Origin of the sequence: Pseudomonas sp. MWU349, assembly GCF_017947325.1 — a bacterium.
In the GTDB taxonomy this organism is placed as follows: domain Bacteria; phylum Pseudomonadota; class Gammaproteobacteria; order Pseudomonadales; family Pseudomonadaceae; genus Aquipseudomonas; species Aquipseudomonas protegens.
Window position 1 is genome coordinate 959,724 of record NZ_JAFEVP010000002.1, and the last position, 55,197, is coordinate 1,014,920.

Annotated in this window: 56 protein-coding genes and 1 tRNA gene (2 of these 57 running past the window's edge); 34 read left to right on the forward strand and 23 right to left on the reverse strand. The window is 64.6% G+C overall.

Translation table 11 applies throughout. From position 1 onward, the window contains the following. Nucleotides 1-464, reverse strand: the beginning of a protein-coding gene (gene pobA / locus KCG88_RS11710) for a 4-hydroxybenzoate 3-monooxygenase (protein WP_011063415.1). The gene continues 724 nt to the left of window position 1, outside the view; the window shows 464 of its 1,188 coding nt (coding positions 1-464); its start codon is at nucleotides 462-464; its stop codon lies beyond the left edge, outside the window. 190 nt (nucleotides 465-654) lie between these two features. Here pobA and KCG88_RS11715 point away from each other — a divergent pair, with 190 nt between their 5' ends. After that, nucleotides 655-1,545 carry a helix-turn-helix domain-containing protein gene (locus KCG88_RS11715; protein ID WP_047285362.1) on the forward strand — a complete coding sequence of 297 codons (891 nt, stop codon included), beginning with the start codon at nucleotides 655-657 and terminating at the stop codon, nucleotides 1,543-1,545. Nucleotides 1,546-1,611: 66 nt separating this feature from the next. Here the strand turns inward: KCG88_RS11715 and KCG88_RS11720 are convergent, their stop codons facing one another. Together KCG88_RS11720 and KCG88_RS11725 are read right to left on the reverse strand one after the other, a co-directional pair. After that, nucleotides 1,612-2,829, reverse strand: a complete 1,218-nt coding sequence (locus KCG88_RS11720; RefSeq protein ID WP_047285364.1) for an MFS transporter — start codon at nucleotides 2,827-2,829, stop codon at nucleotides 1,612-1,614. Between the two features lie 87 nt (nucleotides 2,830-2,916). Then, entirely contained in the window at nucleotides 2,917-3,825 is a 909-nt protein-coding gene (locus KCG88_RS11725) for a LysR substrate-binding domain-containing protein (protein ID WP_011063418.1), read from the reverse strand. 226 nt (nucleotides 3,826-4,051) lie between these two features. On the opposite strand from KCG88_RS11725, the gene KCG88_RS11730 reads away from it, so the two are divergent. From KCG88_RS11730 to KCG88_RS11760, 7 genes are all read left to right on the forward strand, one after another. Further along, nucleotides 4,052-5,170, forward strand: a complete 1,119-nt coding sequence (locus KCG88_RS11730; RefSeq protein WP_047337789.1) for an ABC transporter ATP-binding protein — start codon at nucleotides 4,052-4,054, stop codon at nucleotides 5,168-5,170. A 15-nt stretch (nucleotides 5,171-5,185) separates the two neighbouring features. Continuing rightward, complete coding sequence (locus KCG88_RS11735) at nucleotides 5,186-6,106, forward strand: ABC transporter permease (RefSeq protein WP_210712401.1); 921 nt, start codon at nucleotides 5,186-5,188, stop codon at nucleotides 6,104-6,106. Further along, on the forward strand, nucleotides 6,103-6,912 hold the full coding sequence (locus KCG88_RS11740; protein WP_015636986.1) for an ABC transporter permease: 810 nt from the start codon (nucleotides 6,103-6,105) through the stop codon (nucleotides 6,910-6,912). Before KCG88_RS11735 ends, KCG88_RS11740 begins: the two co-directional genes overlap by 4 nt. A 27-nt stretch (nucleotides 6,913-6,939) precedes the next feature. Beyond that, the gene (locus tag KCG88_RS11745) at nucleotides 6,940-7,974 is read left to right on the forward strand and encodes an extracellular solute-binding protein (protein ID WP_210712402.1); all 1,035 of its coding nucleotides are present in this window, start codon (nucleotides 6,940-6,942) and stop codon (nucleotides 7,972-7,974) included. A 72-nt stretch (nucleotides 7,975-8,046) separates the two neighbouring features. Further along, complete coding sequence (locus KCG88_RS11750) at nucleotides 8,047-9,510, forward strand: amidase (protein WP_210712403.1); 1,464 nt, start codon at nucleotides 8,047-8,049, stop codon at nucleotides 9,508-9,510. A gap of 77 nt (nucleotides 9,511-9,587) precedes the next feature. Continuing rightward, a tRNA-Met gene (locus tag KCG88_RS11755) sits at nucleotides 9,588-9,664 on the forward strand. 179 nt (nucleotides 9,665-9,843) lie between these two features. Further along, nucleotides 9,844-10,683, forward strand: coding sequence for a 5'-nucleotidase, lipoprotein e(P4) family (locus tag KCG88_RS11760; RefSeq protein ID WP_047285373.1), 840 nt, complete (start codon nucleotides 9,844-9,846; stop codon nucleotides 10,681-10,683). 94 nt (nucleotides 10,684-10,777) lie between these two features. On the opposite strand, the gene KCG88_RS11765 is transcribed toward KCG88_RS11760, so the two are convergent. Beyond that, nucleotides 10,778-11,674, reverse strand: coding sequence for a cytochrome-c peroxidase (locus KCG88_RS11765; RefSeq protein ID WP_348984528.1), 897 nt, complete (start codon nucleotides 11,672-11,674; stop codon nucleotides 10,778-10,780). 331 nt (nucleotides 11,675-12,005) lie between these two features. Between KCG88_RS11765 and ggt the strand changes: the two genes are divergently transcribed. From ggt to KCG88_RS11810, 9 genes are all read left to right on the forward strand, one after another. Beyond that, on the forward strand, nucleotides 12,006-13,835 hold the full coding sequence (ggt, locus tag KCG88_RS11770) for a gamma-glutamyltransferase (RefSeq protein WP_210712405.1): 1,830 nt from the start codon (nucleotides 12,006-12,008) through the stop codon (nucleotides 13,833-13,835). 154 nt (nucleotides 13,836-13,989) lie between these two features. Next, entirely contained in the window at nucleotides 13,990-14,484 is a 495-nt protein-coding gene (locus tag KCG88_RS11775; protein ID WP_210712406.1) for a GNAT family N-acetyltransferase, read from the forward strand. Between the two features lie 441 nt (nucleotides 14,485-14,925). After that, complete coding sequence (locus tag KCG88_RS11780; protein WP_047285381.1) at nucleotides 14,926-15,192, forward strand: DUF3077 domain-containing protein; 267 nt, start codon at nucleotides 14,926-14,928, stop codon at nucleotides 15,190-15,192. Between the two features lie 115 nt (nucleotides 15,193-15,307). Beyond that, the gene (locus KCG88_RS11785) at nucleotides 15,308-15,610 is read left to right on the forward strand and encodes a type II toxin-antitoxin system HigB family toxin (RefSeq protein ID WP_210712407.1); all 303 of its coding nucleotides are present in this window, start codon (nucleotides 15,308-15,310) and stop codon (nucleotides 15,608-15,610) included. A gap of 5 nt (nucleotides 15,611-15,615) precedes the next feature. Then, the gene (locus KCG88_RS11790) at nucleotides 15,616-15,987 is read left to right on the forward strand and encodes a helix-turn-helix domain-containing protein (protein WP_015637007.1); all 372 of its coding nucleotides are present in this window, start codon (nucleotides 15,616-15,618) and stop codon (nucleotides 15,985-15,987) included. Nucleotides 15,988-16,065: 78 nt separating this feature from the next. After that, entirely contained in the window at nucleotides 16,066-16,878 is an 813-nt protein-coding gene (locus KCG88_RS11795) for a GyrI-like domain-containing protein (RefSeq protein ID WP_047285385.1), read from the forward strand. A 133-nt stretch (nucleotides 16,879-17,011) separates the two neighbouring features. Continuing rightward, the gene (locus KCG88_RS11800; protein WP_047337795.1) at nucleotides 17,012-17,728 is read left to right on the forward strand and encodes a polyphenol oxidase family protein; all 717 of its coding nucleotides are present in this window, start codon (nucleotides 17,012-17,014) and stop codon (nucleotides 17,726-17,728) included. Next, a complete protein-coding gene (locus KCG88_RS11805; protein WP_210712408.1) occupies nucleotides 17,725-18,180 on the forward strand; it encodes a GNAT family N-acetyltransferase in 456 nt (151 codons plus the stop codon). Before KCG88_RS11800 ends, KCG88_RS11805 begins: the two co-directional genes overlap by 4 nt. Nucleotides 18,181-18,276: 96 nt before the next feature. Beyond that, nucleotides 18,277-18,858, forward strand: a complete 582-nt coding sequence (locus tag KCG88_RS11810) for a membrane protein (protein WP_047337797.1) — start codon at nucleotides 18,277-18,279, stop codon at nucleotides 18,856-18,858. A 9-nt stretch (nucleotides 18,859-18,867) separates the two neighbouring features. On the opposite strand, the gene KCG88_RS11815 is transcribed toward KCG88_RS11810, so the two are convergent. From KCG88_RS11815 to KCG88_RS11830, 4 genes are all read right to left on the reverse strand, one after another. Beyond that, nucleotides 18,868-19,221: a gamma-glutamylcyclotransferase family protein gene (locus KCG88_RS11815; RefSeq protein WP_047285391.1), complete on the reverse strand. Its 354-nt coding sequence runs from the start codon at nucleotides 19,219-19,221 to the stop codon at nucleotides 18,868-18,870. 30 nt (nucleotides 19,222-19,251) lie between these two features. Further along, nucleotides 19,252-20,346: a D-alanine--D-alanine ligase gene (ddlA, locus tag KCG88_RS11820; RefSeq protein ID WP_210712409.1), complete on the reverse strand. Its 1,095-nt coding sequence runs from the start codon at nucleotides 20,344-20,346 to the stop codon at nucleotides 19,252-19,254. 43 nt (nucleotides 20,347-20,389) lie between these two features. Beyond that, nucleotides 20,390-20,869 carry a GNAT family N-acetyltransferase gene (locus tag KCG88_RS11825; RefSeq protein WP_015637011.1) on the reverse strand — a complete coding sequence of 160 codons (480 nt, stop codon included), beginning with the start codon at nucleotides 20,867-20,869 and terminating at the stop codon, nucleotides 20,390-20,392. 74 nt (nucleotides 20,870-20,943) lie between these two features. Next, entirely contained in the window at nucleotides 20,944-21,585 is a 642-nt protein-coding gene (locus tag KCG88_RS11830; RefSeq protein ID WP_210712410.1) for a LysE family transporter, read from the reverse strand. 142 nt (nucleotides 21,586-21,727) lie between these two features. Here KCG88_RS11830 and KCG88_RS11835 point away from each other — a divergent pair, with 142 nt between their 5' ends. The 4 genes from KCG88_RS11835 to KCG88_RS11850 all read left to right on the forward strand — a co-directional run bounded on the left by KCG88_RS11835 (nucleotide 21,728) and on the right by KCG88_RS11850 (nucleotide 26,115). Beyond that, complete coding sequence (locus KCG88_RS11835; protein ID WP_047285399.1) at nucleotides 21,728-22,537, forward strand: AraC family transcriptional regulator; 810 nt, start codon at nucleotides 21,728-21,730, stop codon at nucleotides 22,535-22,537. An 81-nt stretch (nucleotides 22,538-22,618) separates the two neighbouring features. After that, the gene (locus KCG88_RS11840) at nucleotides 22,619-23,005 is read left to right on the forward strand and encodes a cupin domain-containing protein (protein WP_047337801.1); all 387 of its coding nucleotides are present in this window, start codon (nucleotides 22,619-22,621) and stop codon (nucleotides 23,003-23,005) included. 258 nt (nucleotides 23,006-23,263) lie between these two features. Next, entirely contained in the window at nucleotides 23,264-23,878 is a 615-nt protein-coding gene (locus tag KCG88_RS11845; RefSeq protein WP_210712411.1) for a biliverdin-producing heme oxygenase, read from the forward strand. Beyond that, nucleotides 23,875-26,115, forward strand: coding sequence for an ATP-binding protein (locus KCG88_RS11850; RefSeq protein ID WP_047337803.1), 2,241 nt, complete (start codon nucleotides 23,875-23,877; stop codon nucleotides 26,113-26,115). Before KCG88_RS11845 ends, KCG88_RS11850 begins: the two co-directional genes overlap by 4 nt. 36 nt (nucleotides 26,116-26,151) lie before the next feature. On the opposite strand, the gene KCG88_RS11855 is transcribed toward KCG88_RS11850, so the two are convergent. Continuing rightward, complete coding sequence (locus KCG88_RS11855; protein WP_047285405.1) at nucleotides 26,152-27,051, reverse strand: LysR substrate-binding domain-containing protein; 900 nt, start codon at nucleotides 27,049-27,051, stop codon at nucleotides 26,152-26,154. 102 nt (nucleotides 27,052-27,153) lie between these two features. On the opposite strand from KCG88_RS11855, the gene KCG88_RS11860 reads away from it, so the two are divergent. Continuing rightward, entirely contained in the window at nucleotides 27,154-28,086 is a 933-nt protein-coding gene (locus tag KCG88_RS11860) for a DMT family transporter (protein ID WP_210712412.1), read from the forward strand. A 5-nt stretch (nucleotides 28,087-28,091) separates the two neighbouring features. On the opposite strand, the gene KCG88_RS11865 is transcribed toward KCG88_RS11860, so the two are convergent. Then, nucleotides 28,092-29,498, reverse strand: coding sequence for an MFS transporter (locus tag KCG88_RS11865; RefSeq protein ID WP_210712413.1), 1,407 nt, complete (start codon nucleotides 29,496-29,498; stop codon nucleotides 28,092-28,094). 97 nt (nucleotides 29,499-29,595) lie between these two features. On the opposite strand from KCG88_RS11865, the gene KCG88_RS11870 reads away from it, so the two are divergent. After that, complete coding sequence (locus KCG88_RS11870; RefSeq protein WP_210712414.1) at nucleotides 29,596-30,480, forward strand: LysR family transcriptional regulator; 885 nt, start codon at nucleotides 29,596-29,598, stop codon at nucleotides 30,478-30,480. A 6-nt stretch (nucleotides 30,481-30,486) separates the two neighbouring features. Here KCG88_RS11870 and KCG88_RS11875 read toward each other — a convergent pair whose 3' ends face one another. After that, the gene (locus tag KCG88_RS11875; protein ID WP_047285412.1) at nucleotides 30,487-30,993 is read right to left on the reverse strand and encodes a YbaK/prolyl-tRNA synthetase associated domain-containing protein; all 507 of its coding nucleotides are present in this window, start codon (nucleotides 30,991-30,993) and stop codon (nucleotides 30,487-30,489) included. A gap of 37 nt (nucleotides 30,994-31,030) precedes the next feature. Further along, nucleotides 31,031-31,636 carry a flavin reductase family protein gene (locus tag KCG88_RS11880; RefSeq protein WP_210712415.1) on the reverse strand — a complete coding sequence of 202 codons (606 nt, stop codon included), beginning with the start codon at nucleotides 31,634-31,636 and terminating at the stop codon, nucleotides 31,031-31,033. Nucleotides 31,637-31,800: 164 nt separating this feature from the next. Here KCG88_RS11880 and KCG88_RS11885 point away from each other — a divergent pair, with 164 nt between their 5' ends. From KCG88_RS11885 to KCG88_RS11895, 3 genes are all read left to right on the forward strand, one after another. Then, nucleotides 31,801-32,574 (forward strand): SDR family oxidoreductase, encoded by a 774-nt coding sequence (locus tag KCG88_RS11885; RefSeq protein ID WP_210712416.1) that lies wholly within the window; start codon nucleotides 31,801-31,803, stop codon nucleotides 32,572-32,574. Nucleotides 32,575-32,683: 109 nt separating this feature from the next. Further along, the gene (locus tag KCG88_RS11890; protein ID WP_047285419.1) at nucleotides 32,684-33,592 is read left to right on the forward strand and encodes a LysR family transcriptional regulator; all 909 of its coding nucleotides are present in this window, start codon (nucleotides 32,684-32,686) and stop codon (nucleotides 33,590-33,592) included. 53 nt (nucleotides 33,593-33,645) lie between these two features. Next, nucleotides 33,646-34,173 (forward strand): GNAT family N-acetyltransferase, encoded by a 528-nt coding sequence (locus KCG88_RS11895; protein WP_015637021.1) that lies wholly within the window; start codon nucleotides 33,646-33,648, stop codon nucleotides 34,171-34,173. 39 nt (nucleotides 34,174-34,212) lie between these two features. Here the strand turns inward: KCG88_RS11895 and KCG88_RS11900 are convergent, their stop codons facing one another. Both KCG88_RS11900 and KCG88_RS11905 read right to left on the reverse strand, forming a co-directional pair. Then, on the reverse strand, nucleotides 34,213-35,529 hold the full coding sequence (locus KCG88_RS11900) for a PAS domain-containing methyl-accepting chemotaxis protein (protein WP_210712417.1): 1,317 nt from the start codon (nucleotides 35,527-35,529) through the stop codon (nucleotides 34,213-34,215). A 274-nt stretch (nucleotides 35,530-35,803) separates the two neighbouring features. Continuing rightward, nucleotides 35,804-37,120: a PAS domain-containing methyl-accepting chemotaxis protein gene (locus KCG88_RS11905; RefSeq protein ID WP_047285424.1), complete on the reverse strand. Its 1,317-nt coding sequence runs from the start codon at nucleotides 37,118-37,120 to the stop codon at nucleotides 35,804-35,806. A 215-nt stretch (nucleotides 37,121-37,335) separates the two neighbouring features. On the opposite strand from KCG88_RS11905, the gene KCG88_RS11910 reads away from it, so the two are divergent. After that, entirely contained in the window at nucleotides 37,336-37,830 is a 495-nt protein-coding gene (locus KCG88_RS11910) for a RidA family protein (RefSeq protein WP_047285426.1), read from the forward strand. Nucleotides 37,831-37,890: 60 nt separating this feature from the next. Here KCG88_RS11910 and KCG88_RS11915 read toward each other — a convergent pair whose 3' ends face one another. Next, complete coding sequence (locus KCG88_RS11915; RefSeq protein ID WP_015637022.1) at nucleotides 37,891-38,223, reverse strand: DUF2790 domain-containing protein; 333 nt, start codon at nucleotides 38,221-38,223, stop codon at nucleotides 37,891-37,893. A gap of 321 nt (nucleotides 38,224-38,544) precedes the next feature. On the opposite strand from KCG88_RS11915, the gene KCG88_RS11920 reads away from it, so the two are divergent. Both KCG88_RS11920 and KCG88_RS11925 read left to right on the forward strand, forming a co-directional pair. Continuing rightward, nucleotides 38,545-39,873, forward strand: coding sequence for an OprD family porin (locus tag KCG88_RS11920; RefSeq protein WP_210712418.1), 1,329 nt, complete (start codon nucleotides 38,545-38,547; stop codon nucleotides 39,871-39,873). A gap of 176 nt (nucleotides 39,874-40,049) precedes the next feature. Continuing rightward, complete coding sequence (locus KCG88_RS11925; RefSeq protein ID WP_047285430.1) at nucleotides 40,050-40,271, forward strand: hypothetical protein; 222 nt, start codon at nucleotides 40,050-40,052, stop codon at nucleotides 40,269-40,271. Nucleotides 40,272-40,294: 23 nt separating this feature from the next. Here KCG88_RS11925 and KCG88_RS11930 read toward each other — a convergent pair whose 3' ends face one another. From KCG88_RS11930 to KCG88_RS11945, 4 genes are all read right to left on the reverse strand, one after another. Continuing rightward, nucleotides 40,295-40,444, reverse strand: a complete 150-nt coding sequence (locus tag KCG88_RS11930; RefSeq protein WP_158498107.1) for a hypothetical protein — start codon at nucleotides 40,442-40,444, stop codon at nucleotides 40,295-40,297. A 131-nt stretch (nucleotides 40,445-40,575) separates the two neighbouring features. After that, nucleotides 40,576-43,713, reverse strand: a complete 3,138-nt coding sequence (locus KCG88_RS11935; protein ID WP_047285432.1) for a CusA/CzcA family heavy metal efflux RND transporter — start codon at nucleotides 43,711-43,713, stop codon at nucleotides 40,576-40,578. A 26-nt stretch (nucleotides 43,714-43,739) separates the two neighbouring features. Beyond that, nucleotides 43,740-44,909, reverse strand: a complete 1,170-nt coding sequence (locus KCG88_RS11940; RefSeq protein WP_210712419.1) for an efflux RND transporter periplasmic adaptor subunit — start codon at nucleotides 44,907-44,909, stop codon at nucleotides 43,740-43,742. A 200-nt stretch (nucleotides 44,910-45,109) separates the two neighbouring features. After that, complete coding sequence (locus tag KCG88_RS11945) at nucleotides 45,110-46,360, reverse strand: TolC family protein (RefSeq protein ID WP_047337811.1); 1,251 nt, start codon at nucleotides 46,358-46,360, stop codon at nucleotides 45,110-45,112. Between the two features lie 386 nt (nucleotides 46,361-46,746). Between KCG88_RS11945 and KCG88_RS11950 the strand changes: the two genes are divergently transcribed. Continuing rightward, nucleotides 46,747-47,421, forward strand: coding sequence for a heavy metal response regulator transcription factor (locus tag KCG88_RS11950; RefSeq protein ID WP_011063463.1), 675 nt, complete (start codon nucleotides 46,747-46,749; stop codon nucleotides 47,419-47,421). A gap of 57 nt (nucleotides 47,422-47,478) precedes the next feature. Here the strand turns inward: KCG88_RS11950 and KCG88_RS11955 are convergent, their stop codons facing one another. Then, on the reverse strand, nucleotides 47,479-48,375 hold the full coding sequence (locus KCG88_RS11955) for a cation diffusion facilitator family transporter (RefSeq protein ID WP_041119887.1): 897 nt from the start codon (nucleotides 48,373-48,375) through the stop codon (nucleotides 47,479-47,481). A 248-nt stretch (nucleotides 48,376-48,623) separates the two neighbouring features. Between KCG88_RS11955 and KCG88_RS11960 the strand changes: the two genes are divergently transcribed. Beyond that, nucleotides 48,624-49,994, forward strand: a complete 1,371-nt coding sequence (locus tag KCG88_RS11960; protein WP_210712420.1) for a gluconate:H+ symporter — start codon at nucleotides 48,624-48,626, stop codon at nucleotides 49,992-49,994. Between the two features lie 87 nt (nucleotides 49,995-50,081). Continuing rightward, the gene (locus KCG88_RS11965) at nucleotides 50,082-50,498 is read left to right on the forward strand and encodes a lysozyme inhibitor LprI family protein (RefSeq protein ID WP_047285439.1); all 417 of its coding nucleotides are present in this window, start codon (nucleotides 50,082-50,084) and stop codon (nucleotides 50,496-50,498) included. A 72-nt stretch (nucleotides 50,499-50,570) separates the two neighbouring features. On the opposite strand, the gene KCG88_RS11970 is transcribed toward KCG88_RS11965, so the two are convergent. The 3 genes from KCG88_RS11970 to KCG88_RS11980 form a co-directional block, all read right to left on the reverse strand. Continuing rightward, nucleotides 50,571-51,089: a hypothetical protein gene (locus KCG88_RS11970; RefSeq protein WP_210712421.1), complete on the reverse strand. Its 519-nt coding sequence runs from the start codon at nucleotides 51,087-51,089 to the stop codon at nucleotides 50,571-50,573. Between the two features lie 169 nt (nucleotides 51,090-51,258). Next, entirely contained in the window at nucleotides 51,259-52,587 is a 1,329-nt protein-coding gene (locus KCG88_RS11975) for an MFS transporter (RefSeq protein ID WP_047337814.1), read from the reverse strand. Nucleotides 52,588-52,657: 70 nt separating this feature from the next. Next, the gene (locus tag KCG88_RS11980) at nucleotides 52,658-52,915 is read right to left on the reverse strand and encodes a Pathogenicity locus (protein ID WP_047285445.1); all 258 of its coding nucleotides are present in this window, start codon (nucleotides 52,913-52,915) and stop codon (nucleotides 52,658-52,660) included. A 115-nt stretch (nucleotides 52,916-53,030) separates the two neighbouring features. Here KCG88_RS11980 and KCG88_RS11985 point away from each other — a divergent pair, with 115 nt between their 5' ends. Further along, complete coding sequence (locus KCG88_RS11985) at nucleotides 53,031-54,449, forward strand: TIGR00366 family protein (RefSeq protein ID WP_210712422.1); 1,419 nt, start codon at nucleotides 53,031-53,033, stop codon at nucleotides 54,447-54,449. Nucleotides 54,450-54,635: 186 nt separating this feature from the next. Continuing rightward, a protein-coding gene (locus tag KCG88_RS11990) for an acid phosphatase (RefSeq protein ID WP_210712423.1) crosses the window boundary here: on the forward strand, nucleotides 54,636-55,197 show its 5' portion. 1,142 nt of this gene lie beyond the right edge of the window; only the first 562 of its 1,704 coding nucleotides appear in the window; its start codon is at nucleotides 54,636-54,638; the stop codon falls past the right edge of the window.

Consider the following 55,197-nt stretch of genomic DNA (forward strand, 5'->3'; position numbering starts at 1 on the left):
ATGTAATCGCAGTCGATGCGCTGCAGCTGGCCGTCTTTTTCATAGGTGATATAGGGCTGCGCGCCCTTCATGTCATGGGGCTGCACCTTGTCCGCCGAATAGATGATCGGCGCTGCGCAGGCAGCGCGGGCCTCCATCAGGTCGCGGGTGACTTCGGTCTGGCCATAGACCATCACCGTCTTGCCGCCGGTCAGGGCCTTGAGGTCGATACGCACGCGCTTGCCGCCCATCAGCAGCTCCACCCCTTCATGGACCAGGCCTTCAGCGTCCATGCGGCGGGCCACACCGGCCTCGCGCAGCATGTCCACGGTGCCCTGCTCCAGCACACCAGCACGGATGCGGCCCAGCACGTAGTCCGGGGTCTGGCGCTCGACAATCACGGTGTCGATGCCGGCCTTGTGCAGCAGTTGGCCCAGCAGAAGGCCGGAAGGTCCGGCGCCGATAATCGCAACCTGAGTTTTCATTGTTGTCGTCTCATAAGGGCATTCCAGTCACCGTGCAGGTGAAATCCAGAATTTATGGTTATTGTTGTACCCCTGCATTTTTGCCGACAAAAATCGCAAAAAATGGTGATTAACCGCCGTAAAAATGCACTTTTGAAAACAGCGTTCGATTATCGAGCATTCCAATCCCTCACCCCCAGGGCCGCGCCCGATGAAAGCCAGTCGCTCCAGCATCCCCGTATTCAAGCTCTACGGCGAAAACCAGGCCTGGCCGACTCCGGACCTGTTGCACTGCGAATCCATCCCCAAGCGCAGCAGCCTGCACCACTGGGAAATCAAGCCGCACCGCCACGCCGACCTGTATCAACTGCTCTATGTGCAAAGCGGACAGGCGCTGGTGGAAGTCGAAGGGCACCGCGAGGACGTGCGCGAAGCAACCATCCAGGTGGTGCCGCCGCTGATGGTCCACGGCTTTCAGTTTTCCGAGAACATCGAGGGCTACGTGCTGACCCTGGGTGCGCCGCTGGTGGCCCAGTTGGAAAGCCAGTTGGGGGCGCCGCTGGCGGTACTGGCCGCGGCCGGGTGCTATCCGGTGGGCCGTGACCGGCAGCGCCTCAACAGCCTGTTCAAGACCTTGCTGGAGGAGTACGAAGGCAGCGCCTCGGCGCGGGACCTGCTGCTGCATTCGCTGGTCAACGTACTGCTGGTGTGGATCAGCCGCCGACGCCAGCAGAACGTGATCCCCAGCAACCGCAGCGAACGCAACCAGCAGTTGCTGGGGCACTTCATCAAACTGGTGGAGCAGCATTACCAGGAACACCCGACGGTGGAAGCCCTGGCCCATCGCATCGGCCTGTCCAGCGTGCACCTCAATACCCTGTGCCGGGAACTGGCCGGGCAGACCGCGTTGCAGATCATCCACCAGCGCCTGATGCTGGAGGCCAAGCGCAACCTGATCTACACCAACATCAGCATCAGCCAGCTCTCGGACAACCTGGGCTTCAGCGACCCCACCTACTTTTCCCGCTTCTTCAAGCGCCTCAGCGGCCAGACACCCAACGCCTTTCGCCAAGGCACCGGGCATACCCGCCAGGGCGGCTGAAGCCCAGGCAAAAAAAAGCCCGGGGCCAGAACCCCGGGCGTTCTATCGCCAGCACGCCTCAAGCCATCAGGCTTTGCGGGTACGCGGCAGGAAGATCGCCAGCACCCCGAACAGCGGCAGGAACGAGCACAGGTAGTACACATACTCGATGCCATGAATGTCCGCCAGGTGCCCCAGCAGCGCCGCACCGATCCCGCCAAAACCGAACATCAGGCCGAAGAACACCCCGGCGATCATGCCAACGTTGCCCGGCACCAGTTCCTGGGCGTACACCACGATGGCGGAGAATGCCGAGGCCAGGATAAAGCCGATCACCACGCTCAGGACGCTGGTCCAGAACAGGTCGACATGGGGCAGCAACAGAGTGAACGGCGCCACCCCGAGGATCGAGAACCAGATCACTGCCTTGCGGCCGATCTTGTCGCCGATCGGGCCGCCGAAGAAGGTTCCCGCCGCCACGGCTCCCAGGAACAGGAACAGATGCAGTTGCGAGCTGGCCACCGACAGGTCGAATTTCTCGATCAGGTAGAAGGTGAAGTAGCTGGTGAAGCTGGCCATGTAGAAATACTTGGAAAACACCAGCAGCCCAAGGACCACCAGGGCGCTGATCACCCGGTTCCTGGTCAGGCCGTGAGTCGCCGCCTGGCCCTGCTTGAGCTTGTACAGGCGCAGGTGGTTGGCATACCAGCGGCTGATGGCGTACAGCACCACCAGGGCGAACAGTGCGAACAGGCCGAACCAGGCCACATTGCCCTGGCCGTAGGGAATGATGATGGCCGCAGCCAGCAAGGGGCCGAAGGCGGTGCCGGCATTGCCGCCGACCTGAAAGCTCGACTGGGCCAGACCATAGCGCCCGCCCGAGGCCAGCCGCGCGACCCGCGAGGCTTCCGGGTGGAAGGTCGAGGAGCCAATGCCGATCAATGCAGCTGCCAGCAGGATCAAGGGAAAGCTGCCGACCTGGGACATCATCAGGATGCCGATCAGGGTGCAGACCATGCCCGCCGGCAGCAGGAAAGGTTGAGGCCGGCGGTCGGTGTAGTAGCCGACCCAGGGCTGCAACAGCGACGCGGTCAGCTGGAAGGTCAGGGTAATCAGGCCGACCTGGGTGAAGGTCAGGCCGTAGCTGTCCTTGAGCATCGGGTAGATCGCCGGCAGCACTGCCTGGATCAAGTCGTTGATCAGGTGCGCCAGGGCCACCGCACCAATGATGCGCAGGACCAGGGGACTGCTTTGCGAAGCCGGGGAAGCCGTCGCGGCGACGCTCGGGGAGTTGCTGCTAGCCATAGGATTTTCCGTACAACGGGTGGGTGCACAGGGGCAGGTGCGTCAATGTGCCATTTTTCGGTGCAGTCGCGCCATCCCATTAGCTTGCTAACGAACCCCGATTCGCGCCTCGGGGAAATCCGCTTCCAGCTCGGCCTTGAGCCACTGGATAAACCATTCCACGTCCTCCGACCACTCGCTGGCCGGGGTCAGCACCCGGTAGCTTTCCAACTGCACCTGGTCTTCCAGCACCCGCACCAGGGTGCCGGCCTTGAGCTCCTCGCGCACCAGCACTTCGTTGGCCAGGGCAATACCCCCGCCGCTTTCAGCCACCGACAGCGCATGGTCGTTGTTCACGTAGATCAGGTCGGACGTGAGCTGGATATCCAGGCCATTGGCGGCGAACCACATGTTCCACCACTCGCCGTCATCGAAGTGGATCAACTCATGGCGGGCCAGGTCCGCCGGCTCGCGAATCGCCTCGATACTGGCCAGGTAGGCCGGGGTGCAGATGGGAAACACCCGGGGGCAGATCAGGCTGACCCGGGACTCGGCGTATTGCCCGTCCAGGCCATAGGCGATCCCCAGGTCGCTGCTCTTGGCATCCACTTCGCTAAAGGTCGAGTTCGGCTCGATGGCGAACTTCAGGCCCGGGCGCACGTGGCGCAGCGCCTCCAGGCGCGGGGTCAGCCAGCGCTTGGCAAACCCCGGCACCACCATGATCCGCAGCCAGCGCTCGGCGGCCCTGGGCTGTACCTCGCGCCCGGCCTCGATGATCAGTTGCAGGGCGGCGGCAATCTTGCGGTGGTACTTCTCCCCCGCCGGGGTCAGGTTCACCCCGCGCGAGGTGCGCTCGAACAGCTGCACCCCGAGCCAGTCCTCCAGCAGCTTCACGTGGCGGCCGATGGCCGGCTGAGTTACATGCAAGGCCCTGGAGGCTTCGACATAGCTGCCAAGACGGGCGGCGGCATCAAAAGCACGCACTGCATTCAACGGTGGCAAACGCTGCTCGACCATGATTTCGCCCGCCTCTTGCTATTAAATTTTTTAACAGCCGGTATGTTAAAATTGATGTTTCGCCCCCGCAACCCCTCACTGATAATCAGCCCCAGCAGAACCCGGTAAAACCCGCGCAAAGCCTGCAAAGACAAGCTTTCCACGCACCCGACACATTTCGATCCTGCCCAAGAAAAACAAGATCCATGGCCTGCACGACAGCTCATGGGGGAATCGGAGGTAAGGCATGAATGCCCTGCATGCGCTGCAAACGCTGGCGGTGTCCATCCGTTCAGTGCGCAAGGTCTACGGCGATCCACACAGCGGCCCGGTGGCCCTGAAGAACATCGACCTGGATATCCGCGACAACGAATTCTTCACCCTTCTCGGCCCCTCGGGCTGTGGCAAGACCACCCTCTTGCGGATGATCGCCGGGTTCGAGTTCCCGACCCAGGGCGAGATCCTTCTCTATGGCGAGAACATCGCCGACCGGCCGCCCTTCGAGCGCCCGGTGAACACGGTGTTCCAGCATTACGCACTGTTCCCCCACATGACCCTGGCCGAGAACCTGGCCTTCGGCCTGGAATCGCGCCCTATGGGCCAGGTATTGAGCAAGGCGCAGATCGCCGAGCGGGTGCGCGAGATGCTGGCCCTGGTGCAGATGGAGCGCTTTGCGGCGCGCAAGCCCAACCAGCTGTCCGGCGGCCAGCAGCAACGCATCGCCCTGGCCCGGGCCCTGGCCCCCCACCCCAAGGTACTGCTGCTGGACGAGCCGCTGTCGGCCCTGGACCTCAAGCTGCGCCAGGCCATGCGCGAAGAACTCAAGGCCATCCAGGCCAAGACCGGTATCACCTTCATCTTCGTCACCCACGACCAGGAAGAAGCCCTGACCCTGTCCGACCGCATCGCCGTGCTCTCCGAAGGCGAAGTACAACAAGTGGGTCGCCCGGAAGAAATCTACGAGCAGCCGCGCAATCGCTTCGTCGCCGACTTCATCGGTGAAACCAACTTCATCCCGGCCACGGTCAGCCGTGTCGAAGCGGGCCTGGCCTGGTTCAACGGGCCCGCCGGGCAGGCGCTGCCGGCGCAACCCTGCACCACCGCCAAGGTCGGCCAGCAGGTCACCCTGTCGGTGCGCCCCGAGCGCTTGCACCTGCGCGGTGATGCCTCGCAAGGCGCCCTGGCGTGCCGCATCGAAGCGCTGATCTATCTGGGCACCGACCTGCAATACCAGGTCAGCCTCGGCGACGGCACGCGCCTCACCGTGCGCACGCCCAACAGCCTCGAACACCACCCGCGCCTGAGCGTAGGCAGCAGCGCCGGGCTGCTGTTCGAACGCGGCAGCGCCAGCGTCCTGCTGGATTGACCACGAGGATTCGCCATGCACGCTGCTTCGATTTCCCAGCACCTGGAACGGCGCAAGGCCCTGCGCAGCTTTCTCGGGGTCAGCCCGGCCCTGGTGGCCATCGGCCTGTTCCTGATCGTGCCGATCCTCATCGTCATCGGCTATTCGTTGATGGAAGCCAACCCCTACGGCGGGGTGAACAAGGTCTTCAGCAGCGACGCCTACACCTCACTGCTGTTCGAACGGCAACTGGACGACAGCCTGGCCTTCGCCGACTCCTACCTGCTGATCGCCCTGCGCTCCATCGGCATCGCCGGGCTGACCACAGTGATCACCCTGCTGATCGGTTTTCCGGTGGCGGTGTGGCTGGCCATGCAGCCAGTGCAGCGCCGCGGCCTGCTGATCTTCCTGATCACCGTGCCGTTCTGGGCCAACCTGCTGATCCGCACCTACGCCTGGATCCTGCTGCTGCGCAACACCGGGGTGATCAACAACAGCCTGATGGGGCTGGGGGTCATCCACGAGCCGTTGCAGTTGCTCTACACCGACGGTGCGGTGCTGCTGGGGCTGGTCTACACCTACGCGCCCTTCGTGGTGCTGCCGATCTACGCCACCCTGGAGAAAATGGACATCCGTCTGCTGGAAGCGGCCCAGGACCTCTACGCCGGGCGCTGGCGCACCTTGCGCAAGGTGGTGCTGCCCATTGCCAAGCCGGGGATTTTCGCCGGGGCGATCCTGACTTTCGTGCCCTGCCTGGGCGCCATGATCGCCCCCGAACTGCTGGGCGGCGGCACCCGGATGATGCTTGGCAACCTGATCTTCCGGCAGTTCAGCGATGCCCGTAACTGGCCCTTCGGCGCCGCCCTGTCGCTGGTGCTGATGGCCGCGGTGATGCTGGTACTGACCGTCTACGCCCTGCGCGCCCAGCGCCAGAAAACCCTTCAGGAGGGTGCATGATGATCCGCCTGTTCAAGCGCAACGGCCTTGGCGTGCAGGACTTTCCCGGCTTCGGCGGTTTCAGCTTCCTGTTCTACCTGTACCTCTACGCGCCGATCCTGGTGCTGGTGGTGTTCTCCTTCAACGCCAACCAGTCGGCCACGGTGTGGAGCGGCTTCAGCCTCGACTGGTACCGCGCGGCGTTCGCCAACCAGGCCCTGCGCCAGGCGGCGGGCAACAGCCTGCTGATCGCCGTGTGCGCCAGCATGGCGGCCACTGCTATCGCCACCCTGGCGGCCCTGGGCACCTCACGCGGGGCGAAGTTCAAGGGCCTGCAACTGTCCATGGGCGCCATCATGCTGCCCCTGGTGCTGCCGGAAATCGTCGTCGGCGTGGCCACCCTGGCGCTGTTCTCTACCCTGGGGCTGTCCCTGGGCTACGGCAACCTGATCATCGCCCACACGGTGTTCTGCATCCCCTTCGCCTATTTGCCGATCCGCGCCCGCCTCAACGACATGGACCTGTCCTTGGAACACGCCGCGGCGGACCTGTACGCCGGCCCCTGGCGCACCTTTCGCAAGGTGACCTTGCCGCTGTTGATGCCGGGGATCGTCTCCGGGCTGATGCTGGCCTTCATCGTCTCCCTGGATAACTTCGTGATCTCGATGATGGTGTCCCAGGCCGGCACCACCACCCTGCCGATCTTCATCTTCGGCCTGTTGCGCATGGGCGTGACACCCGACGTCAACGCCGTGTCGACGCTGATCCTCGGCGTCTCGGTGCTGTTCGTCAGCCTCTCTTACCTGTTGAGCAAGAAACACGCTTGAACCTTCCACTGACCTTGGGGAAATGACATGAGCAAGTTGATCGCAAGCCTGGGTACCTCGCTGCTGCTGAGCCTGCCACTGGCGGTGCAGGCCGCCGAAAAACTCAACGTGGTGAGCTGGAGTGGCTACTTTTCGCCGGAAATTCTCGCCAAGTTCCAGAAACAGACCGGTATCGAGGTCACGGTGGACTCCTACGACTCCAATGAAACCCTGCTGGCCAAGCTGAAACAGGGCGGCACCGGGTATGACGTGGCGATTCCCTCCCACCAGTTCATCCCGATCCTGATCAAGGAGCAGTTGCTGGAGCGCTTCGACCCGGCCAAGGAGCCCTACTACGCCAGCGTGGTGGATAACCTGAAGAAACCGACCTGGGACCCGGAAGGCGCCTACTCGGTGCCCTTCATCTGGGGCACCACCAGCGTGGTGCTCAACGGCGAACGCTACAAAGGCCCGAGCGACAGCTACAAGGTGCTCTACGAACCGCCAGCGGAGCTGCAGGGGCGGATCAACATGTTCGACTCGGTGAGCGAAGTGATCGACATGGCCAGCCTGTACCTGAACATTCCGCTGTGCAGCGAAGACCCCAAGCAGATGCAGCAGATCCTCGCCCTGCTCAAGGCGCAGAAACCCTTCGTCAAGACCTACAGCTCCAAGGCCGGGGCGATCCGCGAGAACCTGGCGGCCGGGGAAATCGACATGTCGATGTTCTGGGGCGGCTCGTCGATGCGCGCCCGGGAGATGAAGCCCAGCCTGAAGTACCTCTACCCGAAAGAGGGCGTGCTGGCCTGGGTGGACAACATGGTCATCCCCAAGGGCAGCAAGAACCCGGCGAACGCCAAGGCCTTCATCGCATTCCTCAGCCAGCCTGAGAACGCCGCCATGACCCAGAACTTCCTCAAGCACCAGAGCCCGATCAAGGGCGTCGAACCCTTCCTCGACGCCGGCCTGAAGGACGCCCCCGAGCTGCACATTCCCGAGGGCACCAAGGTGGTCTTCAGCCAGACCTGCGGCGAAGGCGCAATCCGCCTTGCCGACCGCCTGTGGACCAACCTGATGCGCTGAGCTGCGTTGACTTCTGCCGCCCCGGCCTGGATGCCGGGGCGTTTCTAAAGCCGTTTGAAAGGCCCTCCTGCCATGATCGCCAAGCCCCCCAGCGAACTGGTCCTGCTCCAGGCCCATGAACTCGCCGAGCGTATCCGCCTGCGCCAGGTTTCCTGCCGGGAAGTGATGCAGACCTACCTTGCCCACATCGAGCACTACAACCCTCTGGTCAATGCCCTGGTCAGCCTGCAACCGGCCGAAGCCCTGCTGGCCGAGGCCGACCAGCGCGACGCCGAACTGGCCCGTGGCGAATATCGCGGCTGGATGCACGGCCTGCCCCACGCCATCAAGGACCTGTCCCTGACCCGGGGCATCCGCACCACCCTGGGCTCGCCGCTGTACCGGGACTTCATCCCAGAGCGCGACGGCATCATGGTGGAACGGATCAAGGCCGCCGGGGCGATCCTGATCGGCAAGAGCAACACCCCGGAATTCGGCCTTGGCTCCCAGACCTACAACCCGCTGTTCGGCGCCACCGGCTGCGCCTATGACCCAAGCAAGACCGCGGGCGGCAGCAGTGGTGGCGCCGCTGCGGCACTGGCCCTGCACCTGGTGCCGGTGGCCGACGGCAGCGACATGATGGGCTCGCTGCGCAACCCGGCGGCCTTCAACAACATCTTCGGTTTTCGCCCGTCCCAGGGCCGGGTGCCCTTCGATGACAGCAGCGACCTGTTCATCGACCAGCTCGGCTACGAAGGCCCCATGGCCCGCAGCGTGCGCGACGCGGCCCTGCTGCTGTCGGTGCAGGCCGGGGGCGATGCACGGGCGCCGCTGTCCATCAGTGAGTCCGGCCAGGGCTTCGCCGCCCCGCTGGAACGTGACTTCAAGGGCACGCGCCTGGGTTGGCTGGGGGACTTCAACGGTTACCTGCCAATGGAAAAGGGCCTGCTGGAACTCTGCGAGAAAGCCTTGGGGGATTTTTGCAGCCTGGGTTGCAGCTTAGAACCGGCCAGCCCCGACTTCGCCCCCGAGCGCCTGTGGAGCAGCTGGCGCACCCTGCGCCACTGGATGGTCGCCGGGTCCCTGGGCGGCGCCTATGCCGACCCGCACAAGCGCTCACAACTCAAGACCGAAGCCATCTGGGAAGTGGAGAACGGCCTCAAACTGTCCGCCAGCCAGGTGTTCGAAGCCTCGGTGATCCGCAGCGAATGGTACCGCGCCATTTCAAAACTGTTCGAACGCTTCGACTACCTGCTGCTGCCCAGCGCCCAGGTCTTCCCCTTCGACAAGAACATACCCTGGCCGCGCAGCATCGAAGGCGTGGCCATGGACACCTATCACCGCTGGATGGAGGTGGTGATTCCCGGCACTTTGTCCGGCTGCCCGGTGGCCAGCGTGCAGGCCGGCTTCAACGCCAACGGCCTGCCCATGGGCGTGCAGATCATTGGCCGGCACCAGGCCGACTTCGCCGTCCTGCAACTGGCCCACGCCTACGAACAGGCCAGCCGCTGGTTCCAGCGCTGCCCGTCGCCGCTGATTTTCGGGGGGAAGGGATAAACGGTTGATAGCGTAGATAATTTTTTTATAAAAACGCTTGACGCATTGTCGTTCCGAGCGAATAATGCGCGCCACTTGGCTACATAGCTCAGTTGGTTAGAGCATAGCATTCATAATGCTGGGGTCCGGGGTTCAAGTCCCTGTGTAGCCACCAAGTACTAAAAACGGCTTACCGCAAGGTAAGCCGTTTTTTATGCCCGCGAAAAAGTACCGGGGTTTACGCCGCATTGATCCACAAACGCGACACCCGCATTGAGCACCGCCGCTGGCTGGGATAGAACACTCCGGCAGTGTTTGTGAGAGCTGCGCAATCCTCACTTCAAGGGCTCGAAAATGAAAACAAAAACCACCCGAACCGCGGTCGCTCCCTGGCTGTTCTCGCTCCTGGCAATCGCCTGTACCCCGACCTTCGCCGAGCAGGCTCCCACCCCGCCCTCCAACCTGCTGACCGCCGCCGTGGCCTGGAAGCAGACCGCCGCCGAATTCGAGGCACTGTACTACCAGGGCTTCAACATCGCCCGCCTGCAACTGGACCGCGCCCTGCAGGAACACAAGGCCGGCGAGCGGCCGCTGGCGATCATCAGCGACGTCGACGACACCGTGCTCAGCAGCAACAGCTACTGGGGCTACATGATCAATTCGGGCAAGGAGTTCTTCGACGACGAGGCCTGGGACAAATGGGTCGCGGACAATGGCCCGGTGGCCACCCCGGGCGCCGTGGAGTTCCTCAAGTACGCCCAGTCCAAGGGCGTCGAAGTCTTTTACGTCACCAGCCGCGACCAGGGCGAAAAGACCTACGAATACGCCCTGGCTAACCTGCGCAAGAACCAACTGCCCTATGCCGATGAGCAGCACCTGACGGTGTACCGCGACAGCTCCAACAAGGAGCCGCGGCAGCAGGAAATCGCCAAGGACCACAACGTGGTGCTGATGCTGGGCGACAACCTCAACGACTTCAAACGCAAGTACTACGTGGCCGACGTCAAGCAGCGCAGCAGCCTGATGACCGAGGACAAGGAGCAGTTCGGCCGCAAGTTCATCCTCTTCCCCAACCCCACCGACGGCCATTGGCTGAAGGCGATCTTCGGGGATTCCGAACCGCCGGCCACTCCGGAGAATCGGGCCAAGTTCAAGGCGGCCGCCGCCTCAACCGCCTGGCAGATGAAGCCCTGAGTCGGTAGCGTCATAGCCCAGGCGACTCCTCGCCCTACTCCAGAAAGGAACGGCAGTGAGGTGGAAAAACCGCAGCAGGCTGCGGTTTTTTCGCTCAGTTGAACGGCTGCGGACGCGGTGTCTGCGCCGAGGACGGCGGCAGGATCGGCAGCTTGAAGTCCGGCTGGTCACCGGTCAGGGTTTCAAGGAAGGCCACGATCTGGCTGACCTCCTCGGTACCCAGCTTGCGTCCCAGTTGCAGGCGAGCCATCACGTCCACCGCCTCTTCCAGCTTCCAGTAGGCGCCGTCGTGGAAGTAGGGATAGGTCAGCGCCACATTGCGCAGGGTCGGCACCTTGAACAGCATGCGGTCGGCATCCTTGCCGGTCAGCCCGGCCACGCCCTGGGCCGGGTTCTGGGTGACATAGGGTTCGACCATACCCATCTTCTGGAACGAGCCGCCGCCCACGGCCTCGCCGTTGTGGCAAGCCACGCAGCCAATGGACTTGAACAGTTGGTAGCCCTTGAGCGCGGTGGGGCTGATGGCCGCCTTGTCGCCCTTGAGCCAGCGGTCGAACGGCGCATTGGGGGTAACTAGGGTTTGCTCGAACGCAGCGATGGCGTTGGTCACATCGTCAAACTTGATGCCGTCGTCGCCGTAGACCTTCTTGAACGAGGCCCGGTACTGGGGAATGGAGCGCAGCACGTCCACCGCCAGGTCATGGGTGAAACCCATCTCCCCCGGGTTGGCGATGGGGCCACCGGCCTGCTCCTGAAGCGTGGCCGCGCGGCCGTCCCAGAACTGCGCGACGCTCATGCCGGAGTTGAGCACCGTGGGCGAGTTGATCGGCCCCTGGTGCCAGTTATGGCCGATGGAAGTGGGCAGGTTGTCGCTGCCGCCCATGCTCAGGTTGTGGCAGGAGTTGCAGGATATGAAGCCGGACTTGGACAGGCGCGGGTCGAAGAACAACTGCTTGCCCAGTTCCACCTTGGCCACATCGGTGATTTTCACCGGCTGTACCGGCAAGATCGGTTCGCTTGGCGTTTCCCCGCGAACCTCACCCCCCAACAGCAATCCGAAAACAAGTAACCACTTACAACGGTGCATGACGTCCCCTCATCGGGCTTATAGTTTGTTTCACCCTGTACCCAACGCCCCCCTCCCACCCTGACTCAGATCAATCGACAGCCGGGTGAAAGGCTGCCTGCGACCCTGTGTACAGGGGAGATGGCCCGCTCCAGCCACCTGCCCAGGGCTACATCCGAACCCAACTGCCGGCGCCACTGCTGTACATTCCCCCGCACGGACGACCCCTCATTTCCCTGTGAACGGAGCTCAACGCGTGTTCTCGAACTTCCCTCCCCGTCACCTGCTCGGCCTCGGCCTGCTGGCTGCCGCCCTCAGCCTTGGCGCCTGCCACAACCCGCCTTCTTCCAACACTCTGCCCGCTGCCCCGGAAATCGCCTCGGGCTACCGCACCGACATGCAGACCCGCCATGCCGCCAAGCACATGGCCGCGGCCGCCAACCCGCTGGCCGCCGAGGCCGGGCGCGAAATGCTGCGCAAGGGCGGCTCGGCCATCGACGCGGCGATTGCCATGCAGGCCGTGCTGACCCTGGTGGAACCACAGTCCTCGGGGATTGGCGGCGGCGCGATGATCGTGCTCTGGGACGGCAAGGCCGTGCGCACCTATGACGGGCGGGAAACCGCGCCGGCAGGCGCCACCGAGAAGCTCTTCCTGCAAGCGGACGGCAAGCCGATGCCCTTCCCCCAGGCGCAGATCGGCGGACGCTCGGTGGGCACCCCGGGGGTGCTGCGGGCCCTGGAAATGGCCCACCAGAAACACGGGCGCCTGCCCTGGGCGCAATTGTTCGAACCGGCGATCCGCCTGGCCGAACAAGGCTTCGCCATTTCGCCACGGCTGCACAGCATGATCAGCGCCGACCCGTTCCTGGCACGCTCGCCGGACATGGCCGCGTATTTCCTGAATGCCGACGGCACGCCGAAAGCCGTGGGCACCTTACTGAAAAACCCGCCATTGGCCGCGGTACTCAAACGCATCGCCGAGGAAGGCCCGGACGCGCTGTACAAGGGCCCGGTGGCCGCACAAATCGTCGCCAAGGTCCAAGGCCACGCCAACCCCGGCAGCCTGTCGCTCAACGACCTGCAAGGCTACCGCGCCAAGGAACGCGCGCCGCTGTGCAGCGACTACAAGCGCTGGCAGGTATGCGGCATGCCGCCGCCTTCATCGGGCGGCGTGGCGGTGGCGCAGATACTCGGCACCCTGCAGGCCCTGGAACAGCGCGACCCGCGCTACACCCTGGCCAACCTCAAGCCGCAGAAAACCAACCTGCCCGCCGGCCTGGAGCCCGCGCCACAAGCGGTGCACCTGATTGCCGAAGCCGAACGCCTGGCCTATGCCGACCGCGGCCTGTACGTGGCCGACAGCGACTTTGTGCCCGTGCCGGTGGCTGGCCTGATCGCCCCGGACTACCTGGCCAAGCGTGCCGCACTGATTGGCGAGCGCAGCATGGGCAAGGCCGAACCGGGCAAGCCCCAGGGCATCCAGGTGGCCTATGCACCGGACCGTTCGCCAATGCGCATCTCCACCTCGCAAGTGGTGGCAGTGGATGATCTGGGCGGCGCCGTATCGATGACCACCACGGTGGAAGCGGCCTTCGGCTCACACCTGATGGTCGAGGGCTTCATGCTCAACAACCAACTGACCGACTTCTCGTTCATTCCCGAGGAAAACGGCCAGAAGGTGGCCAACCGCGTCCAACCGGGCAAGCGCCCGCGCTCGTCCATGGCGCCTACCCTGGTCTTCGACCGCGCCAGCGGCGAACTGCTGGCCAGCGTCGGCTCCCCCGGCGGCTCGCAGATCATCGAGTACGTGGCCAAGTCGGTGGTGGGCATGCTCGACTGGAACCTGGATCCGCAAGCCGCCGTCGGCCTGCCCAACTTCGGCAGCCGCAACGGGCCGACCGAACTGGAGAAAGGCCAGTTCAGCCCGGCCCTGAAGCAGGCACTGCAAGCTCAGGGACATGAGGTAAACGAGATCGACATGACCAGCGGCACCCAGGCCATCGTTCGCGTGCGTGATGCACAGGGCAAGGCGTCCTGGGCCGGCGGCGCCGATCCACGGCGTGAAGGGGAAGCACTGGGGGATTGAGAGTAATCGGATGAACCCGAGGGCTGGCGGTGAGGCTGGCCCTTTTTTGTGGGCGGTGAACGAGGGCTCTGTATGCAAGATTTTGCGGCGGTCTGTGTCTGATCCAGTCTTTGGATCTGCCCTAGCATCGCCCCTGTCCACCGAGGAACCGACGATGAACACGATTGCAGCCGACCTTGATATTCCGGGCCTGAGCCCACGCCACCTGACGCCCCAGGACCTTGAACTGATCTGCCGCCATCGCCAGGCGATGTTTCTCGATGCGGGTAAGGACCTCTCGACCTTGCAGGTGATGACCGAGCACTTTCGCCCCTGGTTGCGCGAACGCCTGGAGGACGGCCGCTATTACGGCTTCGCCCTGATGGACGCCGAGCAGAGCGTGGCCAGCATCGGCCTGATGAGCATCGACTGGCCGCCCCACCCTTCCCATCCGACCCAGGGTCAGCGCGGCTACGTGCTCAACGTCTACGTCGAACCGGCCTACCGGAGGCGCGGCCTGGCGTCGGCGCTGATGAAACTGGCAGAGGCCGAGTTCAGCCAGCGCGGGCTGGGCTTTGCCGTGCTGCATGCGACCGAGGCCGGCAAACCGCTGTATCAGGGGCTGGGTTGGGCGGCGACCAGTGAGATGGCGAAACAGGGCTTGCTGTAGCCGCTGCCGCAGGCTGCGACAAGGGCCGAAGGGCCTTCGGCGCCTGGGAGATCGCGGCCTGCGGCAGCGGCTACAGGGTTGGTTCACAAAATGTCGCAGTAATGCCGTTGCGACGCCCCCTACTCCAACCTATGGTTCGACCGCCGCTGCAAAATCAGCGAACAGGCTTGGCGGCCTGATAGAATCGAGGCGCAACAGCGCCCCACCCACATGCGGGCGCTTTTTTTGCGCCCGCATACCTGCGTTATGGCGGGTTGCGTGGGAGAACCTTCGGGTTCGCCGGTTCCTTGATTCCCGGTCCGCCAATCCTGCGCAATCCGCCACCCTGATCTGCTTGGCGGCAGACGGTGACGGTCCTTCGAATCAAGGAGTCGTGACCATGAACTGCTTATGCAATCTGTTTCCCCAACACCTCCCGCAACACAAAACCGGAGGTGCCCGATGACCACTCAATCGCCCCTGACCACCCTCGGTGAAATCCGCTTTTCCCAGTGCGGCGAGCACCCGCATCCGCTGTTTCGCGTGAATGCCGACGTGCCGATCAGCGAAGCCCTGGAACACGCCTCGGCGCTGTTGCATCTGGCAAAGCAATTCACCCTGGAGGCGGCCATGGAGCCGCGGTGCGACCGCTATGCTTGGGCGGCACACTACCTGGCAGAGATGGGCAAGGCACTGATGGACGACGTGCACGCCACGCTCTCTGCATGACCTGATCGTCCCTGAGCCGACGTTGCCTGCGCGGGCAGATCCAGCGATCTGCCCGTACATCGCTTGACGCACTCAGCGACTTGTTTAAGTCCCAGGACGGGACTAGGATCACGCCATGAGAATTATTGCAGTCAGTCAGTTGAAGGCCTTCTGGGAGCAGTACCCGGATGCAGAGCAGCCCTTGCTGGCCTGGGTCGATGAAGCAAGGAAAGCCGAGTGGTCCAACCCTGCGCAGATCAAGGACCAGTATCTCAACGCGAGCATTCTCAAAAGCCGCAGGGTGGTCTTCAACATCAAGGGCAACGAGTATCGACTGGTCGTTGCCGTGGCCTACCGCTTTGGTGCGCTGTACATCAAGTTCGTGGGCACTCACCAGCAGTACGACGCCATTGATGCCGACCGCGTAGACAGGGAGTAACCCACATGAACATCCGCCCCATCCACACCGACCAGGACTACCGCGCCGCGCTCAAAAGCGTCTCGCCCCTGTTCGACAACGAGCCGCAGCCCGGGACGCCTGAAGGCGATTACTTCGATGTGATGATCACCCTGATCGAGGCATACGAAGCCAGGCAGTTTCCCCTGGACCTGCCCAACCCGATCGAGGCGATCAAGTTCCGCATGGAACAGTCCGGCTTGTCCGCCGCCGACCTGGCCCCCGCCATCGGCCGCACCAACCGCGTCTATGAAGTGCTCAACGGCAAGCGCGCGCTGACCCTGCCCATGATCTGGAAACTGCACCAGCTGTTCGGCATTCCCGCCGAGAGCCTGATCAAGCCGATCAAATCGTCCTGAGCCGTGCTGCCGGGCTTGAGCTTGCCCCTGGGTAAAGGCTCAGCATGCCCCGCAGCCCAACAACACCAAGGACGCTCCATGCTCACCATCGGACAAATGGCCCGCTGCCACGGCCTCACTACCAAGACCCTGCGCCATTACGACAGCATCGGCCTGTTTACCCCGGCCCTCACCGGCCGGGACAACGGCTACCGCTACTACAGCCCGGAACAGATCGTGACCCTGGGCCGCATCGTCTGGCTGCGGCAACTGGGCATGTCCCTGGAGGACATCCGCACGCTGGCGGACCAGGGCGGCCTGGACAGCGTGCTGCACATGCAGCAGTCACTGCAGGCACATGCCCGGCAGTTGCAAAGCGAGATCGCCCGCAGCCAGAAAGTACTGGGCCATCTGCAGCGCTACCTGGCCCAGCCGCAGCGCCAACTTCCAGCCGCGCAGACACCTCAGAAGGTATTCCTGGCTCAGCAGCGGATCATCGGCATGGCCTGGCAGCAGGACGACCCGGGCACCATCGCCGAGCTCTGGCAACGCTTCGAACCCCGGGAACAGGAGATCCAGCGCCTGGCCGAGCCGGTGGGCACCTATGGCATCTGCCAGCCCCTGGAAGACGGCCAGTGGCGTTATGTGGCCGGCCTGCCGGTGGCCGCCGACGCGCCCCTGGTGCCCGGCATGGTGGAGCTGGACATCCCTGCCCGCCATTACGCGCGAGTCGAGCATCACGGCAGCGTGACCACCCTGCCGGAAACCTTTCGCGCCGCCTACAGCGAGTGGTTGCCCGCCGCCGGGCTGGTGCCCATCGAAGCGGTGGAGTTCGAGTACACCGGCGAGCGCTTTCTGGGGCCCATGCACCCGGACAGCGTGGTGGAACTGTATATCCCGCTGAGCGCCTGAAACGCTCGGTGAGGGGGCCGACCGGCAGGCTACCGCTGGTCTGCCCCGGCCTATCCAGCGTTGTCTGTCAGCAAAAGTACCTCGGATACCGCTATGCTCTGCAGCCATTCCCAGGTTACCGAGCGAAGGCCCGATGAGTTTCCAGGCAGGTGTGTTGAACCAGATATCCGGCATCCGTCATGCGTTTACGACCCTCGGCGCCGGCCTGCCGGCCAACCTGTTCTTCTGCTCGCAGGTTCACAGCGGCGAGGTGGTGGAAGCCAGTACCACGCTGCCCAGCGGAATCATCCGCGGCGACGCGGTACTCACCCATTCCAGCCGCCCCATCGCGGTGGTCACCGCCGACTGCCTGCCGTTGCTGATCAGCAGCGAGGACGGTTCCTGGGTCGCGGCAGTGCACGGCGGCTGGAAAGGCCTGCATGGCGGTATCATCGCCAATGTGCTGCAACACTTCGCCAGCAAGGGCATCACCCCACAGCAATTACGGGTGGCCATCGGCCCGTCGATCAAACCCTGCTGCTATGAAGTCAGCGCCGACTTCATCGACACCCTGTCCACCACTCAGGACCCGCTGTGGCCGGCCGCACAGGCACCCTGGAGCCGTGAGCAACCGGCCCCGCTGCTGCCGCCGCAGATTCCACCACCGCAACCGACCCAGGCCGATTCCCTGTGGTTCGACCTGAGCCGCTATGCCGTGCACTGGCTGCACGCCGCTGGAATCCGTGATGAACAGATCGAAATCAGCGAGCTGTGCACCTACTGCTCGACCCCGGCCCTGGCCAGCTATCGTCGACGCGGGCACCGGGGTGAAGCCAAGGCCTTCCAGTATTCGTGGATCGGCCGGACATGAGCCTCGAGAGTGCATTGCTCCCAACCTCCCTGAGCGACCTGGAAACCCTGGTCCAGATGCGCATCGCGGCCATGCGCGAAAGCCTTGAGCGCCTGGGGCGCTTCGATCCGCAGCGGGCCCGGGAGCGTTTTGCCGCAAGCTTCGCGGCCGAACGCTGCCACTTCATCCTCAGTGACGGACAGCCCGTAGGCTTTATCCAGAGCCAATCACACGGCGATCATCTGCGCCTGCAGCACCTGTACGTCCTACCGCAATTCCAAGGACGGGGCCTCGGCGCCAAGGCCCTGGAGCAGCTTTTGGAACGCTCCGCCAACGAGCAGCTACCCATCCACCTGGATGCGTTGCGCGGCAGTGACTCGAATCGTTTTTATCGACGCCTGGGTTTTGTTCAGGTGGGTGAAAGTGAATGGGATATTCACTACGTTCGGCCGGCGGATCCACCCCGGACCTGAACCCGGTTCCGGTTGGCCACCGAGCCCCTGCTGGTTCTAGGCCAGCAACCTGAGCTAACGTTGCCTCCCCCCTCAGGCTCAACCCAAGGAGTGCCCGTGTCTGACAACCTCTATGCCCCGCCCCAGGCGGATCTGGTCGCCCCCTCGCCCGAAGCGGCGCAACAGCCGTTCTACGTGGTGTCCAAGGCCAAGTTCCTGACCCTGTACATCCTCACCTTCGGCATCTACCAGGTGTACTGGGCCTACAAGAACTGGCATCAATTCAGGCACGCCAGCGGCCAGGAGCTGTGGCCGGTGGCCCGGGCCTTCTTCGCGATCTTCTTCACCCATGCGCTATACCGCGAAGCCGATGCAACGCTCAAGCGCGACGGCCGCAGCCATGACTGGCGCCCCGGTGAACTGGCAACCCTGTTTGTGGTGGGGGTGATCATCAACAACCTGGTGGACGCGCTGTCGCGCAAGAACATCGGCTACCCGGTGACCGACATTGCCAGCCTGGCGCTGCTGCCGGTACTGGCGTGGATCACCTGGCTCGGCCAGCGCGGCCTGAATGCCGCCGCGAAAGATCCCGAAGGCCGCAGCAACGCCCGTTTCACGCCGCTGAACTATGTGTTCATCGTGCTCGGGGCGGTGCTGCTGGCCCTGGCGTGCATCGGGGTGATGCTGCCGCCGGAGTGAGCCGAAGACTCAGGCGCTGACGTAGACCCAGGCCTGGATGCCCGAGGCCAGGGTCACGCTGACCCGCTTGTAGTCCGAGACTTCATAGCTGTCGGCCGCCGCCAGCTCCTCGGGGGTGATGCAGAACACGGTGCCGGGAATCGGCGCGCTGTCCGCCGCCCCCGGGCGCAGGATCGGGTGGTGGGTCTTGCCGCTGGCGGCCAGCACCTCGGGGTCGGTGATTTCTACCCAGCTCTGTTCGTAGCCAAGCATGGCATCCGTGCTGCCACTCAACTCCCGGCCAAAGTTGGCGATCTGCACCGCCTTGTCTTGCAGGGTGCCGTAGGAAAAAAGATAAACCGATGCATCTGTTGCTGAACTCATTCGTCACGTCCTTAACCACGATGATCCGCTTCAGCGGTTGATTTTCAGCCCTTGCCGTTGAGCGTGACGCTCCAGCGCCAGTTCGATCAGGCGGCTCACCAGCTCGCTGTAGCTCATGCCGGTGGCCTGCCAAAGTTTGGGGTACATGCTGATCCGGGTGAACCCCGGCAGCGAGTTGATTTCGTTGATCAGCACTTCCCCCTCATCGGTGAGAAACACATCGACCCGAGCCAGCCCGGAGCAGCCCAGCACCTGGAATGCCTCGACGGCCAGGGCCCGAATGCGCTCGCTGTGCTCGATGCTGATGTCCGCCGGCACCAGCACCTGCGCCGCCTCCCCGTCGATGTACTTGCTGTCGTAGGAATAGAAACCATTGCTGACCACGATCTCGCCGCAGCCACTGGCAATCGGCTGGTCGTTGCCCAGCACCGCGCATTCGATTTCCCGCCCACGTACCGCCGACTCCACCAGCACCTTGTGATCGAAGCCCAGGGCCAGCTCCACCGCTGCCTCGTATTCGGCCTCATTGTCGACCTTGCTCACCCCCACCGATGAACCCTGGTTGGCCGGCTTGACGAACAGCGGCAGGCCGAGTGTTTCCCGGGCCAGGGCAAAACCGTAACGGCCACGGGTGGCCCGGGTCAGGGTGATGAACGGGGTCACCGCCAACCTGGCGTCGCGCAGCAGGCGCTTGCTGATGTCCTTGTCCATGCACACCGCAGAACCCAGCACGTCGGAGCCGACAAAGGGCAGGTCGGCCATGCGCAGCAGCCCCTGCAGGCAACCGTCTTCGCCCAGGGTGCCGTGGACGATGGGGAAGATCACATCGACATGCCCCAGCAGTTCCTGGCTGGAGGTTTCCACCAGTTGCTGGCTGGCCTTGCCCGGCACCACCGCCAGCTCGCGATTGGACTGGTTGAGGGCGATCAGCGCCGGGTTTTCCTGGTTGATCAGGAAGTTCGAGGTGTCGTTGAGGTGCCAGTGCCCCTGTTTGTCGATGCCGATCAGCACCGGCTCGAAACGCGTGCGATCCAGGGCATCGACGATGTTGCGCGCCGACTGCAGCGACACTTCGTGTTCGGCCGAACGGCCACCAAAAATAATCCCGACCCGCAACTTGCTCATGACTGCTTCCCGTTGAAAAAATGATTGCTGACGGTTCTTCAATTCAGCTGGGGCTGTAGCGCAAATGGATCAGCGCCACTCGCTCCTGCTCCTTGTTCTTGCGCTCTTCGATGGCGAACGGCACAAAGCCCAGCTTCGGATAAAGCAGCAACCCCGCCACGTTGCTGTTAAAGCACGACAGCGTCACCTCGCTGGCCTGGTGCTTGCTGTGGGCGATGTGGATCATCTGCCCGATCAATTGCGCCGCCAGGCCCGCGCCGCGCACCTCTGGGTCGACGATGACATTGCCGATGGTACAGGTGCCGCCCCTGGCCCAGCGGTAGAAGTTGGCAAAGCCCACTACCTGCCCGTCACGCTCGATCACCGTCGAGTCGCTGCGCTGGGCGATGGAGTCGCGCAACTGCTCGTGGGTCAGCGGCCAGGTAGCGGCGGGAAAGAAGAAATACAGCTCCTGGGGATTGCCCACGAAACTGCAGATCCGCGGAATGTCCGCCTCTGCCACCGGGCGAAAAACAACAGCCATGTTCAGTCTCCTGATACGGGGACGGGTCGTCCTTGTTGGGGGGCGGATACTGGCCGGCGCAAGGCACCGGCCGTTCAGCGATTGGCCAGCAGATGCCCGCCGAACAGCACATAGCAACCACCGGCCAGGCGGTCCAGCCAGCGCCGGGCCCGGGCATAGAACCCGGCCACCCGGCTGCTGGCGAAAAACAGCGCCACGCAGCAGTACCAGGACAGCGACAGGCCGGCCATGGTCAGCACCGCCAGCCCCAGTAGCAGAGGTGGCGGGGAGGCCGGCATCGAAGTGGCAAAAATGGTGGCCACGAACAGCGCCGACTTGGGGTTGGTCATGTTGCCGAGAAAGCCCAGCCGGTAGGCCGAGAACAGGCTGCGCGCAGCATGGCTCGCGCCGTCGGTGGTCAGAGTCTCCTGGGCCTGCTTGCGCTTGAACTGCTTGAGCCCCAGGTAGATCAGGTAACAGCCACCGGCAACCTTGAACAACACGAACAGCGCCGGCGCCGCGCTGAACAGCGATTTGATGCCCAAGCCTCCCGCCAGCCCCCAGAGCACGGTGCCGCTGGCCACCCCCAGGGCGGCGAACAGGCCATGGCGCCGCGAACAGCCCGCCGCCAGTTGCGCAGTGGTGAAAAAGTTCGGCCCGGGGGTGATCACCGCCACGCTCCAGAGCAGCGCCAGCGACAACAACGGGGCGAGGTAAACCAGGTGTGAGGCGTGCATGGGGGCAGATGGCCGTGAAGAGGGTCCAGGGGAACGACGCTACTCCACTCGCGCCTGCCCAGGCAACCGCCGATTGGCCTCGCAACCCAGCGCGCCCCTGAGTTAACGTACGGCCCTTGGTTTCATCCATCAGGACCGTTCCATGGCCAAACCCGCAGCTGTCACCGACTGGGTTCACCGCGCGCCGCCCGCCCGGGGCCTGGAGCGCATCGAGGCGTATTTCGCCGGCCATGGCTATGACATGCACCGCCATGACACCTACGCCATCGGCCGCACCCTGCACGGGGTGCAGAGCTTCCAGTACCGCGGCGGCTGGCGCCATAGCCTGCCCGGCGCCACCATGGTCCTGCACCCCGACGAAGCCCACGACGGCGAGGCCGGCACCCACGACGGCTTTCACTACCGCATGCTGTATGTCGAGCCGGCGCTGATCCAGCAGATCCTCGGCGGCCAGCCACTGCCCTTCATTACCGGCGGCCTGTCCAACGACCCGCGGCTGTTTGCCGCCACCGAGGCCCTGCTGCGCGGGGTCGACAGCCCCCTGGACCCGCTGGAACAGGAAGACGCCCTGTTCGATCTGGCCCATGCCCTGAACAGCGTCTCCGGGGTCGCCCAATCACGGCAGCGTTTCGACTATGTGGCGGCCGAGCGGGCCCGGGAATACATCCACAGTGCCCTGGACCGCACCCTGACCCTGGAGGAGCTGGCGGCCCATAGCGGGCGTGACCGCTGGAGCCTGTCCCGGGATTTTCGCCTGCTGTTCGGCACCAGCCCCTACCGCTACCTGAGCATGCGCCGCCTGGATCTGGTTCGCGCGCTGCTGGTGCAGGGCCAGACCCTGGCCAACGCCGCACTGATCGCCGGCTTCACCGACCAGAGCCACATGACCCGGCAGTTTCGCCAGACCTACGGCCTGCCACCGGCGCGCTGGCTGAAGATGCTCGGCCGCTGAGGCCACACACGATCGTTCAAGAAGCCCTAGCCCCTGGCTGTTTACCCTCAGCGCTCATTCATCACTGAGGTGGAACACACCATGCAAAACCCTGCCCCGCAAGCCGCCTACCAGAGCATCAACTTCGCCAGCAAACTCGGCCTGTTCAGCGAACACTGGACCCCCAAGGTGATCGCCGAGATGAACGACTACCAGTTCAAGATCTCCAAGTTGCAGGGCGAATTCGTCTGGCACTCCCACGCCGACACCGATGAAACCTTCATCGTGCTCGACGGCCAGTTGTACATCGATTTCCGTGACGGCCGGGTGGCCATCGGCAGTGGCGAGATGTTCGTGGTGCCCAAGGGCGTCGAGCACAAACCCTGGGCCGAGCAGGAGGTCAAACTGCTGCTGATCGAACCCAAGGGCGTACTCAACACCGGCGATCAAGGGGGCGAACGCACCGCCCAGAACGACGTCTGGATCTGATACTCACCGCTGAACCTGCGAGACGGAAAAGGGAATTTCTGCCTCTTGAACACAGTCAGACACAGCAACACGTCATCGATCGACTACCCTTGGCCGACCAATGGTGCGTCAAAAACTGTACGTCGGTGCAAAAAGCACAGGTAGAGTGGCGCTCTTATTTTTCTGTGCGATGGCTCTAGTGCAGGGACTACAGCCTGGTCCCAGCTTTCGATGACGCCCATGGCGCGTCCATTACCTGTTGCGACCCCTGATCCCTGAATGCCCAAACCGCACCAAGACACCACCGCCCCCACCCTGCTTCAAGACCTGCGCGCCGGCACCGCGACCCTGCACATGGCCCTGGAAAAGCGCCTGCCGTTCTTCTCCGAGCACCTCGATGCGGCCTGGTACCAGCGCCTGATCCAGGCCTATTTCGGCTTCTACCAGCCCCTGGAGGCGGCCCTGCATGACAGCGGCCTGATCCCTGCCGGCTACGACCCGGAACAGCGCCGCAAAACCCCGGCCCTGGCCGGTGACCTGCAGGCCCTGGGCCTGGCCCCGGAGCGCATCGACGCCCTGCCCCGCTGCCACCATCTGCCCGCGCTGGCCAGCCCCGGCGCGTGCCTGGGCGCCCTCTATGTACTGGAGGGCGCGACCCTGGGCGGGCAGATACTGCGCCGGGAAATGGCCCAGCGCCTGGACCTGCACGGGGATAACGGCGGGGCTTTCCTCGACGTGTATGGCGCCGCCACCGGGAGGCGCTGGAAAGATTTTCTCGACTACCTGGGGCGCATGCCCGAGGACGCGAGCGCACGACAACAAGTAGTCCGCGCCGCGCAATCCACATTTGCCTGTTTCGAGCACTGGCTCGATAGCCGCGAGGTGCTGCTATGACTCCACAAGACGCCCAAGCCTTTGAACAACTGTTGGCCAACTGCGCCGATGAGCCAATCCGCTCCCCCGGGGCGATCCAGCCCCATGGCGTGCTGCTGACGCTGTCGGAGCCGGACCTGCGCATCCAGCAGATCAGCGCCAACGTCGAGGCCCTGCTGGGCCAGCCTGCCGCGCAGGTCCTCGGCCAGCCCCTGGAGCAACTGCTGGGCGACACCGACGGCCAGCGCATCCGCGAGGTGCTGCAACTGCCGCGCTTGTCCGATGCGCCGCCGCTGCACCTGGCCGTCAATGGCGCACGCTTCGAAGGCTTGCTGCATCGCCACCAGGGCGTGCTGATGCTGGAGCTGGAAATCCAGCTCGAACACCTGCAGCCCCAGCACCTGAAAGAGCAGACCGAGAACCTGGGGCGCCTGCTGCGGCGCTTGCAGGCGGCCAAGACCCTGAATGAGCTGTACGCCATCAGCGTCAGCGAAATCCAGGCCATGACCGGCTACGACCGGGTGCTGATCTACCGCTTCGAAGAGGAAGGCCACGGCCAGGTCATCGCCGAAGCCACCCGCCCCACCATGGAAGTGTTCAATGGCCTGTTCTTCCCGGCCTCGGACATTCCCCAGCAAGCCCGCGAGCTGTACCGCAGTAACTGGCTGCGGATCATCCCCAATGCCGACTACGAGCCGGTGCCGCTGCTGCCGGTGCTGCGCCCGGACACTCAGCAGGCCCTGGACCTGAGCTTCGCCACCCTGCGCAGCGTATCGCCGATCCACTGCCAGTACATGAAGAACATGGGCGTGCTGTCCTCCATGAGCATTTCCCTGCTCAAGGGCGACCAGCTCTGGGGCCTGATCAGTTGCGGCAACCGCCAGCCGCTGCTGGTGCCCCACGAGCTGCGCATTGCCTGCCAGACCATCGGCCAGGTGCTGTCGTTGCAGATCAGCGCCATGGAGGCCCTGGACATCAGCCGCCAGCGGGAAGAGAAAGTCACCGCCCTGGCCCGCCTCGACCAGGCCATGCGCGACACCCCCGACAGCGTCTTCGACGGCCTGACCCAGGTGCCGCAACTGCTGCTGGACCTGACCCAGGCCGGTGGCGTGGCAATCATCGAAGACAAGCAACTGCACTGCTTCGGCAACTGCCCCCCCCAGGACGAAATCCGCGCCCTGCACCGCTGGCTGCAAGGCACCGGGCAGGCGGTGTTCGCCAGCCATCACCTGGCCAGCGTCTACCCGCCGGCGGCGAGTTATCAACAGGTGGCCAGCGGGGTCCTGGCCATGACCCTGCCCAAGCCTGTGGATAACGGCGTGCTGTGGTTCCGCCCGGAAGTGAAGGAAAACATCAACTGGAGCGGCAACCCGCAAAAGCCCCTGGACCTGGAAAACTCCGACGCAGGCCTGCGCCTGCGGCCGCGCACCTCGTTCGAGATCTGGAAAGTGGAGATGGCCGGGATCGCCACCAAATGGAGCCACGGCGACCGCTTCGCCGCCAACGACCTGCGCCGCTCGGCCCTGGAGCACGACCTGGCGCGCCAGGTGCTGCGCGAGCAACAGGCCGTGCGCGCCCGGGACGAGCTGGTGGCGGTGGTGTCCCACGACCTGCGCAACCCGATGACCGTGATCTCCATGCTCTGCGGCATGATGCAGAAGGCCTTCAGCTCCGATGGCCCGCATACCTCACGGCGCATCTCCTCGGCGATCGATACCATGCAGCAGGCCGCCAGCCGCATGAACAACCTGCTGGAAGACTTGCTGGACACCTCGAAGATCGAGGCCGGGCGCTACAGCATCGCCCCGCAACCGCTGGACGTCAGCCAGATGTTCGAAGAGGCCTATTCATTGCTGGCACCACTGGCTCTGGACAAGGCTATCGACATCAGCTTCCACGCCGAACCGGACCTCAGGATCCACGCCGACCCCGAGCGCCTGTTCCAGGTGCTGTCGAACCTGGTGGGCAACGCCATCAAGTTCACCCCCACACAGGGCAAGGTCGGGGTGGTGGCGATGTCTGACGGCGAGCAGATCGTGTTCAGCGTGCGCGACTCCGGGGAGGGCATTCCCACCGACCAGTTGCCGTTCATCTTCGATCGCTACTGGACCATGAAGGAAGGCAACCCCAACGGCACCGGCCTGGGGCTGTACATCACCCAAGGCATCATCCAGGCACACGGCGGCAAGATCGAAGCCCACAGCGAAGTGGGCAAGGGCAGCGAGTTCCGCTTCAGCGTGCCGCGCGCCAGCCTCTGACCCATAGCCCGGGGCTGGCCATTGAGCCCCGGGCGCTCATTCAGCCGCCTGGGCCACCAGCCAGTCGCGAAACAACTGGCCGCTGGCGGACAGGCGCTTGTGCCGCGGGTGCACCAGAAAATCTGCCTGCCCGGTGCGAAATGCCCACTCGCCAACCCGCAGCAACTCGCCCTGGGCCACCAACTGGCTGGCCATGAAATCCCAGCCCAGCCCCACACCCATGCCCTGCTGCACCGCGCTGAACATCAGGGTCAGCTGGTTGAACCCCAGGGCCCCCGGTGGCGCGCTGTAGTCCAGGCCGAAATGATGGAACCAGTCCCGCCAGTCGATGCAGTTCCACTCCGAGGCGTCCAGCTGGATCAACGGCAGTTCGGCCAGTTGCGCCAGCTCCTGGACCACAGGCAGCTCCAGGCGCCGGCTGACGATGGGGTAGACCATCTCGGCGAACAGCGATACCGCCGCCAGGGACGACCAGTGCCCCGCACCATAGAGAATGCCGAAGTCATGCTCGGCCACGCTGGACTCGTCCATGTCGTTGTTGGCATGGATGCTCACGGTGATGTCCGGGTGCTGCTTGTTGAATGCCAGCAGGCGCGGGAACAGCCAGAACTGCGCCACCGCGTGGGTGCATTGCACGGTGATGGTATTGGCGTCGCGCCCGGCCCGCAGGCGGCTGACGCTGCGCAGCAAGGCTTCGAGCTGGGTGCTGACCTCGACGAACAGCGAGGCGCCGCTGGCGGTGAGCTTCACCCCCCGGGCCTGGCGCTCGAACAGCTCGGTCTTGAGCGACAGCTCCAGGGCACGGATCTGCTTGCTGACCGCGCTCTGGGTCAGGCACAGCTCGGTGGCCGCACGGGTGAAGCTGGCGTTGCGGCCCACCGCCTCGAAGGTGACCAGGGTTTCCAGCGGCGGCAGATGACGGGCGAAGCGGCTCACAAGGCATTCCCCAGGAGAATAGGTAGGTGCCTATATATCCTTTGTCCATCCGGTCAGCAATGACTAGCCTGCGCAGCTTGATGACTAGGTACGAGTGTTTGCATGAAACGTGGAGTTGCTTATGCCGCCCTGGCCGGTGCGGTCTGGGGCCTGGCGATTGTGGTGCCCAGCCTGCTGCCTGAGTTCAGCCCGTTGCTGCTCAGCTGCGCGCGCTTCAGCCTCTACGGTGCATTCTCCCTGCTCCTGGCTGCGCCTCAGGCCCGGGAGCTGCTGCAACGCCTGACCTGGGGCGATGCCGTGCTGTTGGTGAAGCTGGCGCTGACCGGCAACCTGATCTATTTCATGCTCCTGGCCAGCGCCATCCAGTGGGCCGGCGTAGCCAGCACCGCACTGATCGTCGGCTTGCTGCCGCTGACCATCACCCTGGCCGGCCGCGGCGATGCCGATGCCGTACCCTTGCGCCGGCTGCGCTGGCCCTTGCTGCTGGTGTTCGCCGGCATCTGCTGCATCAACCTCGACACCCTGCTCACCGCCCACAGCGATTCGGTGGAACTGGGCCAGCGCGCCCTGGGCCTGCTCTGCGCCTTCGGTGCCTTGCTGTGCTGGACCTGGTTTGCCACCGACAACGCCCGCTACCTCAAAGGCAGCCGCTTCAACAGCAGCCAGTGGTCGACCCTGTGGGGCATTACCACCGGGCTGATGAGCGCCCTGGTCTGGCTGCTGGCGGACGGGTTCTCATTGCCCGGCACCCGGGCCGAGGCCAGCGAGCAGCGCTGGATGCTGTTCTGGGGCCTGAGCCTGTCCAGCGCGGTGCTCGGCTCCTGGTTCGGCAATCGCATGTGGAATGCCTCGACCCGGCGCCTACCGCTGACCCTGAGCGGCCAATTGATCGTGTTCGAGACCCTGTTCGCCCTGCTCTATGGCTTCATCTGCCTGCAGCACCTGCCCAGCCTGCTGCAAAGCGGCGCTGCCCTGTTGCTCCTGGCCGGGGTCCTGTGGGCGGTGCGCCGCCACCTGCCACGGGCCCATGGCTGACGCCCTCAGCCCTGGGCCACGGAACAGGCCGGCAAGGCCACGCCAGCCCGGGGCAGGCGCAGCGCCAGCAAGGCCCCGAACAGCGCCAGCAGGGCGCTGGCGGCGGTAGCCATCTGGATGCCATAGGCCTGATTGCCGCCGGCGCTCAAGGTATTGGCCAGGGACACCAGCAGCGCCAGCCCCAGGGCACCGCCGATCTGCTGGCTGGTGGAGGCCACGCCCGCAGCCACCCCTTGCTCGGACGCCGCGATACCCTGCCCGGCCGAGACCCACATCGAGGTCCAGGTCATGCCCTGGCCGATGCTCATGATCACGATCCCCGGCAGCAGGCCGACAAAGCCGCTACTGCCCGGCAGGGCCAGGTACATCAGGCCAATGCCCAGCGCCCCGAGCAGCAAGCCGCTGACCAGGGTCGCCCGCAAGCCTACGCGCAGCAGGGCCCGCTCCGCGACCCAGATCCCGGCCGTGCACAGCAGGGTCGAGGGCAGGAACGCCAGTCCGCTTTGCAACACACTGAACTGATAGACCTGCTGGAAATACAGGCTGAGGAAGTAGTACTGCACGCCGAAGCTGCTCATGAACAGCGCGGTAATCACCATGGCCATGCGCAGTTGTGGATAACCCAGCAGGCGCAGGGGCATCAGCGGATCGGCACTGCGCTGTTCAAGGCGCACGAACAGCCCGAGCAGGGCCAGGGACAACGCCAGGCAGCCCAGGGTCGCCGGAGCGCTCCAGCCCCACTCCGGGCCCTGGACGATGGAAAACACCAGCTGGGTGCCACCCAGGGTCACGGTCAGCGCGCCGCGCAAGTCGAACTGACGGCCGCGCTGGCGCGCAGGGTCGGCGGGTATCCAGCGCCGAGCCAGCAACGCACAGGCCCCAGCCAGGGGCACGTTGACCAGGAATACCGCCTCCCAGCCCCAGTACTGGGTCAGCACCCCGCCCAGCAGCGCCCCCAGGGCCAGCCCCGCCGCCGAGGCCGCGCTCCACACCGCAAAGGCCCGGTTGCGCGCCGGCCCCTCGGCGTACCAGGTGTTGATCAGGGCCAGGGTCGCGGGGAACAGCATCGCCCCGCCCACGCCCTGCACCGCCCGGGCCAGCACCAGCAGCAGCGCGCTGCCGCCCAGGCCGCCGGCCAGCGAGGCCAGGGCATACAAGGACTGGCCGACGATGTAGAAACGCCGCTTGCCCAGGAGGTCCGCCGCCCGTCCGCCCAGCAGCAGGAAACCACCGAAGGCCACGCTGTAGGCACTGACCACCCATTGCAACTGCTGGGCAGAGAAGCCCAAGTGGCTGCCGATTTCCGGCAGGGCGACAAACACGATGGTGGCGTCCAGGGCGATGATCAACTGCGCGGTGGCCAGCAGTAACAGCATCCAGCCCGACGGCTTGGCTAACGAGGTCGCGGACATCGCGAAAATCCTTGTGTGGAAATAACCGGCGGCCAGTGTCATCGATGCCGTTTAAATGATAAACAAGCCATTATCTCTTTCAGTAATGACTTTAATCATGGATCTGAACGCCCTTCGCCTGCTGGTCCGGGTTGCCGAAACCCGCAGTTTCACCCGTGCCGCCGGTGACCTGGGGCTGACCCAGTCCGGCCTGTCCCGAGCCATTTCCCGCCTGGAGCAGCAGCTCGGTGTACGCCTGCTGCAACGCAACACCCGCAGTGTCAGCCTGACCCCGGACGGCCAGGTGCTGGTCGAGCGCGCCGCGCCCCTGCTGGCGGAACTGGCCCACGCCGAACACCTGCTGCTGGACCGGCGCGAATCCCCCAGTGGAATGTTGAAGATCAGTACCCCGTCACTGTTCGGGCGCAAGGTGGTAATGCCGGTGATCGGCGAACTGACGGCCCAGCACCCGGCGTTGAGCATCGAAGCGGTGATGACCGACCGGGTGGTGGACATCATCGATGAAGGTTTCGACGCGGTGGTACGCACCGGGGTGATCCAGGACCAGCGCCTGATCGCCCGGCCCCTGGCGCCCCTGCGCTGGGTCACGGTGGCGGCGCCAGGCTACCTGGAGCGCTATGGCACGCCCCGGCACCTGGCTGACCTGCAGCAGCACAACTGCCTGGCCGTGCGTAACCTGCGCAGCGGCCGGCTGGTGGACTGGCAGTTCATGGACCAGGGCAAGCCCCTGGACCTGGCCGTCCAGGGCCGGCTGATCTTCGATATCGGCGATGCCCTGGTGGACGCGGTGCTCGGCGGCTTCGGCATTGCCCAACTGATGGAGTTCGCGGTGCGCGAAGCCCTGGACACCGGCCGGCTGGTACCGGTTCTGCAGGAGCATGCCGGGCGCAGCCGCGAGCTGTCGCTGGTGTATCCGCCCTCGCGCCAGTGCTCGCCGAAGCTCACCGCCTTCGCCGAGGCTCTGGCTCAGGCTAGCTGGTAGCCGCCTTCAACCGGGCTGGGCGCTGTCGCTTGCCAGGTCCTGGGTCACGCTCAGCAGCAGCGGCTGGGCGATCCTCAGGTAGTCCTGGGTATCGAGCACCATGGAGGCATCCAGGCGCCCGGCGTTGAAGGCGATCTCGCTGTAGCAAGAGGTCAATTGCGGGTCGACGATCAGCCGGATGCGCGGATCGAAACTCAGCGGAGCAATGGCGCCGATCACGCAACCCGTCAGCTCCCTGGCCAGCTCCGGCGATACCAGTTGCGCCTTCTTGCCCCCCAGAGCCGCGCCGACCTTTTTCATGTCCAGCCTCTGGTCGCCGCTGAGAACCACCAGCCCATACACCTCGTCTGTGCCCTTGAGGCTGCAGAGCATGGCCTTGGCCCCCTGCCCAGGTTCAGTGCCGCGGATCTCGGCAACCCGCGCCGACTGCCCTTCGGCCGGGTGCAAAATCACCCGATAGCGGGCCTGGTGGCTATCCAGCAGGCTCACTAGACGCTGAAAGACTTCGTGCATGTTCACTCCTTGAAAAAAAGCGCATGGGGGGGTCGGCTCAAGCGTCTGCAACCAGGGGCAGTTGCCGACCGTCAACGGCGTCACCGATGGTCAGGAAATGCCCGCCCGCCACATGGTGCAGGGTACGCAGCCGGTCGTGCCCGTCGAAGTGCCAGCGCCCTTCGCTGAACACCCGGGTATCGGCCTGGGCGGCAATCACTTCGCCAAGGAACAGGTCGTACTGCAGGTGGTTATGGGGTTCGGACAGCAGCCGGCATTCCAGCCAGGCTACGCACCCCTCCAGCAGCGGCGCCGCCAATTGCTCGCCGGCAAAGGCCTGCAGACCGTAAGCGGCGAACTTGTCGCTACCGCCCTGGCTCAGTTCCAGCCCGGAGCTGTTGCCCAGGCTCTGCACGATATCCACCTGGGCCACACAAGGCACATTGAGCACGAAGGTGCCCGAGGCCTCCAGCAGTTGTCGGGTCCAGGTGGACTTGTCGAGCACCACGGCGACTTTCGGCGGCTCGAAATCCAGGGGCATGGCCCAGGCCGCGGCCATGATGTTGCGCTGCCCGCCATGGGCTGCGCTGACCAGCACCGTTGGGCCGTGGTTGAGCAAGCGGTACGCCTTGTCCAGCGGTACCGGGCGACGAAGATCGGACATGACTGGCTCCTGAAAAAAACTGCGATTGTAGCCCCATCGCGATCGCTTGCAGACAAGGTCATTGGCCGGATTTTCTGGATAATCCGTCCAGCCGCCGACGGCTTATCAACGGCGGTGCAGACACTAGACTCAGCCTTCACCCCAACTGTTGAAGGACACGCGCCATGACCGATCACTCCCTGAACAACAAAGTCGTGCTGATCGCCGGTGGCGTGAAGAACCTGGGCGGCCTGATCGCCCGCGACCTGGCCAGCCACGGTGCGCGGGCGGTGGCCGTGCACTACAACAGCAACGCCAGCCAGGCCGACGCCGAGGCCACGGTGGCGGCACTCAAGGCCCTGGGTGTGAAGGCCCAGGCGTGGCAGGCCGACCTCACCCGCGCCAGTGCCGTGGAGCAGCTGTTCAACGAGGCCAAGGCGCGCTTCGGCAAGATCGACATCGCCATCAACACCGTGGGCAAGGTGCTGAAGAAACCCATCATTGAAATCAGCGAGGACGAGTACGACCAGATGTTCGCGGTCAATGCCAAGAGCGCCTTCTTCTTTATCAAGGAAGCCGGCAAGCACCTGGAGGACAACGGCAAGCTGGTGACCCTGGTGACGTCGCTGCTGGGGGCCTTCACTCCGTTCTATGCCGCCTATGGCGGCTCCAAGGCGCCGGTGGAACACTTCACCCGAGCCGCCGCCAAGGAGTTCGGTGCCCGCGGCATTTCAGTGACGGCCGTCGGCCCCGGGCCCATGGACACTCCATTCTTCTACCCGGCCGAAGGCGCCGACGCCGTGGCGTATCACAAGAGCGCCGCAGCCCTGTCGCCTTCGAGCAAGACCGGGCTCACCGATATCGAGGACGTGGTGCCCTTCATTCGCCACCTGGTCACCGAAGGCTGGTGGATCACTGGCCAGACCTTACTGATCAACGGCGGCTACACCACCAAGTAATCCTGGCGCCCAAGGGGTAAATTGGCCTGCCGAGCCGCAGCATCGATCGCCTCGGCCGATGCTGCGATCCACTGCCGTCAGGCGCCCCCGAACCAGGATCGTGCAAACGATGGATAAGCTTGAGCAATACCGCGTGTTCATCCAGGTGGCCGACATGGGTAGCTTCATCAAGGCGGCCCATGCCCTGGAACTGCCACGGGCCACCGTCTCTTCCGCCGTGCAGCAACTGGAAACCGGCCTCGGTACCCGCCTGCTGCACCGCACCACCCGCCACGTGCAGTTGACCGCCGACGGCGCCATTCTGCTGGAGCGGGCGCGGCGCCTGCTGGCAGACGCCGCCGAACTCAACCAGTTGTTCCACCACCGCCAGGTGGACGTCAGCGGGCGCTTGAACATCGATGTGCCCAGCCGCATCGCCCGGCGCCTGATCGTCCCCGCCCTGCCCCGATGGCTGGCGCAATACCCCGGCCTGCAACTGGCCCTGGGCGCCAGCGATCGCAGCATCGACCTGGTCCAGGAAGGCATCGACTGCGCGATCCGCGTCGGCAGCCTGGCCGACAGCAGCCTGGTCGCCCGCCCCCTGGGGCAACTGGCGCTGATCAACTGCGCCAGCCCCGCCTACCTGGCCGAACAGGGCGAGCCCCACACCCCTCAGGACCTGCAGAACGGCCAGTGGATGGTCGGTTATGCCTCCCCGGACACCGGCCGCGAGCAGCCCTGGGAATACCTACTGGAAGGTCGCGAGCACTTGCTGGGGCTGCCCAGCCGGGTGATCGTCAACAACGTCGAGAACTACATCGCCTGCTGCCGGCAGGGGCTGGGCCTGATCCAGGTGCCACGCTTCGACGTGCAGCACCTGCTGGACCGTGGCGAGCTGGTGCAGGTGCTCCGTGAACTGCCGGTAGCGCCCATGGATATCTGCGCGCTATACCCCGACCGGCGCCATCGCTCGCGCCGCCTCAACGTGTTCATCGAATGGTTCGCCGAGCTGATCAAACCGCACCTGGAGGCTTGCTGAACACCTGCCGATCGTGAGATGAAAGCGCCTTCACGGATTGAGGCACTGGCACCATGACCCACTTGCACATCAGCGCTCCCCACCTCGACGACCTGGATGACCTGCTGGCCTTCGAAGGGGAAAACCGAGCGTTCTTCGAAGCCTCGATCAACGCCAGGCCTGCCACCTACTACTCCCGCGAAGGGGTCGCCGAAGCCATAAACCAGGCGTGCGAGGATGCCGAGGCAGATCGCGGTTATCAGTTCCTGATCCGCGACAACGCAGTGCTGGTGGGGCGCGTCAACCTGCACCGGGTGCAGCGCCCCTACTTCAATTGCGCGGAACTGGGCTACCGGGTCGGCGCCCGCTTCAACGGCCGCGGCATTGCCCGCACTGCGGTGCAGCAGGTGCTGCTGCGCGCCTTCGGCGAACTGCAACTGAGCCGCATCGAAGCCAATGCGCGGCCGCAGAACACCGGTTCGGTGCGGGTGCTGGAAGCCTGCGGCTTCTCTTGCTACGGCCATTCGCGGCGCAGCTTCCTGTTGCACGGCGAGTGGTTCGACCGCTTGCACTACGAGTGCCATGGGCCTGCGCCACGCTAGCAACCCGGGCGTGCGCCGCCAAGGCGCACGCCCACGCCCTCAGGCCGACAGCTGGTTGGCGAACTGGCCGACCGCACTGACCACTTTCTGCGCACCGTCCTGAATCTCGACGATGACCGCGCCGGCCTCCGCTGCCAGGGTCAGGCCCTGCTCCGCCTGCTGCCGGCCCTCGGCCATCAGCTCCACCGCCGAGCGGGCCATGTCCTGGTTCTGGCGCACCACGCCGACGATCTCGTCGGTGGCGTTGCTGGTGCGCGAGGCCAGTTGCCGGACCTCATCGGCGACCACCGCAAAACCCCGCCCCTGTTCACCGGCCCGGGCCGCTTCGATGGCCGCGTTGAGAGCCAGCAGGTTGGTCTGTTCAGCGATGCCGCTGATGGTCTTGACGATGCTCGCTATCACCAGGGACTGCTCGTTCAGGGCTTCGATGCCGTCCCCGGCCTGCTGCATGCAGGTAGCCAGGTCACGCATCACGTCCAGGGTCTCGGTGACCACCGCCGAGCCGCGCTGGGCGCTGGTGTCGGTCTGTCGGGAGATGCTGTAGGCGATGTCCGCCGCCTCGGCCACCCGTTGCTCCTGGTTCACCTGATCGGTGATCAGGATGGCGAACTTCACCACCTTGTAAAGCTGGCCACTGGCGTCCAGCACCGGGTTGTAGGAAGCGTCGAGCCACACCACCCGCCCCTGGCTGTCGATGCGCTTGAACCGCTGGGCGATGTATTCGCCGGCGTTCAACCGTGCCCAGAACTCCTGGTAGCCGGGCCCTTCGTATTCCTGCGGTTCACAGAACAGGCGGTGGTTCTGGCCCTGGACCTCATCCAGGCGGTAGCCCATGCAGGCGAGAAACCGCGAGTTGGCCGTCAGCACTCGGCCTTGCAGATCGAACTCGATCACCGCAGAGGAGCGCAGCAGCGCCGCCATCAGGTTTTCATGCTCGCAGGCACTTTCCACCGAAGCGCTCTGGTCGGTGCAGATCAGGTTGTAATGATCGAGCCGCCCGGCGCCGTCGCGGATCGGCTGTACACAGACCTGCAGCCAGGCCTCGCGGCCGCCTCCGCGTTGCAGGCGCAACTGGCCGGTGTAGCTTTCGTTGCGCCCCAGGGCCGCCTTGAATTCGCGATACAACGGCACAGCCTGCGGGTGGCGCGAGACGATGTTCTCCAGGGGCACGCCGGCCAGTGGCTGGCCATCGAGTTCCAGGGCCTGGATGAAGTTCTGGTTGGCCCGGCGGATGGCCCCCTCGCCATCGAGTTCGAGATTGAGCACCTGGCTTTCCAGGCAGGCCTTGAATTGCTGCAGAGCGTTCAGCTCGTCGCTCAGGGTGGCAAGTTGCTGCTTCAAACGTTTGTTGAACATGGATACACCGACAGACTAGGAGTGGATACAACAACCCCCTAGCCATCGGCGCAGTTTGGGCTTTCTCCAAGCCTCGCAGCGCTTTCCAGACACTTCCTACAAGCCTCTAGGAAATTTCTTGGTTTTTCTTGAGCGCAGCCGTCGCCCGGGGCCCTATCGGTCAAGCCCGAGTGTTTCAGCGTGGGAAATGAATGATGCCAGCGGCGCCGGGGCTGGCCGATGCCGCCTTGAAAACCACAGTGCCCCGTGGCAGGGGCACTGTGCTGGGGAGCTATCAGGAGGACAGTTGGTTGGCGAACTGACCGACCGCGCTGACCACCTTCTGCGCGCCGTCCTGGATCTCGACGATCACGGTGCCGGCTTCCGCCGCCAGGGCCAGCCCCTGCTCGGCCTGCAGCTTGCCTTCGGCCATCAGTTCCACGGCTTCGCGGGCCATGTCCTGGTTCTGGCGCACCACTCCGACGATTTCCTCGGTGGCCTTGCTGGTGCGCGAGGCCAGTTGCCGGACTTCATCGGCCACTACCGCGAAACCGCGCCCCTGCTCACCGGCCCGGGCCGCCTCGATGGCCGCGTTGAGCGCCAGCAGGTTGGTCTGTTCGGCAATCCCGCTGATGGTCTTGACGATGCTGCCGATCACCAGGGATTGCTCGTTGAGGGCGCCAATGCCTTCGCCGGCCTCCTGCATGTGCTTGGCCAGATCGCGCATCACGTTCACTGCCTCGGTAACCACCGTGGTGCCACGCTGGGCGCTGTTGTCGGTCTGCAACGAGGTGTTGTAGGCAATATTCGCCGCCTCGGCCACGGCCAGTTCCTGGTTCACCTGGTCGGTGATCACGGTGGCGAACTTCACCACTTTGTAGAGCTTGTTGTTGGCGTCCATGACCGGGTTGTAGGAAGCCTCCAGCCAGACCACCCGGCCATGGGCGTCGACGCGCTTGAAGCGCTCGGCGATGAACTCCCCGGCGTTCAGGCGTTTCCAGAAGGCCTGGTAGGCCTGGCTGTTGTACTCCTCCGGCTCGCAGAAGATGCGGTGATGCTTGCCCTGAATCTGCGCCAGGCTGTAGCCCATGCTGGAAAGGAAGCGGTCATTGGCCGTCAGCACGTTACCGTTGAGGTCGAACTCGATCAGCGCGGTGGAACGCATCAGGGCGCCAATCAGGTTCTCGTGCTCCCGAGAGGCTTCGATGGTGCGGGTCAGGTCGCTGGAGAAGATCGCGAAATACCTGATCCGCCCCTCGGAATCGCGAACCGGCTGGGAGATGGAACGCAGCCAGGCTTCCTGGCCATTGCCGCGCAGCAGCCGAACCGCCCCCGCAAAGTGTTCGCCCCGGGTCAGGGTCGCCTTGAACCGCAGGTGAAACTCATCGTGCTTGACGTGTTCCGGGACGATGTCCTCCAGGGCCCGGCCCACCAGATCGCCAGTCTTGTAGAGCATTTCCTGGGCGAAATTGTGATTGACCGACTGAATCCGTCCATCGGCGCTCAGGTTGATGACGAGCATCTCGCTTTCAAGGCTCTCTTTCACTTGCTGAAGGCTCGAAAGTTCTTCGCGGAGAGTCGACAACTCCTGCTTCAAGCGTTTATTGAACATGAGGATGCACCGGGGGGGCTGAAAAAGTGGACTGCTTTGGGCCTAACATCGGCCCTGAAAGATTTTTCTTAATAGCCATTAAGGCTTGTCTGACAAAAATAATTCAGCGGCCAGCAAGGCCGCGGAATTCGGGGCCGCAGCCGGGGATTTCGCGCAACCAAGGAGCGCGTATAGTCGGCGACGGGATATTCCAGGGCGATCGACGGAGTTGGACTATGGATGCATCACGCAAGGCACTTTTCCAGCAGGCCGCAGCACAGGTCGGGCACAGTTTCGAAGGCGAGATGCGCATTGGCGGCAATTACGTGCCGGCGGTGCGCAATGGCGATGAGGTGTATGTCAGCGGGCAGATCCCGCGTATCGACAATACCGTGATGGTGGTTGGCCGGGTGGGTGCCGAAACCTCCCTGGAGCAGGCCCGGCACGGGGCGCAGATCTGCACCCTGCGGGCCCTGGCGATCCTTGAGCAGATGCTCGGCGACCTGGAGCGGATCAAGCGCATCCTGCGGATCAACGTCTATGTCCAGAGTGCGGCGGACTTCACCCAGCAGAGCGAAGTGGCGGACGGCGCCTCCGCAATCCTCTATTCGATCTTTGCCGACGCCGGCGTACACACCCGGACCTCGGTGGGGGTCTATCAATTGCCCAAGAATGCCTCGGTGGAAGTAGACATGATCGTCGCCCTGCACCCTGGCTCCGGCAACGACTGAGTGCAGCCACGCTGACCGGGCCCACCCCTGCGGGCCCGGCACAGCAGCGCCGGCGGCCCATCAACTGCCGTTGTTGCGGCACTGGCCCATGACCTGGTACTCGATGGTCTTGAGCTGGCCGGCGGAATCCTCATACGTCATGCGCGAAGGCACCACCTCGCAGGACTTGATCGGCGGCGTCACGTTGACCACCTTGGCGACATCCAGCTTCATGCCGTAGCGGTAAGCCTGCACCACCGGCGCCGGCTTGCCCTGGTTCGCCGCATAGCGCTCCATGGCCTTCTGGTTTTCCACCATGGCCCGGGCGAACGTACGGTCGCCGCCCCCTTCGGCCTGCGCCAGGGAAGCCAGGCTCAGCAGCAGCGCGGCGAGACTCAGGTTGATTGCTTTCATCACAGTTTCCTCGTCCAGTTGACGCCAGCGAGGATAAGCAACCGACCCTGTCAGGATGATCGCGGGCAGATTACTTATCTGTAATGGGCGCTGCCCACAGCCCGCCCTACCCGGGATAACCCCCGGCCTGTCGGGGTCTTGGCCCGGGCCCTGGACGGCTTTCTTGCACAATTGTAATGACCGGGTCACCCCGCCGTTATCTGCCGTTTGCAACTATCGACAGCGACTGGCCAGGCGTTGCGACGCCTGCCGGTCGAGCCCAATAAGAACGCCTCTGGCGATATAAAAGTTGATAGCTGCCAACACTCAGGAGCGACCCCCATGCGTATCAATCCCCCCTTGTCCCTGTCCGTGCTCGCCGCGGTACTGGGGCTCAGCCCTATGGCGGCAGTGGCCGCCGAGGAACGGCCCGAAGGCTTTGTCGAAGGCAGCCGCCTCGACCTGCTGCTGCGCAACTTCTACTTCAACCGCGACGACCGCAAGGGCCAGTCCAGCCCCACCGGCAACGGCTATTCCGAAGCCTGGGCCCAGGGCCTGATCGGCCAGTTCGAATCCGGCTTCACCCAGGGCACAGTGGGGTTTGGCCTCGATGCCTTTGCCATGTACGGCCTCAAGCTCGACTCTGGCACAGGCCGCAGCGGCGGCGGTGGCTCCTTCGGCATGCTGCCGGTGAACCACGACAACCGGCCCGCCGACAGCTACGGCAAGGCGGGGGGTGCGGTGAAAATGCGCGCCCTGGATACCGTGGTGAAAGTCGGCGATGTGTTTCCCAAGACCCCCGTGGTGCACTACGGCGACTCCCGCCTGCTGCCGGAAAGCTTTCGCGGGGTGACCCTGGAGAACACCAGCATCGACGGCCTCGACCTGCAGGGCGGACGCCTGCATGCCATGAGCCAGCCCGACAGCAGTGGCATGCGCGATGGCTTCGCCACCTTCTACGCCGGCAAGGTGGACTCGCCCTGGGTCGGCTACTTCGGTGGCGACTACCGGCTCAATTCCAATCTCAACTTCAGCCTCTACAGCAGCCGCCTGAAGGACGCCTGGGACCAGTACTACTTCGGCGTCGCGGGCAACTACCCGCTGTCCGACCAACTGAGCCTGTTCAGCGGCTTCAACTATTACAAGGCCGTCGATGAGGGCAAGAAGCTCCTGGGCGAGTTCGACAACAACATCTGGAGCGCCAAGGTCGGCGCCACCTACGGCGCCCATACCCTGGCCCTGTCGCATCAGCGCAACAACGGCAACGACGACTTCGACTACCTGCGCCAGTCGGACTCGATCTTCCTAGACAACTCGATCCAGTACAGCGACTTCAACTCGCCCAAGGAACGCTCGTGGATGGTCCGCTACGACCTCGACATGCAGCCCCTGGGCATTCCCGGCCTGTCGTTCATGACCCGTTACGCCCGCGGCAGCGGCGCCGACTACAGCCACGCCAACTCGGTGTACATGCGTCGCGATGCGGCGGGTGACCCACTAACCGACCAGCGCCGCTGGGAACGGGACATCGAAGCCAAGTACGTGTTCCAGGGCGGCACGCTCAAGGATCTGTCCCTGCGCATCCGCCAGGCGACCATTCGTTCGAGCCAGTTCGAATCCGACCTGGAAGAGTTTCGCCTGATCGTCGAGTACCCCCTGGCCCTGCTCTAGAGAGCGGCTCCGGGCAGGCGCCAGGCCTGTCCGGTGTTAAAACTTCTTCACAGACTCATGCCTTTCAGAACTGTAATATCGGCCTCACCTTCTCGTTAGGTTGGCCTTCATATACTCCCGGACACACTGGCAGCCACCGTGCTTTTCACGGCCGCCCAACGTGTCAGGAGAAGCTCATGCGCCCAACCCAACTGTTATTGATCGGCCTACTGGCCACAACCAGCTCCGCCACCTGGGCCGCTGATGGCAGCGAACGCCCCCAGCAGCTCCGCGAAGCTTTCCTGGCCAGCCAGGAACAGATCCACGGCGAAGCCAACCAGGAAACAGCCGCCACCGGCGGCACCGGCAAAGCCCCTCGCGATGCTTCTGCGCCCACCGCGGCCGAAGAAGACATCTGACAGCGATTGCCTACCGAGCACATTCATCTCTTGAAGCGTTTTTTCTGATGCTCCTTTGGAAAGAGATGAATTTTTAGCGCCCCCTTGGGGCGCTTTTTTTTGCCTGGCACACCTGCGCGATCCCCCATGAAAACCATCCCCTCAGGAGTTGGCTTGCCGGCGATAGCGCCCATGAGATCGCCTTCGCCGGCAAGCCGGCTCCTACAGTGCGTCGGTTCGATTCTGTGCGGTGGGCCGGTGGCTCACCCGTAGGAGCTGGCTTGCCAGCGAAGGCGTCCGTAAGGTCACCTTCGCTGGCGCGCGATCAGTCTTCTTCCCTGCGATGCGCCCATTGGTACAGGGCAGGCAATACCAGCAAGGTGAGGACGGTGGAGGACAGGATGCCGCCAATCACTACCGTGGCCAGGGGCCGTTGCACTTCGGCGCCGGTGCCGGTGGCCAGGGCCATGGGGATGAAGCCCAGGGAAGCCACCAGGGCGGTCATCAGTACCGGGCGCAGTCGGGTCAGGGCGCCTTCATGAATCGCCAGGGACAACGAGCGCCCTTCCTCTCGCAGGTTGCGGATAAAGGCAATCATCACCAGGCCGTTGAGCACGGCGACCCCGGACAAGGCAATGAAGCCCACCCCCGCCGAGATCGACAGCGGTATGTCCCGCAGCCACAGGGCCATGATCCCGCCGGTCAGGGCGAAGGGAATCCCGGTGAACACCAGCAGGCCATCCTTGAGGTTGTTGAACATCATGAACAGCAGCCCGAACACCAGCAGCAAGGCCACCGGCACCACCACCTGCAGGCGCTGGGAGGCTTGCTGCAATTGTTCGAACTGGCCGCCCCACGTCGTCCAGTAGCCAGCCGGGACTTTGACCTTCTCGGCAATCAGGCCCGTGGCCTCTTCGACAAAGGAGCCGATATCCCGCCCGCGCACGTTGGCGCTGACGATTACCAGGCGCTTGCCGTTTTCCCGGCTGACCTGATTGGGGCCCAGCACCAGATCGAGGCTGGCCACTTCCGACAGGGCGATGAAGCCGATCTGCCCGTTGGCCGTGCCCGCCGTCGCCGGTATGGGAATCAGCAGCCGGGACAGACCGTCGATATCGGTGCGCAGTTGATCGGACAGGCGCACCACCATGTCGAAGCGCCGGTCGCCTTCGTACAGGGTGCCGGCCTGGCGCCCGCCCACCGCAACGGCGATGGTGTCTTGCACGTCCCCCACGTTGAGGCCGAAACGCGCGGCCTTGTCGCGGTCGATATTGATGGTCAGCACCGGCAGCCCCGAGGTCTGCTCGACCTTGACCTCCGAGGCGCCAGGCAAGCTCTGCAAGGCCGTGGCAATTTGCGTGGCGGTCTTGTTCAGCACCGCCATGTCATCGCCAAACACCTTCACCGCAACATCGCTGCGCACCCCGGAAATCAGCTCGTTGAAGCGCAGCTGGATCGGCTGCGACAGCTCGTAGGCGCTGCCCGGTACCAGGGCACTGGCACGCTGGATATCAGCGATCAGCGCCTCCCGCGACTTGTTCGGGTCCGGCCACTGGGCCTTGGGCTTGAGCATCACGTAGCTGTCGGAAATATTCGGCGGCATCGGGTCCGAGGCGATCTCCGCGGTGCCGGTGCGGGCGAACACCCGCTCGATCTCCGGCACTTGCGCCAGCAGGGTTTTCTCCAGGCGCTGCTGCATGTCCACCGACTCAGTGAGGCTGGTGCCGGGCACCCGCAGGGCCTGCTGGGCAAAGTCACCTTCGCTGAGGCTGGGGATGAATTCACTGCCCATGCGGCTGGCCAGCAACGCACTGCCGGCGAGGACCAAGCCGGCCAGGGCGAAAGTCAGGCCACGCCGGGCCATCACCCAGTCCAGCACCGGGGCATAGCCGCGCTTGGCGCTGCGCATCAACAGGTTTTCCTCTTCCTTGACCTTGCCGGTGACGAACAGCGCGATGGCCGCCGGAACGAAGGTCACCGAGAGAATCATCGCCCCCAGCAACGCCATGACCACAGTGAAGGCCATGGGGTGGAACATTTTCCCAGCCACCCCGGTAAGGGCAAAGATCGGCAGGTACACCACCATGATGATCAACTGGCCGAAGATCAGCGCGCGCCGGGCTTCCTTGGCCGCGGCAAAGACTTCATGCAGGCGTTCAGAGCGGGTCAGCATGCGCCCGTGGTGTTGCTGGGCATGGGCCAGGCGGCGGATGGCGTTCTCGACGATGACCACCGCGCCGTCGACGATGATGCCGAAATCCAGGGCACCGAGGCTCATCAGGTTGGCGCTGACCTTGTTGCTGAACATGCCGGTGAAGGTGAACAGCATGGACAGCGGGATCACCAGGGCGGTGATCAGCGCCGCGCGGATATTGCCCAGGAACAGGAACAGAATCACGATCACCAGCAGCGCCCCCTCGAAGAGGTTCTTCTTCACCGTGGCGATGGCCTTTTCCACCAGGTTGGTGCGGTCGTACACCGTGACCGCCACCACGCCTTCGGGCAGCGAGCGGTTGATCTCTTCAAGTTTTTTCGCCACCGCCTGGGACACAGTACGGCTGTTCTCACCGATCAGCATGAACACGGTGCCCAGCACCACTTCCCGGCCATTCTCGGTGGCCGCGCCGGTGCGCAGCTCGCGGCCGATCTGCACGTCGGCCACGTTGCGCACACGGATCGGCGTGCCGTCGCTGCTGCTGATGACGATGTTGGCGATGTCCTCGATGGACGCCAGTTGCCCCGGCGCACGGATCAGCAACTGCTCGCCGCTGCGCTCGATGTAGCCGGCGCCGACGTTGGCGTTGTTGCGCTCCAGGGCCGTCACCAGGTCGCTCAGGGTCAGCTTGTAGGCCGCCAGGCGCTTGGGATCCGGGGCAATCTGGTACTCCTTGGCGAAGCCGCCGATGGTGTTGATCTCGGCCACGCCCTGCACGTTGCGCAGTTGCGGCTTGATGATCCAGTCCTGGATCACCCGCAGGTCGGTGGGGGTGTAGGGCGTGCCGTCCTCCTTGCGGGCGCCCTCCTCGGCCTCCACGGTCCACAGGAAGATCTCCCCGAGCCCGGTGGAAATCGGCCCCATCACTGCCTCCACACCGTCGGGCAATTGCTCGCGAGCCACTTGCAGGCGCTCGTTGACCAGTTGGCGGGCGAAGAACAGGTCGGTGCCGTCCTTGAAGATCACGGTTACCTGGGACAGCCCCGAGCGCGACAGCGACCGGCTCTGCTGCAACCCCGGCAGGCCGGCCATGGCCGTCTCGATGGGAAAGGTGATGCGCTGTTCGGTTTCCAGGGGCGAGAACCCCGGCGCCGCGGAGTTGATCTGTACCTGGACGTTGGTGATGTCCGGCACGGCGTCGATCGGCAGCTTCTGGTAGCTGGCAATGCCGACCCCGGCCATCAGCAGCACCGCCAGCAGGACGATGATGCGCTGCTCGATGGCGAATTGAATGATGCGTTCAAACATGGGAAGTCACTCTCTGATGAGGCCGATCAATGGCCGTGGTCGGCCGCGCCCTTGCCCAGTTCGGACTTGAGGGTAAAGCTGCCGCGAGCGGCCACCTGGGCTCCGGCTTCGAGGCCCTCGCGGATCTCGACAAAACCGTCCTGGCTGGCCCCGGTGACCACAGGCGTGGCCTGGAACCCCTCGGCCACGCGGACGAACACCGAGGGCCGGTCTTCCACGGTCTGGATCGCCGTCTGCGGCACGCTGACCGGTGCGTCGAAGGCTTCGGTGGCCACCTGTACCGAGACGAACAGCCCCGGGCGCCAGGCGTCATTGGGGTTGGCCAGGGTCACCCGCACCGTGGCGGTGCGGGTCTGTTCCCCCAGCAGGCTGCCGACGTAGGCCACCTGGCCCTGGACCTGGGTCCCCAGCTCACTGGAGCTGACCTGCACCGGTTGGCCGACCCGGACCTTGTCCAGGTCCTTGGGAAACACGCCGAAGGTGGCCCAGACCCGGGACAGGTCCGAGAGGGTGAACGCGGCGCTGGTTTCGCCCACCACTTCGCCCACGCTCAGGTGTTTTTCCACCACCACGCCGTCGAACGGCGCGCGCATTTCATAGCGGTTGCCGCCCACCAACTGGGTGCTGCCGCTCAGGGCATTCATCTTCTGCCGGGCATTGTTGAGGGCGATTTCCGCCTCTTGCAGGGCCTGGCGTGCCAGCAGGTAATCCTGCTCGGCGGAGATCTGGTCGACCCACAACTGGCGCTCGCGCTGGAAGGTGGTACGGGCCAGTTCCACCCGCCGCCCGGCGGCGGCCAGCTCGCTGCGCTGATCGGAGATCTGCTGGCTGGCGATCACCGCCAGCAGTTCGCCGCGCTTGACCGCTTGGCCGAGGTTGACCTGTACCGACTCCACCACACCGGCGGCCCGCGGCACGATGTGCGAGGTACGGTCCTCGTCGAAGCGGATCTCTCCCGGCAGGCTGAGTACCCGGTTGAGGCGCCGCGGACCGGCTGTGGCCAGCTCGATGCCGGCGGCCTGGATCTGTTCCGGGCTGAGTTCCAGATGGCCCTCGGGCTCCTGGGTGCCGTGCCCGGCCTCCTCAGCCTGGGGCACCGTTGCCGGGCTGGCGAACAGGCCCGGCAGCAGCAGGGCCGCCAGCCCGAGGCCGACCACTGCCGTGCTGGCCAGAACAAGGCTGCGTTTTTTATCCATGGGGACTCCTGAATCGATCGAGGGTCGGTAGCGCCAGGCGCTGCCTTACGGGGTAGAGGGAAACAGCCATTGACCAATGGCCCGATGCAGCTCATGCACGCACCAATGCGCGGGTGGGTCTTCGGGGGCTGTAGGGGGCGCGCCACTGCAGTCGCTCACCAGCAACGCGGCAAGGCACGCCAGGCCCATCAGCCAGGGTTTCACCAACGGCTGAGGTCGCCGTAGATGCGCTCGATCCGAACCCAGGCATCGGTGGTCTGCGCTAACGCGGCGAGGTACTGGGTGCGCGCGCCGATCAGGGTGCGTTGAGCATCGAGCACGTCGAGAAAGCTGAACTTGCCCATCTCGAAGCCCTGGGTGGCGCTGTCCACAGCACGCTGGGCGGCGGGAAGGATGGTCTGGTTGAAGGACTGCACCTCGCCCCGGGCGGTGTTCCACTGTTCCAGGGCCTGGCGGGTTTCGGTACGCAAGCGCAATTCGGTGGCGTTGCGCAGGTCCCGGGCCTGGTCGGCGCGGCGGGCGGCGGACAGCACGTTGCCCTGGTTGCGATTGAACAGTGGCAAAGGCATCGACAGCCCTACCAGGTTGACCCGCTCCCGGGCGCTGGCGTCGTACTGGCTGCCCACGCTGACGTCCAGGTCGGGAATGCGCTGGGCCTTCTCCAGCCCCAGGGACGCCTCGCGCTGCACCACTTCCTGCTCCGCCAGGCGCAGTTCGGTGGTTTCCGGCAGGCGGCCAAGCAACTGCGCCGGAGCCGGCAGCGCCGCCAGTGCCAGGGGCTGCTCCTGCACCCCGGCAAAGTCGCTGGTGGCCGCGCCAGTGACCATGGCCAGGCGTCGGTAGGCATTGTCCTGCTCCATCTGCCCCCGGTTCAGTTCCAGGCGCACCTCGGCCAGTTGCACCTGGGCCCGGGTGGCTTCCACCGGCGAGGCCTTGCCGGCGTTGACCCGGCCCTGGGCTACCGCCACGCCCCGTTCGGCCAGGGCCAGGGAGCGCCCGGCCAGCTGGGTGCGCTCCTGGGCCCGCAACGCCGTGTAATAGGCATCTAGAACATCCGCACGCAACTGGTTGCGGCGCCGCTCCAGCTCCAGGGCCGCCAGCTCCTGACCGCGACTGGCCACGTCGATCCGTGCCCCGCGCTTGCCCCCCAGCTCCAGGGCCTGGCTGAGCTTGACCGAAGTGGTACGCGAATCCCGGCGGGTGTCCTCGGCGTCCACCGACAGCACCGGGTTGGGGATAAGCCCGGCCTGCTGGCGGGCGCCCTGGGCGATGTCGATCTCCCAGCGTGCGGCGGCCAGTTCTGGGTTGTTGGCAAAGGCTCGGGCCAGGGCGCTGTCCAGGCTCAACAGCGGTTGCTCGACGGCGCTTGCAGATTGGCTCGCCAGGGCCAGCAACAGGGTCAGGACGCAGGTGCGTGCTGCCCGGGCAGATATTCTCGGGAAAGTCGGCATAACAAGTTCCGGCCCCTATGGAGGCAAAGTGTCTGCGAAGTTGCAGCGCACCATATCGACGCTTATCCACAGGAGTTCCGGCCGATATGAAACTGCAGCAGTTCGCCCATTGACAGGGAGAGTTTCAAGTTCGGCCAACTGTAACTTTCAGTGCTTATCAGCAGGGTGGCGCAAAGATTACAAATCCGTTAGCAAAGGCTCTGGCTCAAGGTTCTGTATTAACATCCGGCTATTCGAAGTGAACATCAAGAGCACTTTTCAAGTGCCAGCAAGCGAACTTTAAAGAACACGAATACAGCACGGGGCTGCACAACTTTTGAGCGTTGGCCCGCTGATTATTCGCGTCTTTTCGTTACTGTCTCCCATCAGCCGAGAACCTCATTTCCATGCGTATTCTGGTCATCGAAGACGAACCCAAGACCGCTGACTACCTGCATCAGGGGCTGACTGAAAGTGGCTACGTGGTGGATTGCGCCAACAACGGCGCGGACGGCCTGCACCTGACTCGCCAGCATGCGTACGACCTGGTGATCCTCGACATCAACCTGCCGCACATCGACGGCTGGGGCGTGCTCGGGCAAATCCGCCAGGACAGCAGCACCCGGGTGATGATGCTCACCGCTCAGGGCCGGCTGGCGGACAAGATCCGTGGCCTGGACCTGGGCGCCGACGATTACCTGGTCAAGCCGTTCCAGTTTCCGGAATTGCTGGCCCGGGTCCGCACCCTGATGCGCCGCAGCGAACAGGCGCCGGTGCCGGATGTGCTGCGGGTCGCCGACCTGGAGCTGGACCAGGGGCGGCACCGGGCCTTTCGCGGCAAGCAGCGCATCGACCTGACCACCAAGGAGTTCGCCCTGCTGCACCTGCTGATGCGCCAGAGCGGCGTGGTGCTGTCGCGGACCCAGATCATTTCCTTTGTCTGGGACATGAATTTCGACTGTGACACCAATGTGGTGGAAGTCTCGATCCGCCGCCTGCGGGCCAAGATCGACGACCCTTTCGAACGCAAGCTGATCCACACCCTGCGCGGTGTGGGTTATGTCCTGGAAGAACGCGACTGAGGCACGGCCGTGTTCGCCGGCAAGCCGGCTCCTGCACAAGACGCAAGCGCTGCTGCCTCAATGTTCATGCACCTGCTCATGAAACCCTGCCTGCTCCACCTGCAAGGTGACGTGGGCAATGTCGAAGCGCTCCTGCAGCAACTCGGTGACCTCGGCCAGGATCCCCTGTTCATCCCGCCCTTGCAGGTGCGCCACCAGATGCGCGCTAAGCACGTTCTTGCCGCTGGTCAGGGCCCAGATATGCAGGTCGTGCACGTCGCTGATCCCCGGCACCTGGCGTATGGCCTGCTCCACCTGGTCGATGTCGACCCCATCCGGCACACCTTGCAGCAGCACGTTCATGCTCTCCTTGAGCAGGGTCCAGGTCCGTGGCAACACCCACAGGCCGATGGCCGCGGCCACCAGGGAATCGACCCAGCCCCAACCGGTGAACATGATCACCAGCGCGGCGATGATCACCCCCAGTGAACCGAGCATGTCGCTCCATACCTCCAGGTATGCACCCTTGACGTTGAGGCTCTGGCTGCTGCCGGAGGCCAGCAGGCCCATGGAGATCAGGTTGACGATCAGCCCCAGCACCGCGATCACCAGCATTCCCGTGGACTGGATCTCGGCCGGTGCCTGCAGGCGTTGCCAGGCCTCGAACAGAATGTAGAACGCCACCACGAACAGCAGCAGGGCGTTGAACGCCGCGGCGAGGATCTCGAAGCGCGCATAACCGAAAGTACGCTTGCGGTCCGCCGGGCGCTTGGCGACCTGGATCGCCACCAGGGAGATGGCCAGCGCCAGGGTATCGGTGAGCATGTGCGCGGCATCCGACAGCAGCGCCAGGCTGCCGGTGACAAAGGCCCCGATGACCTCGGCGAGCATGAAGCTGCCGGTCAGCCCCAGGGCCATCCACAACTTGCGTTCATGCCCGGCCCGTACCTGGCCGTGACTGTGTCCTGCGCCCATGAAAGATCCTCGATTGGCTGGTAAAGCGTGGCGGTGATGATAGTTCGATTGGCCAGGTGCCCGGAGCTGGATAAGCGAATTGTCATCTGCCGGTTATCCGCCGGTTATCCAGGGCAGGCCTATAGTTAGCCGGCTAACGAACGCACCAAAAGTGCGCAAAAGCCCTCTGCGGCGGGCACCTCGGGTATGCTCCAGAAAAATAGAAACAAAACGTAACAAATAAAAATAGCCGATTGAGGAGTCCCGCCTTGGACGTATCGACTGCCGCCTGGATGGTCCACGACACCCGCCTGATCATCTGCTGCCTGGTGGCCATCGCCAGCATCATTGTGCTGATCAGCGCCACCAAACTGCCGCCGTTCCTGTCGATCCTGATCGGCACCTTCATGGCCGGGGTGGGCGCAGGCCTGCCGCCGGAGGAAGTGGCCAAGGCCTTCAGCAAGGGCGCCGGGGCGATTCTCGGCGAGGCAGGGATCATCATTGCCCTGGGCTCGATGCTCGGCGCCTTGATGGCCGAGTCCGGCGCCGCCGACCGCATCGCCTCGACCTTGCTGGGCCTGGGCAAGGGCAAGTCGCTGCCCTGGGTCATGGCCCTGGTGGCGATGGTCATTGGCCTGCCGCTGTTCTTCGAAGTGGGGCTGGTGATGATGGTGCCGATCATTTTCGTCATGGCCCGCCGCTCGGGCCTGCCGCTGCTGAAAATCGCCATTCCGGCCCTGGCCGGGATGACCACCCTGCACGCGCTGATGCCCCCGCACCCGGGCCCGCTGATCGCCGTCAGCGCCCTGCATGCCGACCTCGGCCTGACCATGCTGCTGGGCTTGTGCCTGGCCTTGCCGGCGGTGATCCTGGCCGGCCCGCTGTATGGCAACTGGTTGTCCAAGCGCCTGCAGGTCAGCGAACCGGCGGAGCTCGGCGCGCTGTTCAGTGCTGCGCCCAAGGCCCCGCGCCAGCCGGGCTTCGGCGTGTCGCTGCTGATCATTGTGCTGCCGGTGCTGCTGATGCTTGGCAGCACCCTGGCCAAGGTCGCCATGAGCCCGGAGAACACCCTGGCCCTGACCCTGAAGTTTCTCGGCGAACCCCTGATCGCCCTGGGCCTGGCGGTGATCGCCGCGGTGATCTGCCTGGGCTGGGCCAACGGCATGGCCCGGGACCAGGTGGGCAACACCCTGCGCAAAAGCCTGGCACCGATTGCCGTGCTGCTGCTGACCATTGGCGCCGGCGGCGGGCTCAAACAGACGCTGCTGGATGCCGGGGTCAGCCAGACCATCAGCAAGGTGGCCGAAGGCGCGCACCTGCCCTATATCCTCCTGGCCTGGCTGATCGCCGTGGCCCTGCGCCAGGCCACCGGCTCGGCTACCGTGGCCACCACCACGACCGCCGGCATCCTGGCGCCGATGATGGCCGGACTGGCCGCCACCCAAAGCTCCCTGGTGGCGCTGGCCATCGGCGCCGGCTCGGTGTTCTTCTGCCACGTGAACGACGCCGGGTTCTGGATGGTGCGCGAGTATTTCGGCCTGCAACTCAAGCAGACACTCTGGGTCTGGTCGGTGCTGCAGACCATTGTTTCCGTGGTCGGGCTGGTGGGGACGCTGCTGCTCTGGCACTGGTTGCAATAACCGCTGGCCGTGGTGGGCAGGCCAGCCCTTCTGCATTGGGCACAGCGCTGTAGAATGCCCGCTTCATTCTCAGCGCAAGGGACCGACATGCCTTATCAGCCCTGGATCTTTGGCCTCGTCATCGCCGTGCTTGCAGGCGCCGCGGGTTGGGCACCTGCCCAGGCCGCAGCGCTGGATTGCGAGCACATCAGCGTCAGCGAACAGGTCGACCGCTGCGCCCAGCAGGACAAGGAGCGGGCCGACGCCGCACTCAACCAGAGCTATCAGGCGCTGCTGGTCCGGGTGCACAACCTGTACCCCCGCAGCCTGCTGCAAGAACAGGAATACCTCGGCAAATTGAAGAACGCCCAACGCGCCTGGATCAAATACCGCGACAGCACCTGTGTGCTGGAGGCCTTCGAAGTGGAACCGGGCAAGCCGGCCCATGTGACCCTGATCAACCTCTGCGTGACCCGCCTGAGCACCGAACGCACCCGCTATCTGGAACAACTGCTGCCTGAATGACAGCAGGCTCGGGGGCCTCCTCGCCGGCAAGCCGGAGCCCCTGCTGGAGCAGGCTTGCCCGCGAACGCGGCCTCAGGAGCCCGCTCGCTGCCGGAACGGTCGATGCCCCAGGCCATGCAGCAGCCCGCAGATCAGGCTGACGAACCAGGCAAAGCCCAGCATGCCAACACAGGAGTCGCCTTGGCGCAGGCGCTGCTGGCACTCTGCGGCGCTGGAACACAGGGCGCTGCACCCGGGTTGATCGTCGCGGCTGCAACTGAGCAGGTACCCCCGCAGGTGGCTGAGTACCAGGGTTTGCCCCGGCAGTTGAGCGAGTGGCAGCTGGAGCCGGGTCAGTTCGCGGTTCAGGCGCAAGTGTTGGCGCTCCCCGGTGTCGAGTTCCTCCACCAGCAGTACCCCGGCCTCCACGGCGATCACCCGGGCGCGCAAGCTGTCGGGGCTGGCGCCCTCCAGACCGTAGTCCAGTTGCGTGCAGGTCCAGGCCTGGATCAGGGCAAACACCAACCCCAGCACGAAGCTCATCAGCGCCACTTGTAACAGTGGCGCCAAGGCGGAGAAATTTCGCAAGGAACACAGCGTCGAACGAATCAAGACAGCTCCCGCAAACCCAAGCGCAGGCCGCGCGTTCCGGGAGATTAGCGGGAAAAAACCGGGGGCTGAAAGCCCTTTTTTCAGCCCGGTTTCACGCGGGATCAAGAGGCGTTTTGGTGAAGGCTCTAGCTCGCCGCTTCGCTGAATCGCAGCAAGCCCAAGAAAACGCCTAGCGTTGATCAGCCATGCAGCTTTCTCTGGCTGCCGCAGGCCCTTCCTCACCCACGCGGCCGCCGAAGTAACCGGCGCTGACCATCCCCACCGCGCCCATCACTGCGCAGTAGATCACACAGATCCAGGGGCTCCAGGGCATCAGGGCGATCAGCAGCAACGGCGTGGTACTGGCCCAGAGGGCATAGGCGATGTTGTAGGTGAAGGAGATCCCCGACACGCGAATCCGCGCCGGAAACAGGCCCACCATTACCGACGGCACCGCCCCCACCACGCCGCAGCCCAGGCCGGCGATGGCATAGGCCAGGCCGATCCAGGCGCCGCCGCTGATCAGGCAGCCATAGAGCACGGCGATGCCCAGGGGCAGCAGCAGGCTATAGAGCATCACCGTGCGCCAGGCGCCAAGGCGGTCGACGATCAGCCCCGCCAGCACGCAACCGATGTTGAGAAAGACAATCCCCAGGCTGCTCAGGGCAAAGGTGTGGCTGGCGCTCATGCCGAAGCTTTTTTGCATCATGGTCGGGGTGATGACCACGAACACCACCACCGCCGAGGTCAGCACGCAGGTGAGGATCAGCGCCGGCAGGATCGCCAGCCGGTGTTCGCGCAGCACGGTGCGCAGGGGCAGTTCGGCGGCGGCATCGCGCTGGTGCTGCAGCGCCACGAACACCGGGGTTTCGCTCAACCAGCGGCGCAGCCAGACGCCGATCACGCCGAACACGCCGCCCAGCAGGAAGGGATAGCGCCAGGCGTGGTCGAGTATTTCCTCGGGGCTGAAGACCCGCGCCAGCAGGGTCGCGGTCAGGGCGCCCAGCAAGTAGCCGAAGGTCAGCCCGGCCTGGAGAAAGCCCAAGGCATAACCGCGATGGGCCCGCGGCGCGTGCTCGGCGACGAACACCCAGGCGCTGGGCACTTCACCGCCCACGGCGGCACCTTGCAGCACCCGCAGCGCCAGCAGCAGCAAGGGCGCGAAATAACCGATCTGGGCATAGGTCGGCATGATGCCGATCAGCAGGCAGGGCAGCGCCATCATCAGGATGCTCAGGCTGAAGACCTTCTTGCGCCCCAGGCGGTCGGCGAAATGGGCCATGAGGATGCCGCCCAGGGGCCGGGCCAGGTAGCCGGTGACGAAGATCCCGAAGCTCTGCAGCAGGCGCAGCCATTCGGGCATTTCCGGGGGAAAGAACAGCTGGCTCAGGGTCAGGGCGAAAAATACGAAGATGATGAAGTCGTAGATTTCCAGGGCACCGCCCAGGGCGGCCAGGCCCAGGGTCTTGTAGTCGGAGCGGGAAAAGCGCGCCGGCGACGACTCAGTGGAAGGGGTCATAAAAGCAACTCGAAGGGGGACAATCAGCAAGGCTGCACATGGTCTATGCAATCGTCCCGAGGAACAACCATCAGTCGTTGGCGACCTGGGCAATGGGCGCGCCCTTGGCCATGGAAATGGCCGCCTGGATCGCGGCGCGGGCCTGGGGGCTGTTCTTCCAGCAACTGGAACCCACCAGGGCCGAGGCCTGGGTGACGATGTGCAGGGCATCGGCGGCGGCCAGCTGGGCCAGGGAAGTGATGCCCAGTTGTTCCAGGCGCGCGACCACCGTCGGGCCGACACCCTTGACCTTGAGCAGTGCGGCGCGTTCTTCGGGGGAAAATGGCATGGGCGTTGAGATCCTTTGCAGTCCGTGGCAATTGCCGCATTCTTGCACAGTTCTCGGCCGCCTCTGCCTGGGGCGGCCGACCTCCTTATAAACATAAGAAATTTGAGGTACTCACGTGGCCGCTGATATTCAAGATAGCCGCTCCGCCCGCTTCGCCCTGCGCTGCTCGAACTGGGCCGAACGCTGGTTTCCCGACTCCTGGGTGTTCGCCGCGCTGGCGGTGATCATCGTTGCCCTGGCCACCCTGGCCATGGGCGCCAAGCCCACCGATGCCGCCATGGCGTTTGGCGACGGCTTCTGGAGCCTGATCCCCTTCACCATGCAGATGGCCTTCGTGGTCATTGGCGGCTATGTGGTCGCCAGCTCGCCGCCGGCGGTGAAGCTGATCGACAAGCTGGCGCGCATTCCCGGGAATGGCCGCTCGGCGGTGGCCTGGGTGGCGCTGATTTCCATGCTCGCCTCCCTGCTCAACTGGGGCCTGTCCCTGGTGTTCGGTGGCCTGCTGGTGCGGGCCCTGGCCCGGCGTACCGAACTGCGCATGGACTACCGCGCCGCGGGCGCAGCCGCCTACCTGGGCCTGGGCGCGGTCTGGGCCCTGGGGCTGTCATCCTCGGCCGCGCAGTTGCAGGCCAACCCCGGCAGCCTGCCACCGTCGATCCTGGCCATCACCGGGGTCATTCCCTTCACCCAGACCATCTTTCTCTGGCAATCCGGCGTCCTGCTGCTGGCCCTGGTGGTGGTCTCGCTGATCGTCGCCTACGCCACGGCGCCCGGCCCCGGCAGCGCCCGGGATGCCCAGGCCTGCGGGGTCGACCCGAGCTTCAGCATGCCCAAGCCGCAACCCCGGACCCGCCCTGGCGAATGGCTGGAATACAGCCCGCTGCTGACCCTGCTCCTGGCGCTGCTGGCGGCCGGCTGGCTGTATCACGAGTTCGCCACCAAACCGGCGATCACCGCGATCTCCGGGCTCAACACCTACAACTTCCTGTTCCTGATGGCCGGCGCCCTGCTGCACTGGCGCCCGCGCAGCTTCCTCGATGCCGTGGCCCGGGCAGTGCCCACCACCACCGGGGTGCTGATCCAGTTCCCGCTGTACGGTTCGATCGCCGCGCTGATGACCGTGGTCAAGGGCGTGGACGGCCAGACCCTGGCCCACCACATCTCGACCTTCTTCGTGCAGATTGCTTCCCACGACACCTACGCGCTGCTGATGGGGCTGTACTCGGCGGTGCTGGGTTTCTTCATTCCTTCGGGCGGCGGCAAGTGGATCATCGAGGCGCCCTACGTGATGCAGGTGGCCAATGACCTGCAGTACCACCTGGGCTGGGCGGTACAGATCTACAACGCCGCCGAGGCCCTGCCGAACCTGATCAACCCCTTCTACATGCTGCCGCTGCTGGGGGTGCTGGGCTTGAAGGCCCGGGACCTGATCGGCTTCTCCTTTGTCCAGTTGCTGGTGCATGCGCCCCTGGTGCTGGTGCTGCTCTGGGCCCTGGGAACCACCCTGTCCTACCTGCCGCCGGTCATTCCCTGACAGAGCCACAGGCCCGCTGCACAGCGGGCCTGTGGATAACGACCCGCCGGCCCAATCGCAGATTTATCCAAGGCCCAGACAGCCAGGCCGTGCCGCATTCCTGTAGCCTTTGCGTCATATTCGGTTGTTACCGTGCGACCGAAATACTTTGTAACGAATCCTCAGAGAGCCGAGCAAGGAGCCGACATGAGCGACGATACCGACCTGCGCGACACCCCCGAATCCGCCACCGACCAGCCTGCCGATACCAGCCGCCGCCGCTTCCTAGGCGGCGTTGCGGTTCTGGGGGTTGGCGCCACCCTGAGCGCCTGCGGCCAGCCCGGCGAACCAGGGGACAAACCGCCGGTGGAACGCCCCTTGTCCCCGGCCGAACTGGACAAGGCGCTGCAGGAGCAGGTGAAGAATGTAGTGGTACTGTTCGCCGAAAACCGCAGCTTCAACAACCTGTTCGCCAACTTTCCCGGGGTGGAGAAACCGCTCTCGGCCCTCAAGCCCGAAGACTTCCAGCAGCGCGACCGCGACGGCAACCTGTTGCAGAAACTGCCGCCGATCTGGGGCGGCATTCTCCAGGTGGGCCCGCAGACCCTGGACGGCATCACCTACCCGGTGGAAACCCAGTTCCAGGAAAACCTGCCCAATGCCCCCTTCGCCCTCAAGGGCCCCAGTGGCGAGGACCTGCCCCTGGGCCTGGTAACCCGCGACCTGTGGCACGTGTTCTACCAGAACCAGATGCAGATCAACGGCGGCA

Bases quoted from the DNA above. Each gene is read 5' to 3' on its own strand.
- KCG88_RS11715 (WP_047285362.1), top strand. From the start codon at position 655: ATGAAAGCCAGTCGCTCCAGCATCCCCGTATTCAAGCTCTACGGCGAA.
- KCG88_RS11720 (WP_047285364.1), bottom strand. From the start codon at position 2,829: ATGGCTAGCAGCAACTCCCCGAGCGTCGCCGCGACGGCTTCCCCGGCT.
- KCG88_RS11725 (WP_011063418.1), bottom strand. From the start codon at position 3,825: ATGGTCGAGCAGCGTTTGCCACCGTTGAATGCAGTGCGTGCTTTTGAT.
- KCG88_RS11730 (WP_047337789.1), top strand. From the start codon at position 4,052: ATGAATGCCCTGCATGCGCTGCAAACGCTGGCGGTGTCCATCCGTTCA.
- KCG88_RS11735 (WP_210712401.1), top strand. From the start codon at position 5,186: ATGCACGCTGCTTCGATTTCCCAGCACCTGGAACGGCGCAAGGCCCTG.
- KCG88_RS11740 (WP_015636986.1), top strand. From the start codon at position 6,103: ATGATGATCCGCCTGTTCAAGCGCAACGGCCTTGGCGTGCAGGACTTT.
- KCG88_RS11745 (WP_210712402.1), top strand. From the start codon at position 6,940: ATGAGCAAGTTGATCGCAAGCCTGGGTACCTCGCTGCTGCTGAGCCTG.
- KCG88_RS11750 (WP_210712403.1), top strand. From the start codon at position 8,047: ATGATCGCCAAGCCCCCCAGCGAACTGGTCCTGCTCCAGGCCCATGAA.
- KCG88_RS11760 (WP_047285373.1), top strand. From the start codon at position 9,844: ATGAAAACAAAAACCACCCGAACCGCGGTCGCTCCCTGGCTGTTCTCG.
- KCG88_RS11775 (WP_210712406.1), top strand. From the start codon at position 13,990: ATGAACACGATTGCAGCCGACCTTGATATTCCGGGCCTGAGCCCACGC.
- KCG88_RS11780 (WP_047285381.1), top strand. From the start codon at position 14,926: ATGACCACTCAATCGCCCCTGACCACCCTCGGTGAAATCCGCTTTTCC.
- KCG88_RS11785 (WP_210712407.1), top strand. From the start codon at position 15,308: ATGAGAATTATTGCAGTCAGTCAGTTGAAGGCCTTCTGGGAGCAGTAC.
- KCG88_RS11790 (WP_015637007.1), top strand. From the start codon at position 15,616: ATGAACATCCGCCCCATCCACACCGACCAGGACTACCGCGCCGCGCTC.
- KCG88_RS11795 (WP_047285385.1), top strand. From the start codon at position 16,066: ATGCTCACCATCGGACAAATGGCCCGCTGCCACGGCCTCACTACCAAG.
- KCG88_RS11800 (WP_047337795.1), top strand. From the start codon at position 17,012: ATGAGTTTCCAGGCAGGTGTGTTGAACCAGATATCCGGCATCCGTCAT.
- KCG88_RS11805 (WP_210712408.1), top strand. From the start codon at position 17,725: ATGAGCCTCGAGAGTGCATTGCTCCCAACCTCCCTGAGCGACCTGGAA.
- KCG88_RS11815 (WP_047285391.1), bottom strand. From the start codon at position 19,221: ATGAGTTCAGCAACAGATGCATCGGTTTATCTTTTTTCCTACGGCACC.
- ddlA (WP_210712409.1), bottom strand. From the start codon at position 20,346: ATGAGCAAGTTGCGGGTCGGGATTATTTTTGGTGGCCGTTCGGCCGAA.
- KCG88_RS11825 (WP_015637011.1), bottom strand. From the start codon at position 20,869: ATGGCTGTTGTTTTTCGCCCGGTGGCAGAGGCGGACATTCCGCGGATC.
- KCG88_RS11830 (WP_210712410.1), bottom strand. From the start codon at position 21,585: ATGCACGCCTCACACCTGGTTTACCTCGCCCCGTTGTTGTCGCTGGCG.
- KCG88_RS11835 (WP_047285399.1), top strand. From the start codon at position 21,728: ATGGCCAAACCCGCAGCTGTCACCGACTGGGTTCACCGCGCGCCGCCC.
- KCG88_RS11840 (WP_047337801.1), top strand. From the start codon at position 22,619: ATGCAAAACCCTGCCCCGCAAGCCGCCTACCAGAGCATCAACTTCGCC.
- KCG88_RS11845 (WP_210712411.1), top strand. From the start codon at position 23,264: ATGCCCAAACCGCACCAAGACACCACCGCCCCCACCCTGCTTCAAGAC.
- KCG88_RS11850 (WP_047337803.1), top strand. From the start codon at position 23,875: ATGACTCCACAAGACGCCCAAGCCTTTGAACAACTGTTGGCCAACTGC.
- KCG88_RS11860 (WP_210712412.1), top strand. From the start codon at position 27,154: ATGAAACGTGGAGTTGCTTATGCCGCCCTGGCCGGTGCGGTCTGGGGC.
- KCG88_RS11865 (WP_210712413.1), bottom strand. From the start codon at position 29,498: ATGTCCGCGACCTCGTTAGCCAAGCCGTCGGGCTGGATGCTGTTACTG.
- KCG88_RS11870 (WP_210712414.1), top strand. From the start codon at position 29,596: ATGGATCTGAACGCCCTTCGCCTGCTGGTCCGGGTTGCCGAAACCCGC.
- KCG88_RS11875 (WP_047285412.1), bottom strand. From the start codon at position 30,993: ATGCACGAAGTCTTTCAGCGTCTAGTGAGCCTGCTGGATAGCCACCAG.
- KCG88_RS11880 (WP_210712415.1), bottom strand. From the start codon at position 31,636: ATGTCCGATCTTCGTCGCCCGGTACCGCTGGACAAGGCGTACCGCTTG.
- KCG88_RS11885 (WP_210712416.1), top strand. From the start codon at position 31,801: ATGACCGATCACTCCCTGAACAACAAAGTCGTGCTGATCGCCGGTGGC.
- KCG88_RS11890 (WP_047285419.1), top strand. From the start codon at position 32,684: ATGGATAAGCTTGAGCAATACCGCGTGTTCATCCAGGTGGCCGACATG.
- KCG88_RS11895 (WP_015637021.1), top strand. From the start codon at position 33,646: ATGACCCACTTGCACATCAGCGCTCCCCACCTCGACGACCTGGATGAC.
- KCG88_RS11900 (WP_210712417.1), bottom strand. From the start codon at position 35,529: ATGTTCAACAAACGTTTGAAGCAGCAACTTGCCACCCTGAGCGACGAG.
- KCG88_RS11905 (WP_047285424.1), bottom strand. From the start codon at position 37,120: ATGTTCAATAAACGCTTGAAGCAGGAGTTGTCGACTCTCCGCGAAGAA.
- KCG88_RS11910 (WP_047285426.1), top strand. From the start codon at position 37,336: ATGGATGCATCACGCAAGGCACTTTTCCAGCAGGCCGCAGCACAGGTC.
- KCG88_RS11915 (WP_015637022.1), bottom strand. From the start codon at position 38,223: ATGAAAGCAATCAACCTGAGTCTCGCCGCGCTGCTGCTGAGCCTGGCT.
- KCG88_RS11920 (WP_210712418.1), top strand. From the start codon at position 38,545: ATGCGTATCAATCCCCCCTTGTCCCTGTCCGTGCTCGCCGCGGTACTG.
- KCG88_RS11925 (WP_047285430.1), top strand. From the start codon at position 40,050: ATGCGCCCAACCCAACTGTTATTGATCGGCCTACTGGCCACAACCAGC.
- KCG88_RS11930 (WP_158498107.1), bottom strand. From the start codon at position 40,444: ATGGGCGCTATCGCCGGCAAGCCAACTCCTGAGGGGATGGTTTTCATG.
- KCG88_RS11935 (WP_047285432.1), bottom strand. From the start codon at position 43,713: ATGTTTGAACGCATCATTCAATTCGCCATCGAGCAGCGCATCATCGTC.
- KCG88_RS11940 (WP_210712419.1), bottom strand. From the start codon at position 44,909: ATGGATAAAAAACGCAGCCTTGTTCTGGCCAGCACGGCAGTGGTCGGC.
- KCG88_RS11945 (WP_047337811.1), bottom strand. From the start codon at position 46,360: ATGCCGACTTTCCCGAGAATATCTGCCCGGGCAGCACGCACCTGCGTC.
- KCG88_RS11950 (WP_011063463.1), top strand. From the start codon at position 46,747: ATGCGTATTCTGGTCATCGAAGACGAACCCAAGACCGCTGACTACCTG.
- KCG88_RS11955 (WP_041119887.1), bottom strand. From the start codon at position 48,375: ATGGGCGCAGGACACAGTCACGGCCAGGTACGGGCCGGGCATGAACGC.
- KCG88_RS11965 (WP_047285439.1), top strand. From the start codon at position 50,082: ATGCCTTATCAGCCCTGGATCTTTGGCCTCGTCATCGCCGTGCTTGCA.
- KCG88_RS11975 (WP_047337814.1), bottom strand. From the start codon at position 52,587: ATGACCCCTTCCACTGAGTCGTCGCCGGCGCGCTTTTCCCGCTCCGAC.
- KCG88_RS11980 (WP_047285445.1), bottom strand. From the start codon at position 52,915: ATGCCATTTTCCCCCGAAGAACGCGCCGCACTGCTCAAGGTCAAGGGT.